The following is a 57,671-nucleotide window of genomic DNA, read 5'->3' on the forward strand; positions in this document are numbered from 1 at the left end:
GCGAAGGATGATCGGATCTCAAGTGTGCTTGCTGTTAAATCCTTCGAAGAACCGGATCACAGTCTGGTCTTTGTCACTCGCAAAGGACAGGTGAAGCGTACCGAGCTGAAGGATTACGTCACCAAGCGTTCCGGCGCTGTAGCCGCATGCAAAGTCGGCAAGGATGATGAGGTACTATCCGTTCATCTAAGCACAGGTGGCAAGGACATCATGCTGATCACCAAAGAAGCCATGGCCATCCGTTTCCGTGAGGATGAAGTGAATCCGATGGGGCGTGTGTCTGGGGGCGTACGTGGTATTCAGTTAAAAGAAACGGATGAAATCGTATCTGTTCTGTGGGTGGAAGGCGATGAAGGCGAAGTTGCTATATTGTCTGACTTGGGTTACGGCAAACGCTCATTGCTGCTGGATTATGCTCTGCAAAGCCGTGGCGGCAAGGGACTGGCAACCTTTGAGTTCAAGGAAGGCAAACGGGTGAAACCGAACGGTAGCCGAATTGCCGGAGCGTTCTATTGCAGGGAACAACGGAATGTAACGGTGATGACCAAGGAAGGTCAATCTCATCACATTTCTTCGGAATCTGTACCTATTACTGAACGGAAGCATATCGGTAAATTGCTTGTACATGTGGACAAACAGGATGAAATTGTGGAGCTTATCCTGGATCTCGCAGAGAATCAGGCAGCTTCTTCCTCCTAATAAGGATTCAAATAAGACTCTTTACAGAGCAGGGAAACCTGTCATGCGAAGAGTCTTATTTTGTTGTTCGGACGCGGATTAAAAGAGGACCTTCATGCGAAGTTTAACAACCTTCGTCGATTACGGTCGATCGCTAGGAAATTGAAAAAAGGCAGCAGGAATGCGGCTTTGAAGGGCGAAAACTTAAGCAGGTGAAGTGATAACCGGTTGCAGAGAGGAGCGATGCAAGATGTATAATTCCGATTTTGCCAAGTGCTGGTCGAGGCTGACCAAGGACTACAAGCTGCATATGGATCATGAGCTGGCACCGTCTTTAACAGAGGCGCAGCTGGCCGTACTGGAGGTTCTTGAGGATCACGAGAAGATGAAACCATCCGATCTCATTCCTTTTCTGGCTACAACACCTGCAGCAGTAACAATGTTGTTGGATCGTATGGAGAAAAACGGTCTTATTCGCAGGGAACGCGATAATCAGGATCGAAGAATCGTATGGGTATCTCTGTCCGATAAGGGACGCATGGAGACCGAACGGGGGATCACGATCCGTAATGAATTTATGAATTCGGTTCTCAGCAATATTTCAATGCATAACCAGCAGTTGCTGGTTTATCTATTAGGCAAAATGACAACACCAAAAACAAAAGAGCATGCCTTGTCCACATCATAATGACGATGGACCAATAATAGTAACCATGGAACTCTTGCTGAAAATGCAGGAGCGCTATGGTTATTTTTTATTGATGTGTATATTAAGAGTTTTTCCTACTTTGAATGACTAAGAATAATTTATAGAATTTTATATGTAAAGAGTTGACTATGTAATTTTTTTTGTTATAATAAGTAATTGTTCCCCTGATATTTCGTGTACGAAATATTATATTCCATAAGTAAAAAGGGTGAATTAATGTCTGACACATACGAAGTATTCTACATTATTAATTCGTTTCGGCAGGTCAATCAAATGCTCTTCCGGGCATTCTGGAATGAAAACAAGGAAATCGAGCTCACTTCGATTCAATTTATGGTGTTATCCATATTGAAGGAGCGTCCTTCAATCGGTATCAATGAAGTGGCTGATCTCTGTCATATGGGCAGCAGCTCCATGAGCGCTGTGGTGGAACGTCTGGTTAAGGGTGAGTACATAGTTCGAACACGTTCGGACTCGGACCGCCGATCCGTAAAGCTACAGATTACGGATAAAGGGGAGCAGGCCCAGCAGGAAACACACCGTTTGTGGATGGAGCGAGTGTCACCCATTCTGGATATCCCGAAGGAAGACCTTGAGCACCTGCTAAGAATTCATAATCAAATGATTGAAAAGTTAGAAGGAAGAGAGATGAATAACCAATGAGTACTACTGCAGCAGCAGCGCCATCCTCCGCGATGGACAACATTAAGAAAGGCCCGATTGTGGCCGCATTGTTAATCGGTGCATTCGTCGCCTTCCTGAATCAAACGTTGATGAACGTTGCTCTTCCTAAGATCATGGAAGACCTCGGCATCGGAGCGAACAAAGCCCAATGGCTGACAACAGGCTATATGCTCGTCAATGGTGTGTTGATTCCGGTTACGGCGTATCTGATCGCCAAATTCTCGACACGTCAAATTTTTATTACAGCCATGACGCTATTTACATTAGGAACCTTGGTCTGTGGTTTAAGTCCGACCTTTGGTATCCTGATGGTAGGTCGTGTTATTCAAGCGGCGGGTGCAGGTATCCTGATGCCTCTGATGACCGTTGTATTCTTGACGATCTTCCCAATTGAGAAGCGTGGTCAGGCCATGGGTACGATGGGGATCGCGATGATTCTGGCCCCAGCCATTGGACCGACACTGTCGGGTTATGTGGTTGAGCATTATTCTTGGAGACTGTTGTTCTATATCATTTTGCCATTCTCTATCATTGCGACGGGAATCGGTATTGCTTTTGTCAAAAACGTAACACGTCAATCCAAACCTAAACTGGATTATCCAGGCGTTATCCTTTCTACACTCGGTTTTGGTAGCTTATTGTACGGCTTCAGTGATGCAGGTACAGACGGATGGGGCAGTGCCATTGTTATTGCTTGTCTGATTGTCGGGGCTGTATCTCTGATCCTGTTCGTTATTAGACAGATGACGACCGATCATCCGCTTTTGGAGTTCCGCATTTTCAAATACAACATGTACACATTAACAACGATCATTAATATGCTCGTAACGATGGCGATGTTTGCAGGTATGATTCTGCTTCCGATTTTCCTGCAAAATATTCGTGGATTCTCACCGATTGAATCTGGTTTGCTGATGATGCCGGGCGCGATCCTGATGGGGATTATGTCTCCAATCACAGGCCGCATCTTCGATAAAGTCGGAGCACGGTGGTTGTCCGTTGCCGGTCTTGCGATTACGGCCATCACCACTTGGGGACTTAGCCGTTTGTCGATCGATACAACGTATGGTTACATGATGTTTATCTACACAGCTCGTATGTTCGGTATGTCGATGTTGATGATGCCAATTCAAACGGCGGGCCTGAATCAGCTGCCACAGCGACTGAACGCGCATGGTACAGCGATGTCCAACACACTGCGTACAGTTGCGGGTGCCATTGGTACAGCGATTCTCGTTACAATTATGAGCAGCAAGCTGAAATCTCATCTGGCAGATACTCTGGCTACAGGCCAAATTGCTGCAGATGATAAGGCTGCAATGATGCGTGCTACCGCAGATGCAACAATCTACGGTGTAAACTATGCGTTTGTCGTAGCGACTGCGATGACTGTCGTAGCTCTGCTGCTGGCGTTCTTTATCCGTAAAACCAAACCGGCTACTGAACCAGTCACAACGGAGCAGCAAAAAGTGAATGCTACAGCTTAAATCTACTTAGATGACTGTTATTATTCATTCCATAAAGGCTTTATATATACAAAAAGAGAGTTCAGGCAGATCATACTGCCTGAACTCTCTTTTTGTTATGCCTTGTTTTGATTTTATTTTTCATCAGTCGATAGATCAAGCAGGAAGGCAGGACCAGGATCATGCCCGAAGAGTCTGAGATCGATGCTCCCATCCATCTGAAATTCAACGCCCTCACTAACGAGCTCCGTCTCCTGCATCAGCCTCGAATGCTCGTCTGGAATGGAGATTAGACCTTTGGCGTTGACGACGCGGTGCCAGGGAAGACGCTCTTTCCGGCTCATGGAGTGCAGAATGCGTACAACCTGTCTGGCAGCTCTTGGGCTGCCTGCATGAGCGGCAATCTGCCCATAGGTCATGACTTTTCCCTCAGGAATTGCTGAGATGATGGCAACGACCTGTTTCGTAAACGGTGTCATTATAATGGGTCTTCCTTTCCATTTGAGTAAAAAAACCGTGTCACTCAGATATGAATCTGGATGACACGGTTTACGGTTAGAAGTTGACCTGATCCTGTGGACGATTATTATTAATTTAAAAATTAATGTTCCGCTTTAAATGCTTTATCATACACAGCAGCCGGCCACTCTGCCCATGGGAATTCACGGGGAGGCAGGGACTGTAGGACAATTTCTTCCTTCGTTACGGGGTGAGGAAAAGCTGCAATGGCAGACCAGAGAGCGATTTGTTGTCCGGGCTTATTCACACTTGCACCGTACTTCTGATCTCCGAATAGCGGGCAGCCGATTTCTTTCATTTGAACTCGAATCTGATGGGATCTGCCAGTGTGCAGTTCGATATGAACCAGACTATAGCGATCGGTTTCGCCAATGACTCGGTAATCCAAAACGGCGTCTTTACCGCCGGCTGTACCCTGAGGTACAACGGTGACGGTATTCGTACGCGCATCTTTTAGCAGGGTGTGTTTTAACGTTCCTTGCTGTGCAGGCAGTTTGCCATGTACAACAGTCGCATATATTTTGCGGAAATGACGTCCGCGAACCGTCTCGGATAATCTTGAAGCTGCCTTCGATGTTTTGGCAAAAATCATCGCACCACCAACGGGGCGGTCAAGACGATGCACCAATCCGAGATAAACGTTGCCAGGTTTGTTATACCGTTCTTTCAAATCCTGTTTCAGCAGTGTAAGCAAATCCGGATCACCTGACGCATCTTCCTGGGTAGGTACATTGACCGGCTTCGTAATGCCTAACAAGTGATTGTCCTCAAACAGAATCGGAATATTACCGGTTCCTTGCAAATGTTCGGACATGATCAGGACTCCCAGCGGCCCAAGATGCCACAAGGCAGATCCAGACCACTACGGGTAATTGGAAGACCAATCTCGCCTGCGGTAATTTGACCGCCGTACTGGGCAGACATCGTCATTGTCAGCATGTTGCGCAGAACGGTGGAGGAGATACCGGTTGTATAGGAGTTGACCAGCATGAATAATGGGTTATCCGACAAAATTTCCATACACGATTTCAGGAAAGGGTAGAGGTTTTCTTCCAGCTTCCACGTTTCCCCGTTAGGGCCTCGGCCATAGGAAGGCGGGTCCATAATAATCGCGTCGTATCGATTGCCACGGCGTTGTTCGCGCTGCACGAATTTGAATACATCATCTGTGATGAAACGAACAGGGCGATCTGCAAGTCCGGATAATTGAACATTTTCTTTCGCCCACTGCACCATGCCTTTGGCTGCATCTACGTGTACTACTGAAGCTCCAGCATATGCAGCTGCAACTGTAGCACCGCCTGTATATGCAAACAGGTTGAGTACAGAGATGGGACGGCCTGCTCCGGCGATTTTATCCATCATCCAGCTCCAGTTGGCCGCTTGCTCAGGGAACAGACCGGTATGCTTGAAGCTGGTTGGTTTAATATGAAATTTAAGGTTCTCGTATCCGATGGTCCAGCGTTCCGGGATCGGTTTTTTCATATCCCAGCTGCCGCCTCCTGAAGAACTGCGGTGATAATGGCCGTGCACCTGGCGCCATTCATTGGTTTCTTTTTCAAGGGGCCAAATGATCTGTGGATCAGGTCTGCGCAAAATCACATCACCCCAACGCTCCAGCTTTTCGCCGCCTCCTGTATCGATTACTTCATAGTCCTTCCAGTTCTTTGCTACGTACATAAGTATTTATCCATCCTTCAAAAGTCATTTGGATACTATTGTACAACAAAAAAGGGCCTGTACGCCAGTTGCGGTGGGCGGAAACCCATTGTGGAAAGATGGTCACGTCATGCTGCACTTTCATAAGTGGAATATAATAAAACTGTTCTTAAAATGTTTTCTTATAAAAAGTTGATCAAAAACGCTTGGCCAAACGAAGTCAAAGTGTTTTTCATGGTGTTGAATAGGGTTCATCGCCATATACTGAAATGGATTGCGAGTGAAAATTTAATTTGACAATGATAATCATTATCACATATGATTTTGATACATTCAAATGTTACTTCTTCAGGGACAGTATGACATGATTAATAAAAAGTGAGGGAAAAATAGATGGCTAAATTGTTAGTGGCTTATGCAAGTATGACTGGAAATACGGAAGAGATTGCGGAACTGATTGTAGAAGGAATTAAACAAGGTGGGCATGAAGTGGATCTCAAGTCCGTCACGGATTGCAATGCATCTGATGTGCTTGATTATGATGGGTTTCTCATTGGAGTATACACGTGGGGAGACGGTGAACTGCCGGATGAATTCCTCGATTTTTACGAAGAGCTGGATGAACTTGATCTGAGTGGCAAACGAGCTGCGGTGTTCGGAAGCGGAGATACTTCTTATGAGCAGTACTGCGGTGCCGTTGATCTGGCGGCTGCGAAGCTGGTGGAACGTGGGGCGGAGGTATCTCCAGAGATGCTAAAGATTGAATACAGTCCGATGGAGCAGGAGAAGGATACGTGCCGTGATTTCGGTAAACGGTTTGCTGCTGCCGGATTACAGGTGTCCTAATAACTCATGTTAAGACATATTGTTCAGGCAGCTTTGCAGTCGGGAATGTCAGACACCCCGGTACGGCTGCTTGAAGATTACAGATTGGAAGAGATGCTGCGCAGTCCGCATCGGTTCATCCGCCCGGAACCGGAGGCTCAGCAGCGCTCTCCGCTGCAATGGAGACATCGTGTACAATATGCTGTCAGCCATGCAGTCAATGCTTTTTACAGTTTGGATCCGGAAGTGCGCAAAGAGGTGCCTGTACAGTATTTGCTCGAAAAGTGGTGGCCCAGAAAGGCAACCGGTTTCGAATCGGTACTTCATTATTGGGATGTAAAAAACAAAATTACGGATGAATTATCCCTCGCCATTGCCATGAACGATGATCTGAGGCATCCAACCATTTTGTTTGAACAATGGCGAACAGAGCTTCCTTCCTTGTCGATGCATCTGTCCATGATCTTTCAGGCAGCTTGGCAGCCAGAGGGCTGGGATTCACTGCTCATTCAAAAATTTATGGTTGTCCATGATCCAAACGTCGTTGAGGCATTCCAGCACATGGTGAGCGCGTTCTGTTGGGAAGCCTTTGGCAAGCTGCCAGGCATGATCGAAATCTATTGTTTACTCGAAGGCCGCAAGATTCGATACATCCCCGGACGTCAATCGCTTGTCCGTTCGATGGATTATATTCGATTGATTCGGGATAGTATTCCGAACGCAGAGAAGTTGGAATCTGACCAATTTACGGTTCGAGACAAAGTCAGAGTACATGAAGAGGTTGATCGCTGGAGAAGTGAGACTGAACCGAAAAAAAACTGGTTGATGTGAAGAAGGACAAGGGATGTTGTGATATAGGGTGCAGTTCAAGGAGGGATGAGCCATGTCTACCGGTTTGAGACAAGATGCAGCAAGCGGCAAGAAACGTACAGGAACTTGTGAATTCAGCCCGTTGCCCGTGCCACAGTCGGTTATAAGACAGCTGCTGGATGAAGCAGATCCATCTTTATATGTGATGAGTTCAGAGCCTTGGCGGTTTATGTTGTTCGCCAGTGAAGGACGTCAACTGTATCTGGAGGCTGTCAGACAGAGTTATCCACCACATTTGGCAGACCGTTACGGGGACTGGGCTACATATCAATATACCGAAGCTATCCCGGCACATCTGGTTGTCGTCGCCCCTTCAAGTGAGAGGGAAGACCATTTAATGCCTGCAAAAGCCTGGAGCAAACGTTTTTGCATCCTGGCAGCGGAGCAAGGCTTGAATGCTGTCTGGAAGATCAATGACTATCAACAGCATCCTGTGTTTATGAATTTGATGGGTTTAACGAGTGAGGAAAAGGTATTGGGAGTATTCCACATCGGTTACGGAGACCAGTCTGCACTTCAGGATACTGATGCAGGCAGACCAGCCTCTGAACTGATGACGGTCTACGACCATCTGGTTTGAATGAGGGAATCATCCCTCATTCCTATTTGCCGGTCTTGGCAATAAAATTACGAACGAGCTGACGATACGATTGATCAGCAGAGCATGCTGAATACATCCGGTTCGACACGGTGATCGTGTTGCCAAAAAAGAATCGTTCGAACTGCGTCTGTCTGCCTCCAAATGATCCTGCTCCAAGCTCCCAGATCAGGCGGAACAGTGCGGTGCGTTCCTGTGATACCATGTCGGTTCCTCTTAAGTAGATATCCAGGTGCGGCGCGATATCAGAGCGGAATTCTTCTTCCTGAGGCACCATAATTACGCCGCTGGAACCTAAGAGCTGCAGGATTTCAATCATCTCGGGATACAGCTTGGGGAACAAAAGGTTTGCTGCCATTAATGGTTTGGGGGCAGGTACAATAAATCCCCGTCCATCTGTTATAGCACCGGCTTCTGCTGCCAGAGCCAGTGCTTTTAACGTTTCAAGTCCGGCGAGTACTCTGGCTGTTTTCTCTATCACATGAGTTTCGGTTGCCTGGTCAAGCGTATCCACGAGTAACTGAATGGTACCTAGAACAAATTCCGTTTTGGCAATATATCGGCATATGACCTGATGTCCCGCGTGAATGTGAAAATTGCTGCCGCTAAAGAGCCGACCGGACATTTCTTCATTACCAGCGAAAAATATTCGCTCATGAGGAACAAGCACATGATCAAAAATGACGATGTTGTCCATCTCTTCATATCTGGAACTGAGTGGATAGTTGAAATTGGATTCGGCTGCGTAGGTATCCCGACAGATGAGACTGATGCCGGGCAGGTCATTCGGTACAGCAAAGGCAAATGAGAACGGATTTTCATCGTCGAACGGTGCTGGTGAAGGGGAAGGATACACCAGTATTTCGTCTGACGTGGCGGCCTGAGTCGCCATCATGAATGCACCATTGATGATCAGACCTTCTTCAGTGCGATCCACCACTTTTGCGGCAATGGAATCTTCGGTCGCATCCAACTGTCCCGAAATTTTACTGGCATGAGGCTGAATGAAAGCATGGGAGAGGGTAATGTCATTATCCCGGCAGTAGGCATAGTAGTTTTTCAAATTTTCGGCGTATTGTGGTGATACTTCTTCAAGAATAGCTGCTCCGGTATAAAAGGCCATGATCGCTGTGTTCATATAGTCGGGTGATCGTCCCAGAAACCCATGATGTGTTCCTGACCATATGCTCATTGCTTCTCGACGTCTGCGCAGATCCTCCACGCTGGTTGGTGGCAAAAAGGATATGCCTACGGGTTTTCCATCAGCTGGGGACGCATAAGTCATCGTGTCGATAAAATTTGGATCGGACTGAAGATCATACAGTTTGGCTTGTGTATCCATCAAACCTGCAAACGCAAAATGTTCAGAACGTTTTCCGGTAACAAGCTCCCCTTTGTACCAGCAGGGGACAGTCTGGGCATCGATACGTTCAATATACTGTTTGCCACTTTTTACGGGCATCGTTACTCACCTCTATGATCTATTCGTTCATGGGCAGTTTGACTGCTCTCGTAGTGTACGTCAATAGTCAGTCCAATGTGCATGAAGAGAGGGGAGTTCAGATTTTGCAGAAAAGAGCTTGATAATAATTATCATTCTTGTTACAATAGCAAAAGAAAAAGGAACCGCGAAGGCTCCTTTAACTTGTACAATTTGAAATTTCTTCTTATTTTACTTCAAATGTTTTGCAATCCGTTTCAGCGGATTCGCTTACTTTTTTGGAACTGTGACTCACGATGTAGATTGAAGAAGCATTGCATTTGTTTTCTTGAGCCCAGTGACGACAGGAATTAACCTCACATAATACGTCTTTTGCCATGATTGTTAACCTCACTTCGATTGAATTACATTCGTTGGTATAAAGAACTTCCGGAAATGACAAGTTGCCGCTTGTAAATCTGGAAAAATTTTGTGCTCTCTCACGTAAATAGAGGGCTTTTTTGCGTTATACACAACGATGCATATTTAGAATAGCAAATTTTTCTGCTGTAAGCAACAAATTGGACGACCTTGCCAAAACAATGATGGACGAGCCATGATAACTTTGCAAATTGGTCGCCATATGTTATGATTTAATAGTAAAAATTACGATTAAAATAAGTGTTAAATTAGGAATGAGAATGAATTGATGGGGTTTAATTTGGGATGACCCCCTGAGACATAGAAGAAGGAGAACGATCAACGATGAGCAAAACTAACCATATAAACCGGATTCCACGTGCAAAGGGCATCGATATGGCCGCCTTTTATTCACCGAAAGAGTGCGGACGAAAGGCAAAGCATATTGTATTCTCCGCAGATAATGAACGAGTGGTTGAAGAGTTTATTACCATTCTCGGTATGAAAGAGCAGTTTGCAGAGCACGATGTACCGATGCCGAACAAAATGGTAATGTTTGGTCCTCCGGGTACAGGCAAAACATTAACTGCCTTTCATCTTGCACACCGACTTCAGCTTCCGCTGGTCCTTGTAAGGCTCGATGCCATTATTCACAGCCACCTTGGGGAAACGGGAAGCAATGTTCGTAAATTGTTTGAATATGCACGGGTTAACCCCTGTGTGCTGTTCCTTGATGAATTTGATGCCGTTGGGCGTACACGTGAAAGCAATGATGAGGTTAAAGAGATGGCTCGTGTTGTTAATACACTGCTGCAATGCCTGGACGAATTCGAAGGAGATAGCATTCTTGTTGCCGCGACCAACCTGGAGACACAGCTAGATCAGGCGATATGGCGGCGATTTGATACTAAAATGACCTACGGAATGCCGGATGAGTCGAGCCGTAGATTATATATCAGCAAGCTGATGGGGCAGTTTGAACAGGAGAGCCGAATGGAAGATTACACGTGTGAACGCCTCACAGGATGCAGTTATGCCGATGTAGAGCAGATTGTCTTAAAAGCAAAACGGAAAGCGATTATTGCGAGTAGCCCATTGCATGAGCAACTCATTGATGACGCATATGCAGAATATATGCCGCGTGTACTGACCACATAGTATGCTAATATGAAGATCAGTTACTGTCGTCACATATCAAATAGCCCGGTTCCCATGAAGGAATGCCGGGCTATTTGATATTTCAGCGTGTTACATTAGCTATCTGCCTTTGGTTCTTTGGCATCTGAAGAAAGCTCGCTTATGACCTGTGTATCGTGGTGCTACGCATTTGCCGCTGCGCGGTAAAGTGGTTCTATCTCTGGTTTTTCCGGACCCGACCAACGTGGCAAGGCTAAGGTGAACAGACTGCCCTCGGGACTGCTGGAAATCAGGGTTAAATCCCCTCCCTGGGCTCGAGCAAGCAGGCGGCTATAGGTCAGTCCCAAACCTAGGCCGCGGGTACGGCGTTTTTTAATCTCGCCACGATAGAAACGTTCGAAGATCTTAGGTTGATCTTCTTTGGAGATACCCGTACCGTTATCCTGTACATCAACAAACAGCTTGTCCGCCTCCGCACGCAAACGGATATGAAAGACAGCAGCTTGGTCGGAAGCTGCGGCTTGGAGCCCGTTATTGAGCAGGTTGACCATGATCTGCTGAATCCGAAGTGCATCACCGATGGTATAGAGCGTACCCGGAGGTGTATGCAATTCGATCTCGGGAGATTTGTCCTCATAAGCGATTTTCCACTGATAAATAATCTCACCCACCAGCAAATTCAGATCTATACGTTCCCGACGAACAGCAACACTTCCAGCGCTCATCGCATTGTAATCAAGCAGGTCAGCGACCATGCGTTCCATCCGTTCGGATTCTTTGAGTGCAATGTCCAGAAATTCCTTCGCTTCCTCGGGACTTACGATATCATCCCGAACAGCCATTACAAGTCCTTTAATGGACGTTACCGGCGTTTTTAATTCATGGGTTACCCCAGCAAGCGACAGGGCACGCCATTCCTCCAACTGCTGCAAACGAATGGACATCTCGCGAAAAGATTCAACGAGTTCATTCATCTCCCGTTCTCGTGTGTTCAGATCCAAATTGACTTCATAATTTCCATTTCGGATCTGCTCTGCGGCATGAGCGACCTGTCGAATAGGCCTGGAAAGCTTGCGGGACAGGAGGTAGATCGTAAACCAACCACACAGGATTAATGCAACGAACAGGATGCACACCACCAGCATCGTTTCAGGATTGTATGCAATGGACTTTTTGGATTGCATGACCCACACTTTACCGAGCGTTTGATCGTCATCCGTGACGTTAACCGTCACCCCAGCAAATTTTTTGTTTCGGGGTTCACCCATGTCGTCTGACAATCGGTTATACACATCCTGCTGCGTCATTTTCGGTTTGGAATAAATTAATTGGTTATTATTGTCCAGCACCATAATACAAAAGTAATTGTCCGTATTGAAAAGTTGGGTACGCTTGTCCACCAGCCTGTCGAGGTCCGGAGGGACATGAATTTTATTCTCGGCTCCAGCTACCTTCTCGGCGATTTCCAGTCCCAGCAGTTGGGCCGTTTTGAGGCCTTTCTCAATGGAGGTCGTTCGGATCCAGTAGAGTGCCCCTGCAACAATAATGGTGAAACCGATGCATAGGATTAAAAAATATCGAAGCGTCCAGTAGGACAGAATAGATGTTTTACGTTTTGGTGTATTTCCTTTTAGTTGGCGATCCAAAATTGATACCCCATTCCCCGTAAAGTCCGAATTTCTCCTGTTTCCGGCAACCAGTGGGATAGTGCCTGACGCAGCCGTTTGATCGACAGGTCCACAGCCCGGTCACTTCCGTCATAGTCCATGCCCCATACCTGCTCAATGAGATGATCCCGTGTAAATGTACGGTTAGGATATTCTGACAGAAACAGGAGCAGTGACAAATCTCGTGGTGTCAGGGCAACCTCTGCTCCGTTCAAAAGCACCTGTTTGGCAGCCAGATCAATAACCAGATTGCCAAAATAACGTTTGCCTTCACCACGAGCTGTCCAGTGTGGATTGCGGCGAAGTACAGCATTGACGCGGGCTACGACCTCCTCAGGCACAAAGGGTTTGCTCATATAATCGTCAGCACCGGCATTCAGACCGTTCAGACGGTCCTGAATATCATCCAGTGCGGTTAGCATGATGACGGGACAAGCACTTTTTTCACGAATCATTCGCAGCAGATCCCAACCGTCCATTCCAGGCAGCATCACATCCAGCAAGACCAGGGAAGGAACATCCGAATCAAATAGAGTTAGAGCAGTCGGCCCATCCGCTGCATGACGAACGTCGAATCCCGCTTTTCGAAGATAGGCAGCCAGCACTCGGGCAATCGCCTGCTCGTCTTCGACGATGAGTATGGATTTCAAGAAGGTGTCTCCTTTCACTTCAGAAGCTTGTGTACTGATTTTACATGAGCGGAAGCACAATGCCAATGAGGCAATTATTTTCAGAAAAAATGCGCTGTACGTCATTTCTTGACGTCATCCTGACACATTGGGCTGTTAAGATGCTGATACATAACCAACTTATACAGTTACCCATTGGAGGAGAATAGAGATGAACAAAAAGACAAAAACATGGATGATCTCAGGTGCGGCAGCAATCGTCATTCTTGGGGGTGGAGGTTATTATGTCGCGAACAGTTACCTGGGCAACAACGTCGAGATTGAGCAGGTGCTTCCTGCCAGCACCGCGGCGTCCACAACGGAAGCAGGATCGGACAGTGGCACAAGCGTATCCAACGAAACAGCCGCAGCAGAGCAATTAAATGGAGACTGGAGCATCAGCGAAGGTTCGAAAGTATATTTCTCGGTAACGACATCCCGGGAGACGGTTAATTTTGCGGACGAGCAGGTCAGCGGTAACCTAACCCTTAATGTAGACGATGCTTCCCAGATGAAAGCAGATGGACAGATAGAGATGAGTGCCATTGATTCAGGTAATAGCCAGCGGGATGGACATGTGAAAGAAGCTGATTTCTTCGATGTTTCCACCTATCCACAAGCTACATTTACCGCTACCTCATTTGAAGGTGTACCAACGGAATGGCCGGCAGGCCAGACAGTGGATTTTAAAATGAACGGAACCCTTACGGTAAAAGGGATTGAGAAAGAGGCTACATTTGATGTAAAAGCCGCTTATGAAAATGACCAGGTGCTGTTGTCCGCCACAACGATGGTTACCTTTGAAGATTTTGGTATGGAAAATCCACATTCGGTAGTTCTTTCTACTGAAAATGACATTCAGGTACAACTGGAACTGAAGCTCAGCAAATAAGCATTTGAACATACAAGACCCGAATCTGTTCCAATCCGCCGGTGTGGTGGAGGGGACAGATTTTTTATGTTAAGAATGGGAATCGATCCGCGTTGAGCAAGGAATTACCAATCAATCCGTTAAAATAACTGCTGTTTCCTTGGGATAATACCGTGTCCTCGTTTGTTGTAAAGCGCTTACAATGATAATGATTTACCACATTCATTGTTTAAGTTGAACCAAACACGATAAGGGGGAGATTAAGCGTGCACAAAAGATACATAAGCGGCTGTCTCGTATTACTGCTGTTGTTCTGTGATCTGGGTCTGTTGGCTCGACCAGCGGCAGCAGCGAAAGTAAACGTTGCACTGGGCAAGACGGTAATAGTCAACTCGGAGGATCTGCAGTGGGGAGGCAATAAAGAGAACGCAGTGGATGGCAAAGACAATACGAAATGGAGTGCGGACACTCCTACTTCAGTGGATCAACCGCACTGGTTGATGGTCGATTTGGGAGCTTCATACCATCTTTCCGGCGCGGAAATAACGTGGAAGGATGCAAACGAGGTGGTGAAGTTTTTGGTTGAAGTTTCGGAGGATGGAAATACCTGGACTTCGGTAGCGGATCAAACGACTAACGAAACGCCCCAGAGTGTAGCCAACCCGGATTTTCAGGCTGACGCAGTTCAGTATGTAAAGGTCACGATTCCTTATTATGCGGGTCCTAACTACTGGCCTGGCATTTCCGAGCTGCAAATCTGGGGCGAGAAAGAGGTACGTGACCCGGCTGATATCACAAGTTACGATGCAGTCAACGTATCTACCGTAAGCCGGAGCGCGCCTGTTTTGCCTACTGAAGTCACGGCACATTACCAGAACGGTAAATCGGGCCTTGTCCCTGTTGAATGGGAGGGAATTGACCCATCACAGTATGCTTCAGCAGTTAACTTCACTGTAACAGGAGCCGTCTACGGAGCATCGGTTCAACCGGTAGCTACCGTTACGGTGGAAGGCTATCGCAGTGATTTTGTCAGAGGGGTGGATATTTCCACGTTAACCGCCATTGAGGATAATGGAGGTTATTATCTGGACAGTAATGGCGCAGAACGCGATCTGCTCGATATTCTCAAAGACCGTGGCGTGAACTATGTGCGGCTTCGTCTGTGGAATGACCCACAAAAATCAAACGGATACAACGACAAGGACGATGTAATTCGTCTGGCTCAGCGGGTAAAAGAGAAAGGCATGAAGATCCTGCTGGATTTCCATTATTCCGATGAGTGGGCACATCCTGGTCAACAGCTTCGTCCGAAAGCTTGGGAAAACCTCTCATTCGATGAATTGAAGACGGCGGTGTATGAATACACGCGTGAAGTGGTAGGTGAAATGAAGGATGCGGGCGCCATGCCCGACATGGTACAGATCGGTAACGAAATCAACAGCGGTGTGTTAAACGGATTGAATAGTACAGTCAATTTTGATGAAAACGTGGCCTTGCTCAAGAGCGGAGTAGAGGGTGTACGGGCGGTTACTGGTGGTGATCAGGTCAAAATCATGATCCATCTGGCAGAAGGCGGTAAAGCCGATACATTTGACTGGTATTTCGGCGAATTGCAGGAACAGGGATTACAGTACGATATCATCGGGCTGTCGTATTATCCTTTCTGGCACGGAACATTCGCAGATGTCCGCAAAACGATGAATGAAGTCTCCGCGAAATATGGAAAAGAAGTCATTATTGCCGAGACGTCATATCCATTCTCGTATAAAAACGGGGACGCGCACGGCAATATTATCGGTAACCCGGAAACGCTGAATGTGGGAGGTGCTACCTTCCCGGCAACCGTACAGGGACAATATGATGCGATTGCAGGCATCATGGACATGATTTCTCAAGTTCCGAATCAGAAGGGAGCCGGTTTCTTCTATTGGGAGCCTGCATGGATTGCGGCCAATGTAGGCTGGATCGCTTCAGAGGGAGATGCATGGGAGAATCATGCCATGTTCGATTATGACGAATACCCGGCGAATGGCGGTTACTCGTATGAAGGTCGTGCTCTGCCATCGCTGGATGTGTATAAACGTGGACTCGACATTCTGCCTGCAGATCGGAAAGAGCTGTCGGCAGCCATTACACGTGCACAGTCACTTGAATCCAGCGATTTCACACCTGAAAGCTGGCCTTCATTAGCTCCTGCCATTACAGCAGCAGAGAATATTTACAAGCTGGCTTATACATCAGGTGGTGTGACACAACAGGATACGGATGCTGCGGCGACCAATCTTCATACGGTTATGCAGCAGCTCGACGTTATACCTGCGAACCGGAACGCTCTTGAGGCGATCATTGGCGAAGCCAAAACATACAAGGAAACAGACTGGTCTGCTGCGACATGGGCTGTATTGACCAAGGCTCTTGCTCGGGCAGAACAGGTGATGGCAGATCCAAGATCTACCCAGACCGAGGTGAATACATCAGTAAAACAAGTGGAAGCAGCAATTCATGGTTTATCCAATGTGGACAAAACAGAGCTGACACAGTTCATCGGTGAAACACAACAACTGACCGAATCGTCCTATACACAGCGAAGCTGGGCAAACCTGAAAGCGGCATTGCTATCGGCAATCACGGTGAGAGACAAGCAGGATGCCAATCAGACCGAGGTGCAGGAGGCTTTGACTACACTTCAAAAAGCAAATAACAACCTTGTTCTGCTGGAAGCATTAACAACAGGCAAAACAGCTACTGCATCAAGCAGTGCAGGTACAGGTGGTGGAGAAGCCAACTCGCCTGGGGGTGCAATCGATAGCAATCCGAATACGTCATGGGGAACGGATCAAAGTGTGGGTAGCTGGTGGCAAGTGGATCTGGGAGCGACAGCCGTGATTCGCAAGCTGGAAATGTCCATGTGGAGTGGAGGCATTAAATACAAGATCGAAGTATCCAACGACAATGAGAACTTTGTCAAAGTCGTAGATACGACAAGTGATGTAGTTGTATCGACCAATCCAAGACATATTCTGCCTGCAGGCACGGAGGCGCGTTATATTCGTCTTACTATAACAGCAGGTTCTGAGTGGGTAGGCTTTATGGATTTTGAAGCGTACGGGGTGTTCCTGGCGGACAAATCTGCCCTGGAGACTACAGTGAATTCCGCTGCGAAGCTGCGTCAAAGTGAATATACAGCTGCAAGCTGGAATATGTTTGCACAGGCATTGTCGTTGGCCCGCGTGCTCATTAATGATGCAGAAGCCAGTGCACAGGAAATTAGTGGCGCGGATACCGCATTGAAAGAAGCAGTTAGCCAGCTTGTACGGCAAGAGTCGACAACAGAGCCGAATCAGCCCTCACAGCCGAGCCAACCATCGCAGCCTTCCACGCCTGGATCATCGCAGAATCAGAATCCTGGCAATTCTTCTGTAACGCCATCTGTTGAAACGGGCAATCCAGGAGAAAGTGGTTCCATTACTTTCAAAGGTACAAGTACGGGAGCGGGCACCTATGTGATTCAACCTGATATGAAGCAGTTGTCTCAAATGATCCAAGGAATGGCAGCAGGGAGCAAAAAGCTAATCTTGATTGCAGATGTTCCCAAGGATTCCAAAGCTGTAACCTTCCAGCTCAATGCCAATCTAATTCAAGAATGGGCACGTACTGAGGCATTACAGTCGCTGGAGCTGACGATGAAACAGACTTCTGTTCGCATCCCAATAAGTTCACTGAAGGATACCCGTAGCGAAGATGGGGCTACAATGGATGTCATTCTGGCAGAAGAATCCACCGCTAATCTGTCTGAAGCACAAAAAGCAATCGTTGGCAGCCATTCCGTAGTCAGTGTGGATCTGCTGTTAAACGGGCAGCCGTTGCAGTGGACAGATCGATCCATTGAAATGGCGATGTCGAATGTGCAACATTCAAATGCAGAGGACGTTGTGCTGGTTATCCAATCCCTTTTGCCAAATGGTGAAATGAAACCAGTAACTTTTACCCAATATGATGAAACGACCAACAGTCTGGCTTTCAAGCCGCTTCAATCAGGCCGTTTTGTGATTACTGAAGTACAGGTGCCTTTAAATGATCTGCAATCCTACTCCTGGGCCATAAAAGAGGTGCAGAATTTGTATGGCAAAGGAATCATTTCAGGCATGACAGATACCAAATTCAGTCCGCAAGCAGAACTGACACGAGCACAATTTTTGCAAATGATTATTAAGGGCATTGGCGAATCACGCATGCCGGATACATCTACTTCATCTCCAATGGATGTGAAGAGTAATCAGTGGTATTCGGATTCCGTACGCCTTGGTCTTGAGATGGGAATTGTACAAGGCAGAGCGGACGGATCGTTTGGAGCGAATGAACGTATTTCGCGTGAGGACATGGCAGTGATGTTAAACCGTGCTATACAGGTCATGAAGCAGGACGCCAGTGCAGTCGTTGATTCGTCGTCCAGCAGTGCAGGATTTAATGACGACGCAGCTATCGCTGCATATGCAAAACAAGCTGTTGCAGCGATGCAGGAGCAAGGCGTGCTTAAAGGTATGGCAGATGGTACATTTGCGCCTAAACAGCATGCGAACCGTGCACAGGGTGCAGTCGCTGTAGCCAGAATGATGGAACAGATCTATTCATTCTAGTGCGCACATGATATAGGGATCGGGTCTTTCTGGCTCGGTCTCTATGTTTATGTATACCATTAAAATGGTAGACAGTTCTTAGCCTATTCTGCTATGATTCGAATGATAATGATTACCATTATCATAATAAGCGTTGAATTATAGGAGGCCGTCATGTTTATTTTTAAATCCAAATCGATTCTGTACATTTGCACGTTATTCATTGTATTTACGCTTGTTCTTGCGGGCTGCGGAAATACCGGTACAACCAGTAATGAAACGGGGAGCGAATCAGGGCAGACGACTGAGAACCAGGAATCCGCTGGAGCCGATACAGCTCAGAACGAATCAACGGAAAGTGAAACACGTGATTATGAGACGGATAAAGGGACGGTTACCATTCCTGCACATCCGAAGCGCATCGTGACCGACTACTACGGAGGCGAAATTCTGTCTGTAGGCGGTAACCTGATTGGTGTGGAGCCAAGTGCCTTTGATAATCCGTTCATTAAGGATAAGCTCAAAGACACCACAGATGTGGGTTATCCGGTGAACGTGGAAAAGACGCTGGAATTACAGCCTGACTTGATCGTCGTGATGTACGATGATAACTACGAGGAACTGTCCAAAATTGCACCAACCGTGCATATCCCTTACGGCACAGCAACAGATATTTACCAAACAGTCGAGCTGTTTGGTGATTTGATTGGTCAACCGGAGCAGGCGGAGGCGTTTATTGCCGATTATGAGAAAAAGGCGGCAGAAGGACGCGAGAAGCTAAAAGGCATTGTGGACGAAAATACAACCGTTGGGTTATACGAGTTGACGGACAAAGGGGATCTATGGATCTTTGGCGACAACGCAGGCCGGGGTGGACAAGTCGTATATAATGCTTTGAAGCTGAAAATGCCGAGCAAGGTGAGCAAAGACAACCAGACCGTGCAGCTTTCGCTGGAAGTTCTGCCCGAATACGCTACCGATTACATGTTCATGACGGTGTATGATCCTGAGAAAAAAGGTGAAGCGCTGAAGGAATTCAAACAGTCCAAAGTATGGAACGGTCTGGATGCCGTGAAGAATCACCGATTCTTCGAGAATGATTTTGACACATTTTATCGATATGATCCGATCGCCATTACAGCCCAGATTGATTTGTTTGTTGATCTGATCACGAAGAGCGCTGAACAAAATAAATAAATAACTAACAAGTTGCTTAGTTGCTTACTTCTATTATTAAGCTAACCACTTATCCCATTATGAGTTATCATTACTGACTATATTTAGTGAAAATCGACCTACCTTAAGGCTCCTGCCGGAAGGAGGTCTTTTTTGATGTCAAAAGCAAAAAAAAAGGTTAATGTCATATTGACAATATCAGATCTGTTTGTTATCATTTTGATAATATCATAATGATAATATTGAGAAATGGGGAATGAGCCATGTTTGGATTCCGATTCGTGAAGTTTCAACCCAGTGAATATGTAATGAAAGTAAAGAATGGTCAGGTGCAGCTGCAAGGTGTGGGTTTATCCTTTTACTACTATGAGCCGACAACGTCGGTTGTGGTGTTGCCTGTATCTTCTGTGGATGTACCCTTTATGTTCGAAGAGATTACGGCGGATTATCAGACGGTTACGGTTCAGGGTCAGCTGAGCTATCGTATTGTTGATTATATGAAAATCACCCAAAGCTTGAATTACACGTACAATTTACGCAAGAACAGGTATATCTCCGACGATCCTGGCAAGTTGGATCAACGTGTGATTACGACTGCCAAGGTGCTGACCAAAAAACATCTGGAGCAAATGCCTCTGAAGGAAGCCATTCAATCGAGTGAACGACTGGCCAGCAGCATGAAACGGGAAGTGGTACAAAGTGAGGAACTGGAGAAATTGGGCGTAGAGCTGATGAGTCTATCCATTCTCGCCATTTTACCTAATAAAGAGACCATGCGTGCACTGGAAGCACAAGCACGGGAGGAGATTTTGCGTCAGGCCGACGAAGCATTGTATGTACGTCGCAATGCATCCATTGAACAGGAGCGTAAAGTGAAGGAAAACGAACTGAACACGGAAATTGCCGTTGAGACGAAGAAACAGCAGATTCGTGAAACGCAATTGCATGCCGAACGTTCGGTGAAACAGAAACAAAATGAGATGGAGCAGGAACAGCTGCAATTTAATACGGCGATGGAGGAACGGAAGCAGCAGCTCATTGAATTGACGATCGCGAATCAGAATGCCGAAGCGGATGCCAAAGCCTATGAAATTGCTGCCGTGATGAATTCGTTACAGCATGTGGAACCTAGCGTGTTACAGGCGATGGCTAACATGGGTATGAACTCGGATAAACTGATCGCTCTTGCATTCCAGGAGCTAGCTGAGAATGCCGGGAAAATTGGCCAGCTTAACATCTCGCCGGATCTGCTGCAAGGATTGATGAATCCACCGACAAGAGAGCAGGGAGGTCGGGCACGATGAGACTTGGGAAGGCAAACCAGACTGAAGCTGCACACACTGCGGGAAGTGAACCTATGACCGAATACAAGCTGATTTTAGTCAAACGCAGAACAAGGCTGGAAGAATTAGTGGTTCGTTATAATACGGTTCAACAAGCCCAGTTCTATATTGAACGTCTGGGGGCGGACTTCAGTGATTACCTGGAGGAAGATAGACGTTATCATCATTCCGTGCATCAGGCCCAGCAGCAGCTCAGCCAACTGGGTCGGGTTCAGACCATTGATCGGGAACATGTGCCCAACTTTATTTTTGGAGCACAGGACATTGTGGTCGTCGTCGGACAGGACGGTCTGGTTGCCAATACGCTCAAGTATGTGACCGAGCAGCCGCTTATTGGTGTAAATCCTGATCCAATGCGTTGGGATGGGGTATTGCTGCCATTTACGGTGGAGGATCTGAGCTTCATTATTCCCGATGTTATTCGTAAACGTCGCTCTCTGAAAGAGGTGACTCTGGCCAAAGTGGAGTTGAATGATGGGCAGTATCTGTATGGTGTCAATGATCTGTTCATTGGCCGAAAGACGCATGTATCTGCTCGTTATGAAGTTCGTATCGGTTCATCGGTAGAACAACAATCTTCCAGCGGGGTGATTGTATCTACCGGAATGGGATCGACGGGCTGGTTCAAAAGTGTACTCGCAGGTGCTGCCGGGGTTGTGGGCTCGGAAGCGTGGCAGCACATCCAATCGGATGAAGCTTTCAGCACCGATAAAGACAGCAGGAGCTTTCATCCAGGCTCAAGGCCTAAAGGGAAAGATTATTCAGAAGAACGTAGCCCTGTGACTGCATCTGCACAGGGAAGCATGAGCGGCTTGAATCACTTCGGTTGGGATGCGCCTTATCTGTATTTTACAGTACGTGAGCCCTTCCCCAGCCGAACGACTGCGGCCAATTTGGTGTTTGGACAGATTCATCCGAAACAGCCTTTGCACATGGTCTCCCAGATGCCAGAGGATGGCGTTATTTTTAGTGACGGGGTAGAACAGGACTTTCTCGAATTTAATTCCGGGGTGGAAGCCACCATTGGTTTGGCGGAGAAGCGTGGACGGCTGGTCGTCTGACCTTTATTTCCAAACCGTTTCCGACTAGAATGGTAATCTAGATGTAGAAGATATGTCAGGGAACGGAAAGAGGATTGACGATGCAATCGATATTGTTGGTTGAAGATGATGCTAAGCTCGCAGGATTGTTGGCGGCATATTTGATTCGGAATGGTTTTCAAGTGCAGATCGTAACTGATTTCCGTCATGTACTGGATGAATTTGTACAGATCGGTCCGGATTTGGTGTTGATGGATGTAAATCTGCCTCAGTTTGACGGCTATTACTGGTGCAGACAGATCCGCTCGCATTCCATATGTCCCATTCTATTTATTTCGGCTCGTGATAGTGGCATGGATCAGGTTATGGCGCTGGAGCATGGGGCGGATGATTATATTACTAAACCTTTTCAATATGAAGTAGTTCTTGCTAAAGTTCGTAGTCACCTGCGTAGGGCGTACGGGATGTATGCAGCTGTACAACCAGAGATGAAAGTGAAAAACGGCTCTATGATACTGTACCCCGAAAGATATGTGTTGGAGTACGGGGGGCGTTCCATGGAGCTGACACAGAAGGAATCCGTGTTGGTCGAAGCACTGATGGCCAAAGCAGGGCGGGTAGTTAGCCGGGAACGTTTGCTCGAACTGATGTGGGAAGATCAGCATTTTATTGATGATAATACGTTGAATGTGTACATTACACGTGTTCGCCGTAAGCTGAAGGATCTGGGGGCAGAAGAGATTCTGGAAACGGTTCGCGGAGCGGGTTATCGGTTGCTTGATCTGGAGTCAGCTTCCCAGGAGGATCGACAATGAAACTGTTCTTAAGGGATCAGCTGCCCCTCATCGGATTTTATTTGCTGCAATTGCTGCTGGTCCCATGTGTATATTGGCTCTCAGGTGAAGAGCGGCCCATGAGGATCGTTCTTTATGGCATATTGCTCAGTACAGTGGTATTAATCGTATATCTGACCGTGCGTTATTTCCAGCTCCACCCATATTACCGTGTGCTCCAGTATCCACAACGGCTGGTACAGGAGCCTTTCCAATCGCTTGGAAGCGCTCCTGTGGCAGAAGCATTACAGGAATTGATGCATGAACTGGAGCGTAACCGTCAGAATGAAATCGGTCAATTGCGCAGTCACAATGAGCAGCAGGTTGTGTTTATGAACCGTTGGGTCCATCAAATGAAGACCCCATTATCGATCATACAGTTGACCCTGGAAGATGTGGAGGATACAACTGCTGGCAGCATTCAGGATGAACTGGATAAAATGCGCAAAGGGTTGGAAATGGTACTTCATTCTTCACGCCTGGAACAGTTCGAGGGGGATTTCCGTGTGGAACTTCTGTCTCTACCGGAGGTGGTTCGAAGCAGCATCGCTGAGAATCGTCGTCTGTTTATTCGCAGGGGAATTACGCCGGATTTCCAAATGGACAACAACCTTCAAGTCTATAGTGACTCCAAGTGGCTGCGGTTCATGTTTACCCAGATTTTGACCAATGCCGTCAACTACTCAGCCAGCAAAGCGGGTAAAAAAGTCATAATTACCGCCTATATGGAGGAAGAGCGAATCGTATTGGATATTCAGGATCAGGGGATCGGCATCTCAGCTGAAGATATTCATCGCGTGTTCAATCCTTACTTCACAGGAGAGCGGGGAAGACAGTATCATGAATCTACGGGTATGGGACTGTATCTGGTCCGTGAGATCAGTTCACGTCTGGGTAATCAGATTGAATTGTTCTCCAAACCGGACGAAGGAACATTAGTCAGATTCAGCTGGATGAATCGGAAATAGAGGCGCTTTGCCCATGGGCGAGGTGCTTTTTTTATGGATACGGAGTTTCTTCATAGAAGGGGAACATAACCTTAAACGCTGTGTAAGGAAAGTTTAAGGTAAATCGATAGCAGGGTTGTGGGAGGTCGTTTAGGATAAGGATATGAAAAAACACAGATCGTTCAGTTGGAGGGGAAACACCTATGGAAATGTTGCAAGTTTCGGCACTTAACAAAGTGTATCAGGGCAAAGTGCAGACTCAAGCCCTTAGTGATATTCATCTGACCATCAAGCAGGGTGAATTTGTAGGAATTATGGGACCATCGGGCAGTGGGAAAACGACTTTGCTCAATATGGTTTCGACCATTGATGAGCCAAGCTCAGGCAAAGTGCTAATTAATGGCATGAATCCGTTTGATATGAAAAAGAAAGAACTCGCCATGTTCCGACGTCGGGAACTCGGGTTTGTATTTCAGGATTTCAATCTGCTCGATACCTTGACCGTTGCTGAAAATATAGTACTGCCATTAACGCTGGACAAGGTCAAGCTGAAGGAGATGGAGAGCAGACTCCATCGGATTACGGCTCAGCTTGGAATCGATCACATTCTGGATAAACGTGTCTATGAAATCTCGGGTGGACAACGGCAGCGTACAGCCATTGCCAGAGCCATGATTAATATGCCATCGATTGTACTTGCCGATGAACCTACAGGTGCATTGGACTCCACGGCATCCCAAGCGGTCATGGAATCGCTTGAACAGATCAACCAAGAAGAGAAAACAACCATTATGCTGGTCACACATGATCCGCTTGCCGCAAGTTATTGCCATCGGATTGTATTTATCAAGGATGGCAAGCTCGCTGCCGAAGTGCATCGCGGAGATAACCGTCAGACGTTCTTCCAACGAATTATAGATACATTATCGTTCTGGGGAGGGAATTCGCATGAGCTTTCCTCAGTTCGCCTTTAACAACATTCGCCGAAACGGGCGAGCATACATTGCCTTTTTTCTAAGCAGTGTATTCATGGTCATGATCTTCTTCGCGTATGCCATGTTCATCTATCATCCGTATGTTGAGAGTTTACCGATTGGCAAAACCACGGCAGCGGGAATGCAGGTCGCTTCGGTCATCGTCTATGTGTTCGCGATCTTCTTCGTTATGTATTCCATTAGTGCATTTCTGAAATCACGGAATAAGGAATTCGGTATACTAACCATTTTGGGCGCGGAGCCGGGACAGATTCGAAGACTGGTCATTTTGGAGAATATGTTTATCGGATTTCTATCCATTATAGCCGGGATCGGCGGGGGCATGTTATTGTCCAAGCTGTTTCTGATGTTAACCACCCGATTTATCGGTATGGATGATTTGCCTTTCTATTTTCCTGTAAAAGCGATGTTGATAACGGTAGGTGCCTTTTTATTACTGTTCTTCTGCATTTCCCTGTTCACACTGTTCTTTATCGGGAATAAGCGGGCACTGGAGCTGTTAACCGGAACGAGCAAGCCCAAAAAAGAACCCAAAGCTTCTTGGGTGTTCTCTATTCTTGGGCTGGCTTTCCTGGCTACGGGATTCATTGCTCTATACAGCAGTTTGTCGAGTGAAAGCATTCTGATCGCTGCTGTGACAGGCATTGCGGGAACATATTTCTTCTACTCGCAGCTCTCCGTGCTCACCATACGGCTGTTGAAGCGTAATCGGAAACGGGTATGGCATGGGACACGCTTGCTGTGGATTTCGGAAATGAGTTACAAAATAAAAGATAACGCACGCATGCTGTTTATGGTAACGGTGGTCATTGCGATTGCTTCCATGAGTGCAGTTGTCATTTTGTCGCTGGATCAGCAGAATCGACAAGTATTTAAAGACAATCATTTCCCAATTCGTTATAACGTGTACAGCGCATCGGAAGAGCCGAACATGGCTCCTGTCAACGAGGTTCTTGATGCGGCCGGTCTTCCATACCAGGATGTTTATCTGGAATACTTTTGGACAAGTGCGGATAGCAATGGAATCAGTGTGATATCTTTGAGTGATTTCAACCAGTTCAACGCAATCCAGAACAAACCGACTTATACTCTTGCACCCCATACCGGCATATTCATCGATTCCCGTAATATGGAGAAGCCTCGTCAACAGGAACGGTTCCATGCCTATGCCAAGGGCGATCAGTTAACGTTGGGTACGAACTCAGAGCCTGCTAAAATCGATATTCGGTACACTGAAATTGAACCGGAATTCAACGGGCTTTTATATGCATCAGCCCTAGTTATTGTAAATGATGAAGAGTTTAATGCTCTTGCCGGACAAATGGACAAAGATGCAATTTCCGGTAAATACCTTTATCATATCCCTTCTTGGGGGGAAACCGTGCCCGATCGGCAATCATCTGAAGCAATGGTAAGCGATCGGCTGGAGGGCATGGATGAGATCATTAGAAATAGCTCTGATGATAAAGACTTTTCCGGCTTTTTCACGACGCGATATGCTGACTTTGAAGAATTCAGACAGACGACGGCGCTCTTTACCTTTCTGGGCATTTTCATCGGATTGATCTTCTCGATTTCCTCAGCCAGCTTTCTGTATTTCAGACTGCATACGGATCTTGAAGCAGATGGGAAAATGGTGCATTCTCTCTCGAAAATGGGTCTTAGCTTTCAAGAGATGAAACGATCATCGACGATCCAGATTGCGATTCTCTTTTTCTTCCCGATTCTGATCTCGATCATCGAAACCCTTGTTGTGGTTAAACCGTTCTTGAAGGAATTCGGTATTACCGAATATACGGTGCCTGTGTTAACCGTGTTTGGTGCGTTTCTAATCGCGCAGACCTTCTATTTCTTCATTATTCGTTCAAGATATATTTCTTCACTACGTAAAATGATGGTTTAGTGTTAGCGGTTTTTCGTTGTATTCCATTCACCTGGTGATGTACCCTGTTTTTGTTCTGTATGCTCCGGTTAATGGAGTGATAGATCATATATGAACATGAGAGGGGTCATCCCGGATGTGGACTGCATTCATGTGGGGCGGCATCTCCGCCTCGGCTGTTGTCATTGGAGCACTTGCTGCGCTATTTCTGAAGATTCCCAAACGAGTGATAGGCTGGATTATGGCTTTTGGTACTGGCACCCTGATTGGTGCGGCCGCATTTGAACTGATTGGAGACGCTCTGAATGATGGGGGGATTGTGCCGACCGCGATTGGATTTACTGCAGGGGCGGTCGTGTACACCATGTTCGATTTGCTCATTTCCAGTAAAGGGGGAGCAGGGCGCAAGCGTTCGGCAAGCGCCGGGAAGGGAGATTCCAACCAGAGTGGACTTGGCATTTTTGCAGGGACGGTCATGGATGCCATTCCCGAATCGATTATGCTGGGAGCCAGTTTGCTCGCCGGAAATGGTGTCAGTGTGGTGCTGGTTGTATCTATTTTTGTCAGTAATATTCCTGAGGGTCTGTCCAGTACGGTTGGACTGCAACGCAATAAATACTCCCGCTCCAGGATTATTCTCTTGTGGTTGGGCGTACTGATCATCTCTGCACTCGCAGCCTTGGGAGGGTATCTGTTTCTGGAGCAGCTGCCTGATGAGATGGCCGCGGCTATCGGGGCATTTGCCGGAGGAGGCATCATTGCGATGATTTGCTCCACAATGATGCCTGAAGCGTTCGAAGAAGGGGGACCCGTCGTAGGTTTTATTGCTTCAATGGGACTGCTTGTCTCCCTTTTGCTTGACATTTGATCGCGTGGATTGGAATAGTGAATAGGAGTGCCTTCCAGATGATGATCTGGAGTAAGGTGCTCCTTTTTACGTTGCATTTCCTTGTGCTAAGCACAGGAGTTACATATAATTTTAGGTAGAACAACTGGGAAATGTTGAGTGGTTGCTTTCAGCGATGGCCAGCATACAGGGGATAGGCAGGGATTAAAATGAAACGTTTCGAAGAGGAAGGGGCTTATAAATACAGCTTCTACGCTGTTCTTCGCCAAATATACCTTTGAAGACGGCTTCCCATACCATCCCTGCGTATATCAAGAACGCCAAGAACAGAGAGTTGGTTGTCCGCACGTTGACCAAACTTCAGCACACGACAGGATGAACCGGTAGAACAGGGGTCGCTAAGGAGGATGATCATGAAATTTCGTATAAAGATTACTATATTTGCAGTAATTATAGGCACGTTACTCATTCCGGCTTATTTCATTTTACAGACGTATGGTGTGTTTCAAAAAGAGAAGGTACTTTCTGACTATGCTCTCGCTGTCGATGTGAATGGGAAATCCTATGAAGCCTGGCCGCTCATCAACAGTTTCGCTGCCATGGATAAGGAGGAAGACAACAGGCAGTTATATTATCGTGTAGATATGAATCATATCCAATACCTTTTTCACATCGCTTATCAGGAGTTTGATATTAAACCCAGTGAAGACAATCCCTATCTGGCTGGGACGATCCGCTATCAATCCACGGAAAACGAATATGTAAAAACCGAAAAGCAATATACCAATGCCAAAGATTATAAAACGGTGTTGAATTTTTATAATCGGGACAAAGAGGTGATTTATACTTATCCAAATACCGGAAAAGGGGATGGACAGCTGGTACAATCGATTATTCATCAGGGAATGAGCCGTTCCAGCAATGGGGGCAGTGAAGCTGCTCGTGATCCGTATATCAACGTTACGGCTTTGTTCCATGATAAGTTAGACATGGATGTGAAGCTGGATGTGGATGAAGAACATAAAGTCGTAACCATTCGAATGAATAAAGCGGAGGCGAGATGATGAATTTGTTTGGTGTACATAAAGGACCTACATATTTGGAAGGGTTGGTTCGGGAAATACCGGATGTTCAAACGCATGAAGTGGAATGGAAAGGCAAGTTGCAAGCACGGGATGGACATGACAAGTTCCATATTTTTTATTATGGTGACTTAACCGATGATGATCTGATAACCTGGCAGGATTCGACACCACTCATCGTATATGCGGAGCACACCGTAACAGGAGAACGCTACTTACTTATCGATTCAGCCAAACACGGTTATGATGCGATGTTGTGTGAGACATATCCGGAGGAAGACATTAGTAACAGGTCGCTACGCCCCTATTTGGACGTCGAAGGAGAAGATATTTTTGAAGTACAGCTCACTGCCTTTTATAACGTGCCATGGGATGAGGAGTTCGGGGAAGATGTGGACGAAGACGGAACCTACGAATTGATTACGGGAGAGAGTATGGATTTTGAGCAGGTGAAACGTGACGGTTATGATGCATTTGCCATTAGCATTATAAACCGCAAGGGTGTAGTGACCGAAATTGTACAGGAAGAACTGGCTTAGCCTGATTGAATTGCTGATCGATTGAATGAACTGTCGTGAATTGAACGAAACGATCGTAGGGAGATGTCGTGAATGTATATTGTATCTCATGCGTTAAAGCCCGTACCCGCTAAGGAACTGGATCATTTTGAAGAGCAGCATTTGATCTCGCTGCCTGTGTCTTATCGCCAATGGCTGGAACAATACGGGGAAGGGACATACACAGGCTGGATGAATGTGCAGCGGCCGGATCAGGAGGTACTAAAACCTTTTGCTGAATATGATTTTTGGATGCACACGGAGGATACGCCAGTCACACAGGAGCAGCTTAAGGAGTGTATCAGTATCGGCAGTTCGGTGGATGGTGATTTCCTGGCGATTCATCCAGATGTGAAGGGACTGCTATGGCTCCCGCGTCATGATGAGTCTATAATCTTGTGGTCGTGCTCAGAAGCTGACTTTGGAGAGACCATGGACCGGATCTATTGCCGATATTACCATCAGGATAAACCGCTTGCCCCAGCGTATTTTGAACCCTGGAATGAGCTGCGAAACCACACGTTCTACCACTTGGTTAACGTCGAGCGCGAAGACTCTATGAAAGCACTGGCTGAGTTGTGTAAGAGCAAATTCAAGTGGGATGCAGTGCTTGAAAATGAGTACACATGTAAGCTGTTTATGGTCTCTATGGGTGGGTATTTACGCTTTAATTATGCGAATGGCAGGGAAATTGCGCTTTTCTATGAAGAGATGCACGGGACGGAAGGTGCAAAGGATCACGATCTGGATCAATTTTTGCTGGCACATCACTGTACAGTCGTCAATAGAGGTGGAGTGGAGGAATAAATATTGAGTTGGTTGAAAGAAGACATTGCAGAAACGTGGCGGAGTGAAGGCAAACGATACGCAAAGGATGTTAATGCATTTGTGCGCAGAGGCATGGCAGGAGAGCAAGTGGACGAATCGGAGCTGGAGGCGGACGCGCGAGCTCTGATTAGCACTGAAGTGTGGAATATGGTGAAGCAGGCCAATCTTCAAGGCGATTTGGAACGGCTCCGGCTTGAACTGCCTGCTGCAACGTGGCCATTGAACGAAAATTTTCAATCTTCCATGCAGGCCGTGAGGGTAGTAGGATATCTGAACGCGGAAACGATTGTATTCACAATCGGTACCTTCACGGAGAATGGATGTGTATATACCGCTGATCAGCATGGTTGTTTGCCTTTCTCTAAGTATACCTTCGCAGGTTGTTCACCGGACAGTGCAGACTATGCGTTGGCCGGATCGGAAGATATTCGTATCATCAGACAGCCTGATCGCCATCTGGTAGGGCAAGAGCTTGCGGTATATCGCTGGGAAGATATCCAATCGAGTATTCAGAAGGCATTGCCGCGCATCGAATCCCTTGCTGACTGTGAGCATCCAGAGCGCACACTTGAAGGGCTCATTCCATTTAATGATGGGAAATCCGTTCTTATCTTCTCCACTTATGGAATCTATCTGCTAGAGCAAGGCCAGGTATCCCTGCTGCACCCGGATCTTGCAGAGATTGATGAATACGAGTTGGAAGATACGCAGATCGATATGGGGCATGCGGCGGTCTCACGCGACGGTCGCTGGATTGCCTACGGCAGCCAGGTGAGTAATCATATGATTCTGGATCGCGAACAGAATAAGACGTATTCCCTTTATCCCGAATCCAGTTATCCTCATCATGCGGTGTTCACCACCGATAGCTTGAAGGTATGGTTTAATGCATGTCACTTTTATAACGGGGCTACAATACAAGTTCAGTTGGAAACGATCGATGGTAATGAGAGTAAGGAAGACTGGCCTGTAATGGATGAGAATGCCCGTGTTTACGCTGCTGTGGCCATTGATGCAGGCATGGTGCTTGGGGATGCATACGGATATTTATATTGTGTGAATAGTGACGGGCAGGAAGTGTGGAGACATTTTGTAGGCAGCACCATCTGTTCCTTGGCGAGCTCTCCTGACCAGTCCAAGCTTGCAGTGGGTACGTTCGGGGGCATGCTGCATATCCTTGACCTGCACTCCCAAGAAATGGACGAATATGGGATCGGTACAGGAACTATCCGTGAGCTTGAGCGTTATGTGTTGTGGCGCGAAGAAGATCCTATACGCTGGTAAACCCCGCAATAACTTGATCTTAGATGAATGGGAGGGATGCTTCATGACACCTGAGGCTAATGCAAAATGGAATGAAATGTTCGATGCGCTGAATGGGCTCCTGAATGAAAAAATCCAGGATGACGAAATTCGGCAGTTATACGAGGAATACCAGCATCGGGCGGGTGCTTCTGAACAGAGTCTAACCGCATTGGAAACGGAATATGGCGTCCGACTGCCGGAGGATTTCCGCGCCTTCTATCAGCGTAAGGACGGGAGTGGTTATGCATTTCATATTTTGTATCCGGGTGATGCGGAGGCAGAGGAGTGTAATCCATTTTATCTGATGTCATTGAAGGAGATTCGGGAAACGAAACAATACTTCTGTGAAGCGGATGAGAAGCTGGACGAGTACTATTCCCCAGATGAGATCAGCAAACTGGACCCGGAGATTAAGCCCTACTTATTCCACAAAGAGTGGATTCCGTTTGCAACGATGGCGGGAGGCTCCCTTTATTTGATGCTTGATTTTGATCCGACAGAGAAAGGAACCTACGGGCAAGTCATTATGTATGTGCATGATCCGGACTTTGTTTATTATGTGTCTGAGACGTTTACAGACTTGCTGGAAGTGTCCAACCGTAACCTGAAGATTATGGATGAAATTGAGTATTGATGGCGGGGTGGGTTAAGCCTTTATCATACGTGGTTAAAAAGTTGAACAAGGGAAGGAGCTGCTGGTAGCAGCTCCTTTCCTGCAATTTTTAGCATTAAAAAATACGATGGCCGTGGAAACCTCCGCCAGGTCCACCAGAACCCCCGGGTCCTCCACCATGTGGACCGCCCGGATAGCCTCCTCCAGGGAACGGGCCGTGGGGACCGCCAGGGTAACCGCCATGCCATCCTGGGCCTCCGATGGGAAGGGGCAGCGGAAACGGAACGATGGGTGAATAGGGGTATGGATAAGGATATGGATAAGGGTAGGGATAGGGTGGCGGTGGATAATAAGGGTAAGGATAACCCGCAGTTGGCGGGATAGGAAGTGAACCAGGTCCGTAAGCCATGATGCATGCCTCCAGTGTTTAATTGATGATATCAGCCTATGCTGCGATACAATCGAGTGACACAGAGGAGTTAATAGAACGTGGTACGGGTGAAGGGGGATATGATTTGGTAGCTGTATCGTTTCATACTGATCCAAGAGGCGTTGCCTATGAACAGTTAATTGACTGGTTGATTGAGAAAACAGATCGTTTTTTGCTGGTTGACAGACGAAGGTACGATAACGACGAAGTACCAGGGGTTTCAAGAGTATTGCAGAGACTGAAGCCTTACCTTATTGAAAGCTGTACAATGGAAGAAATGATGATGCAAAGTGGTGCCATGTATTCAGAGGGAATCTATTACATATATCGCTGCACACCGGAATCAGGGCAGATCCTTAAGGAAGAAGCCAATCGTTTTCATGACTGGTTGTATCCATCATTGCCGGATGATCTTTGTTTTTTGAAAGCGGATAGAAGTGATTTTTTCTTTAGTGTTGCTCATGAGAACATATATGGAATGAGGATTACACAAGAAGAGGCTAGCCAGTTGATGGAGCGGATTACGGGGTTATTCTTTGATTTGCATCGGCATCGGGACGTTCAATGTCTGCTGGATGATGCGATCAAGCATCAGACCGACATTCTAAATATCAGTTCACATGGTCTGACCGAGATTCCTGAAAGGATTAGGGAATTGAAGCAGTTGAAACAGTTGACGATTTTTGAGCAGGATCTGTACATGCTTCCTCCAGCTCTTTTTGAACTAACTTCTTTGGAGAGATTGGAGATCATGACATTGGACCTGGAGTGTATTCCTGGAGATATCGGGAAACTTAAAGAACTTCGAGAGCTGAGAATATATTGTGGTAGTCCTTTTGCATCTGTACCTGGATGGAGGCCCAAGCCGCAATCGGAGCTGGGATTGAAGTGTATTCCGCCCGAGATCGGTGAACTTAGCAATTTAAAATACCTGGAGATTGTTTATTCCGGTATACGAGATTTTCCTCCCGAACTGGAGAAACTTAAAAACCTCAGGGCATTGCTGGTTACGAATTCATTAATTGAGGAGACACCAGATATCATTACACGAATGAACTGGTTGGAGTATGTGGACTTGATGAATATTCCGTTCGGTACCAGTTGGCAAGAGGTGTGGGACATGAAAAAAGATCAATAACGAAAAAACTCTGATCAGGCTTTCTGCATCAGGGTTCTTTTGCTTAAGCGGCTTTCGGTATAAATGGGCTCACGCATAGAAGCCCAGAGCATAAGCTGGCGTATAGGTTATCACCTAAACCGAGAGCGAAGGGCAGGCGTTTTATTTTGGCAACTTCCTATATGGATTACACCTTACCTACCACCCAATTTACATTTGATGTGAACCAGAATCCTTTCTTCAAAAAAGACGGAAATAACTATATTAACTTTCTCTCCATTCATCAATTAAACACATTGGGAAATGTATCCTTGTTGGATATTTTTCTTAGTACTGGCAATGTGGTTGAACCCCATATTCATCAAAATGCATCGGAGCTGGTGTATTGTATTAGTGGTTCAGCTGTCGTTTCCCTTATTAACCCGTTTACTAATACGTTGTTAAACTTTACGATTACCCCAGGCCAAGTAGCAAATGTTCCGCAAGGCTGGTGGCACTATGAAATTGCAACGGTAGATCAGACGCATCTGCTGGCTATTTTTGATGCCCCTGTTCCTGAAGCCATTTTTGGTTCGGACATTTTGCGTCTTACACCTGCAAGCGTCCTGGCCCATACCTACTGTCTCGATGAAAACAAGGTGAAGGAAACGCTTGCTCCCATTCAAAAAACAGTAATCGTTGGGCCGCCTGTGGACTGTGCAACTCAAGTATCCCCGGCCACAAACAATATGCCACATCCGAATAGTCAGTCTAACGAACTGCCTTATGTAAATCGCCTTCCGTATTGGGGAACATGGGTAGATCCCCGTATTATTCACGAACCAGGCTGTCCGTATTATACAGAACCTCCTATGAATACGAATAATCAAGGGTAAGTGACAGATATAAGCATATTATAAGTAAGGTCAATCCCAGTACATCGTCACGAACGAAAGTGTAGCAATTAGACAAAAAAGATGCATTCGCATGAACGCATCTTTTTTGTCTGTTTGTGTTCAAGTTATGATGTGTAGTTTCTTCCCAAGCCCAGCTCTGTCAGTAACTGACGATATGCAATCGAGGTACGGTCTGCGGGAATATGTGCTTCTGCATGCAGATCCAGCGGCAAATCCTCCGGTTTCTGTGATTCCACCATTTCACGGTCCTCCTCAAATACCTGCAAGTTAAACTTGATTGTCTCTTCAATTGGAGCATCCTTGTCAAAGTTACGCGTAATCGGACAGAACAACCGTGTAAAGCGTGCAGATATAGGTGAGGCGCAGTTCAGAATGTTCAGTTTGTCGTTATCCGGGAAGTGAACTGTAAGAGAGGCGGCGAATGGCGGAAATACGCGGAATTCACGCAGCCATTGAAAGCCTTCGGGGGCTACATTATCCTGACCTTTACCATAGTTGCTGACAGAACTCCAGTATTCGGCAAGCAGCTGATTGCCTTCACGTTTTACTTTGTATTGGGGCACTTCGGTGTTGTTCCGATCGCCAAACGTCTCTGTATGCACGTAGGCAAAATGGGATACATCCAGAAATCCCTCCATCTGACGTCCTGCTGAACCTGCGATATCAAAGTTCGGAGGCAGAATGTTGATATATTCCGGATCATCCCATCCTGGGAATGAAGGAAGTTGCTCATCGTTTCCGGCGAGTGAAGTCCAGATCAGGCCATAACGTTCGACCGCAGGATATACGATAAGTTTCAGTTTGGGAGAAATTTTGGAGCTGGGATGTGCAGGCACGGCGGTGCATTTACCTTCACAGTTATAACGGAAACCATGATAGGGACAGATGATTTCGCCATTTTCTACCCAGCCCTTACTGAGCGGAGCACCACGGTGAAAACAAAGATCCTTGGCAACTACAACGTTGTTGTTGCTGCGATACAGAACCAATCTGACATCAAGCAATTGAGCGGCCAGTGGTTTATCTGTCACTTCACTTGCCTGAGCGATCGGATACCAATATTGAGATAAGACATGCCAGTCTTCAGCGGAGAACGTGCAGCCGCGGGGCAGTTCGGATGTAAGTTGGGGATTGGAATTGGAAGTTATCATGGAAGTCACTCCTTGCTGGGATAATGATTCGTTCGTTATTCATGTCAGGAAAGTTTACTTTGTAGTCGTATGTTACTACTCTTTTGTTTGGAGTATCAATATGTGTAATCGTTTTTTGTTTAAAATGACAAACAATACCGCGGACATCTAACATAAATACGGAATTATCTGCTTATACATAACGTTTTGTGTAAACTATATCTATGTTGGGCAAGCTTCATTGAGGTTACTCATCTTACATAGTTGAGCTTTATGCTGTTCTCAAATATCCTGAAATTTTTTTATGGAAAATGTCACAGATATGAGTCTTGATTTGTCTTAAGGTTGTAGACCAAAATACGGAGGCGAATGAGATGAATTTAAGAGTGAATTATAGAGTGGCTAATTCGGGTGCTTTCAAAGCAATGATGGCATTGGAGCAGCATGTTTCGGGTCAGTTTGAAGATAATAAAGTGTTATATGAGCTGTTGAAAATCCGTGTGTCGCAAATCAATGGCTGTGCGTTTTGTCTCGATATGCATGCCAAAGATCTGATGAAGCTGGGAGATTATGCTGATCACATTTTGCTGCTGAGCGTGTGGCGCGAGGTACCTTTGTTTACGGAAAAAGAACGTGTTATGCTGGAGCTGGCTGAAGCCGTAACGCTTGTTTCGGAACAAGGCGTACCATTTGAATTGTTTGAAAAAGTGAAGGAGCATTTCAGTGATGCTGAACTGGTGGATCTGATCATGGCGATCAACACCATTAATAGCTGGAACCGGATCGCAATTACAACAGGGATGTATCCTGGTTGCTTTAATAATTAAAGTTACGACCATCTGCCAGAGGAGGCCATTCTCATGAAATTGGATTCTCTCATCAATGAGCCAGAAGTGTCTTCTCTGGAAGTTGGTGAATTGTATATTCGTTATAAAGCCTATGCCTTTTCCATTGCTTACCGCATGCTCGGTAGTGTTGTGGAGGCTGAAGATATGGTGCAGGACTGCTTTGCAGAGCTTCAGAGCAAGTCCCTTGATAATATCCGTAATCCCAAGTCCTATATTGCTAAACTAGTCGTAAACCGTAGTCTGAATCTGCTGAACTCTGCCCGCAATCAAAGGGAAAGTTATGTTGGAGAATGGCTTCCTGAGCCGATGAGTGACGGTGGAATAGGGAACATTCCGGAAGCAACGATGGAGCAGAAGGAGATGATTTCCTACGCTTATCTGGTTATGCTGGAGCAACTCACCCCAATAGAGCGTGCTGTTTTTGTACTTCGTGAGGCGTTCCAGTATGAGTATGCGGAAATAGCAGATTGGCTGGGAAAATCCGAAAGCAATTGCCGTCAAATTTTTAGCCGGGCCAGACGTAAGCTTCCCGATCGTCTTCCTCCGCTGGAACATCGTTCTGCTGATTATTCTGCCAAAGAAAAATTGCTGGCTCGTTTCACAACCGCTTTTCTGAGTTATGATGTCAACGCCATGCTGGAGCTGCTTGCCGAGCAGCCTGTATTTACGGCAGATGGCGGTGGACGTGTGCATACGGTCATGAGAACGATGAAAGTTCGTAAAGGTGTACTCGCCTTGTTGACCTCTCGCCGGGTGCTTACCCGATTGCGAGAACGAGATTGGGTGCCCACATTCATCAATGGAGAGCCTCACCTTGCATTACTGGATAACGGTCAGTTGTCCGAAGTTCTGTGTCTCAAGCTGGACTCTCTAGGAGAGCGGATTGAGGGATTCTATCTCGTTGTGAATCCGGACAAACTAACATCGGTATCGACATAATACATTCTTGGAATAGAACAAGAAGCGCTGAATGCATGCTAAAGCGGCACATCCATTAGAGAGGAATGCTGCTTTTTTCACTTCTGGATCGAAGCCGTAGCAGCACAAAGAACAGCATCTTACAACCATGGGGGTTGAAGATGCTGTTCTCTGTTGTTGTGGCTTATTTTAAATTAATGAAGAGGTGGTTTATTGTTCGTTGGCATTTGAGGTGCACCGGTTGCTGGGACATATGCTTGAAGCATCTGTGTCGTATCATTTGCATTCAGTTGAGGCACTTGATAATAAGCATGTTGATTTTGATACATGAAAATTTCGTAAGCCATCTCGATAAATTGTTGTACCTGCGAAGCGATAACTCGGCGTACGGTCCCATTCGTAATTTCAGGAGCAGACATGGCCAGCAGAGAGGCATGTGACTTGATCAATCCCAGCATATGACCACTGATGCCTGCATCTTTGACGTCGGCGAGTGATTGATTCGGCTTTTTCGGTGCAGATGGCTTGAGGCCATATACGGGCGGAACGATGTTTGGAATCATGTAGGTTGCCGTCTCCTCATGCGGTTTCTGTCCAGTTGAGAAACATTCTGCCGTCAGATTGTACTGGGACAGCATGAAATTGTACTGACGATCAAGAAGTTGAAGAAGTTCAGTGTCCTGTACAAACGTTCTGAAAATCATGTATTGATCCAGCACGTTGATGGCCCCTGATAGAATTTCGTGCATATCGAACATTTCATGTCCGCCATGGTTCATTTGAGGTGTGAAGCCTGGATTTGCGTTGTTTGCAGGTTGCATTCGGTTTGAAGGCTGCATTGAATTTGAATTCATGGTAAATTTGATTCTCCTTTGGGAAGTGGTATGATCCTAGTATGGTCTTCAACAGTAAATTTATGTAATGTGTTTTGGTTTTAAGCAAAAATAGAGACAGGTACGGTGGTGGTTGGATGGAAACGGACTGGAGTGTTCCAAAAGCGTTATTCGTTAAGCATTATGGGAGCGCTGTTCAGATGCATCGGGGTGGTGTTTATGCACAATATAAACAATGGGATGTGCCTCAAGAGCTGGAGCAGACATGGATGGAAGAAAGAATAGGTCAGTTAACCTCTGCATTATCTATCATGAACTGGGACGCGGTTGATGAGCTTACGTCGATTGCCAGATATCATGCTAATCCGCTGATTATCACTGCAATCACAGCATTTGCTTCAAGACAACTGACGAGTGCGGACAGTATGGTTCGTCTGGTGTATGCGGAACGTTTGATTGAGTTGATCAAGCGATATGAATCGATTATTCCGGTGGATGAGCTGCGTGAAGCCTATCAATTGACAATGAACTTGTTGGAGGATGTGGTAACCAAACCGTTGGTGCTTGATCCAGGACATGAACTACAGCAATATGGGTTAAAGGATAAACGTGGGCTGAATTTGCGTGTGGAAAAGAACAGGGAAGAGATTATCCGATATTTTCGGAACTAAATGTATTTCATTGAATCAAGTGAGGTAAATATCATTGAGAAAACTGAATTATATCAAAATATTGATTTTCCTTAGTGTGGTCACGGTGGTGACCCTCGGTTTGTATTATGCAGCTGCGGATTGGTTGGATCAGCGCTATTTTCGCTTCCTGATCTGGAACCTGTTTTTGGGCTGGATTCCTTTTGTATTTTCCTATGTGGCTTATGGCTTCAGCCATGCCAAATGGAAAGGGGCGACATGGTTTGCCGTTGCAAGCGGACTGCTCTGGCTATTGTTCTTCCCGAACTCGTCCTACATTGTAACGGATCTCGTTCACCTGACGGCACGCAGTTCCCGCTATTATGGCGGAGGGGATGGATTGGACTACAAGTACTGGTATGACTTAATTGTGCTCTTGATGTTCGTTTGGACGGGCTTGTTGCTCGGATTCCTGTCGATGTATCAGCTTCAGGAAGTGATTCATCACAAAATGGGACGATGGTTTTCGTGGATTTTTGTGCTGGTAGGATGTGCTCTGGGTAGTTATGGTGTCCTGTTGGGACGTGTGTATCGACTGAACAGCTGGGATGCGTTAACCAATCGTGAAACGCTGGTCGAAATTATGCATGAGAGTGTAAGTCGTCCGTCACTCGCTTTCTGTATGTTCTTTGGCACGTTTATTCTAACGATCTATGCAACGCTATACTATCTAATCAATACGAAATCTCCACATGCCGGGAAGACAGAGCTTGGAAGTTCAGAGGCGGATCTGAAAGGTTTGCGATAAACAATAACCCTCAACTCATGGGGAAAACTCCCTAACGGTTGGGGGTTATTTATGCCCATTAAGCGAAAATGAAGAATGTTACAGGCATTTTAACAGTTCAGGAGCAATTCTTTTGGGGAACACATCCAGTGGAGGTTTTTCTTTCTTTCGTTTGTCATTGGTGAGCACTGCAACGAGTTCCAGAGCCGGGACGATATATACAAATTGACCTCCAAATCCACGGGCGTAGTAATAGTGGAGTATGGGAGTGGGATTTTCCGTGATCCCAGCCTCAGCCTCAGAAGTCTCCCGGGTATAGGCATCCACCCACCAGTGCCAAGCGTAACTACCATGATTGGGTGGGGTAACCGTAATGGCAGGCCTTGTAGAGCGGCTAACAAGATCGTTCGATATCAGCGACTGTCCGTTCCACATGCCTTGCTGCATAAACAGCTGACCGAATTTTAACAAATCCCTCGGCAGCATCTTTAATCCGAACCCACCAGTATGTACACCCTGTGGGTCACTTTCCCATTCATACTCTTGAATCCCCAACGGGCCAAATAGATAACGTTCCGCGAACTCGGCTACGGACATCCCTGTACTTTGCATGAGGATGGCAGACAAGATCTGTGATACCCCGGAATTGTATTCCATATATGTGCCTGGCACATGACTTAAGCGTTGCTCAAACGCAAAATTCACCCAGTGATCCGTACGTGTCATGCGCGGAAATGAATTCTGTCCACCAAACTCGTCCCAATTGAATCCAGCTGTCATGGTCAATAACTGCTCTAACGTAATTTCCGGTTTACGTGGGTCAGGGTCTGACCCCAGCTGTGGGAAAAAGGTGGAGATTGGAGTAGTAGACGCTTCGGGCAGCCAGCCGTGATCCATTGCAATACAAATGAGCGCGGACAGCACACTTTTGGTACAGGAATTCACTTTGGCAATATGAGTTGCTGCATCTTGATTACGGTAATGCTCGTATATGATTTCGCCACGTACGCTGACAAGACAACTGCGCAGATCCAGCGGCGGGATGGTTTGCTGTAACATGGATGGTATGGATGAAGGGTTCATAGTGTCCTTTCTTAATTGGGACATATCCCATAAATTGAGTGTCGTTAGAAAAAGGTTTGAGCCATTATCTTATCACACGATTTAATAAGTTCTCAATTTATAACCTCAGACTCCGGCATTAGTTAAAACTGGACCACAGACTGATTCAGATATTCGTGTTTATTGATACACTCGGTGCAGCGGATAAATGGGGGTATTTTACAGCAAAAAGGGATGTAACTTTGGTTCAGAAGGTTCGGCATACTGATAAAAGAAATTACATATAGTGTACCTGATTAATCCAAAGTAGTGTTCCATGCAAAGGAGCTAATGGTTGTTCATGCTATTACGTATGTTAAGAAATGAGCTTATGAGGAAAAAAGGAATCAACATTGCTTTATTTGTTTTTATTTTGCTGGCAGCTTTGCTTATGTCTTCAGGTACACGCATGATTATGGAGCTAACAAGTTCAATCCACTATTTATTTACGGAATCCAAGACCCCTCATGTTGTGCAAATGCACGCAGGTGAACTGGATGAAACGAAGGTGAATGAGTGGGCACAGGCCAATGAAATGGTAGAGAAACACCAGATCGTAGAAATGATTAACATAGACGGTTCTCATTTGTTTTTTGGAGCGGAAGCCGAGAAAAACAGCATTATGGATATTGATTTTGTCGTACAAAATCAGAATTTTGATTTTCTGTTGAATTTAGATAGTGAGATTGTGCAGGTGAATGATGGAGAAATTGCGGTTCCTGTTTATTACTTTCAGCAGAAGAAGTTGAAAATTGGTGACAGTATTAACATCAAAGACAATTCTTTCACCAGAACCTACAAAATCGTGGATTTTGTACGTGATGCTCAAATGAATCCATCCATTATTCACTCCAAACGTTTTGTCATCAGTCAGGGTGAATTTCAGTCCTTAAAACAAAATACGGGCGAGACGGAGTATCTTATTGAATTCCGACTTAAAGATCCTCAGATGATCAATGACTTTACTCAAGCCTATCAAAATACGAATTTGCCGAATGCAGGTCCTGTGGTTAACTATAGTCTGTTCCAATTGTTGAATGCGTTAACCGACGGGGTTGTGGCAGCTGTAGTCATACTTGTCAGTTTAATTTTAATAGTGATCGCTGTACTCAGCATTCGTTTCACCATGCTTGCCACCATTGAAGAGGATTATCGAGAGATTAGCATCATGAAAGCTATTGGCATATCCGAGCGTGATATTAAGAAACTCTATTTGAGCAAATATGTTGTTATGGCAGGTTTGGGCTCTATTATTGGCTATTTTACCTCGCTATTGGTGAACCGTTTGCTCATGTCCAATATGATGCTGTACATAGGAACAGCCCCCAAAACATGGTTGCACTACGTCATCACATTATTTGCAGCCGTCATCATTTTTGCTATAGTTGTATTTTTCTGCAACCGTGTGCTTCGACGTTTTAATCATATTTCAGCTGTTGAGGCATTGCGTTCAGGCAGTCTGGGCGAAACCAGAATGAGTCCAAACAGGCTCAGCCTATCCAAAAATCGATGGTTATCGGTGCCGGTTTTCCTGGGTTTAAAAGACATCATTCAGCGGTTGAACATGTTCCGTTTGCTATTGTTTGTTTTTATTATAAGTTCATTTATTATGATCGTACCTGTCAATTTCCTCAATACGTTACAAGCCCCTAGCTTCATCTCTTACATGGGTGTTGGTCAAAGCGATATACGTATTGATCTGAGGCACTCCGAAGATATCGAACAGCGTTATTCCGAATTAATTGAATATATTCAAAAGGATACAAACGTACTTAAATACTCAGCATTCGTCACAAGCCAATTTAAAGTGTTGAACAGTGAAGGTGGATATGATCATTTAAGCGTGGAGACTGGAGATTTCAATGTGTTTCCTTTATCTTACGTGAAGGGTGTGGCCCCAAAAAATGAAAATGAAATTGCCTTGTCTGATGCGAACAGTAATGAAATGAAAAAGAAGACGGGAGACACCTTAATACTGTTAGTAAATGGAAAGGAAAAAACAATGACTGTCAGTGGTATATATCAGGATGTGACCAATGGCGGGAAAACTGCAAAAGCACGCTTACCTTATAACCAAGATCGTGTACTCTGGTATGTCTTGAGTCTGGATTTGAAAGATGATGGAAGTACAATTTCGGATAAAATTGCGGAGTATGCACAGACATTTGCACCGGCAAAGGTGACAGATTTACAAGGTTATTTATATCAAACGCTTGGAGGGACGATCCATCAGCTGAAACTGGTTACGGTGTTGGCGCTAGTTGTAGCATTATTGGTCACGATCCTGATTACATCTTTATTCCTGAAGATGCTTGTTGCAAAGGATAGCGGTGATATTGCGATTTTAAAAAGTTTGGGATTTCCCATTTCCTCAATCCAATTCAAATATGTAGCGATGTCCCTTATTGTTTTGGGTGTTGGGGTTCTTATAGGAACTGTACTATCGAATACGGCAGGTCAATTAATGATTAGTCTAATAATGGCTTATTTTGGAGCATCTCATATTGTTTTTGTCATTGACCCGCTGAAGTCATATGTACTTTGTCCTTTGTTGCTGGCAGCTACGATTATCTGTACAGCTATAATCAGTATTCAATCCATTAAAGAATCCAGCATTTCCAAAATGATTGCCGAATAGGGAGGGTGACCTTGACTACGATATTAGAAGCCAAAAACGTGAATAAATCGTACAGTACTGGTGAGCGTGAGAAGTATCCTATTTTGAAGAATATTAATTTTCAATTGAAGAAGGGTGAATTTGTTTCCATTATGGGTCCGTCAGGCTCGGGGAAATCAACTTTGCTTTACAACGTCAGCGGCATGGATCAGGTTAGCAGCGGGAGTGTTTATTTTGCTGGGAAAGAGATTTCTGCTTGTTCAGAGAAAGAATTGGCGCAACTTCGCTTGAACAAGATGGGATTTATATTTCAGAACATCCATCTGTTAAAAAGTCTGAATCTACTCGAAAACATTATTCTGTCTGCCTATCTGGCGAAAAAAAGCAGCAGGGATTCCATTCATACACGAGCTCTCAATCTGATGAAAAAAATGGGCATCGAGGAACTCGCCAATCACAATATCACTCAGGCCTCGGGTGGACAGTTGCAACGGTTCGCCATTTGCAGGGCATTGATTAATCAGCCGGATATTTTGTTTGGTGACGAACCGACGGGGGCACTGAATTCACGTTCAACCAATGAAATTATGGATATTCTTGGAGATATTAACGCTTCGGGAACCACCATATTGATCGTCACTCATGATGTTAAGGTTGCAGCACGATCTGAACGGGTTTTATTCATGATGGACGGCAAACTGGTGGCAGATCGTAACCTTGGCAAGTATAACAAGCAGCATGATCTTAAAACGAGAGAGAATATGTTAGGCAAATGGCTTACGGATCAAGGGTTCTAACACGGTTAATTGGAGAGGGGTTATCCAATGAAACAGATGGGACACAGGTCATTTGGTACATTTTTGACAGTATGGTTCGGACAGCTCATATCTACAATGGGTATCGGAATGACGGCATTCTCCCTTGGTGTGTATGCATTTGAGAAAACCCATACGGCGACAGCTGTGGCACTGATTACACTGTTTACCTTTCTGCCTAATATCTTGTTGCGTCCTATAGGTGGAGTCCTTGCAGATCGTTTTGACCGACGCACGATGATGGTCTTAGGTGATCTTGGTTCTGCGGCTGGTTTAGTTTTTATCTTGTCCATGATCCTGACGGGCAAGATTGAACTGTGGCATCTCTATGCTGGTGTTGCTTTTAGTTCCGTGTTCTCGGCCGTTCAAAGTCCAGCCTACAAGGCTTCAGCCACTGATTTGCTCGATAAAGATCAATATTCAAAGGGCAGCGGCCTGGTGCAGCTTGCCGAATCATCCAAGTTTCTATTTTCGCCCATTATAGCCGGCATTCTGCTCAGTATAACAACGATTGAAGTCATTCTGGTCATTAATATGTTGACGTATCTGGTTGCGATCCTGGCAGTGCTTGTTATACGGAAAAGTCTTAAATCGGAGCGAACCGATGCTGAGAGGAAACCCTGGCTGGCTGAGCTTTACGAAGGCTGGGTTGAAGTCACGACGAATAAAGGCGTGCTCCTGCTTGTTATCATTATTTCGATTATCACGTTCTATCTGGGATTCCTAGAAACTCTCATAGGTCCAATGATCCTATCCTTCTCTGAATCAAGAACGCTTGGAACATTTCAATCGGTGAGCGCAATAGGCATGCTGATCAGCAGCCTGTGCATTGGCATGTTCACCCTAAGTAAAAAATATTCAAAAATACTTGTTTGGGGTCTGATCATGTCCGGATTGTCCTTCTCCCTTTTGGGATTTACAACAAATATATATTTCATTATCCTTGCAGGTTTCCTGTTCCTGTCCTCCCTGCCCTTTGTCAACATGAGTGCAGATGTATTGGTGCGTAATAACATATCCAACGAGAAACAAGGCAGGGTGTGGGGTATCATCGGCATTTTATCGCAATTGGGCTTTATCGTTTCCTACAGTATCGCAGGATTGTTGGCAGACCATGTATTTAACCCATTGTTGGAGGAAGGTGGAGCGCTGGCCTCGACAGTAGGATCATTCATCGGCGTTGGTCCGGGAAGGGGCATTGCGTTCTTGTTTATTATTGCAGGCGTGTTTGTTATCGTTATTGCAGCCATCACTTCCCAACTTAAATCCATTAAGGGGCTGGAGAAGGGCATTGATATAAAGTAGATGATAGCCCCGGAACTCTATGTTTCGGGGTTGGTTTGAGCTTTAGGACAAGAATCTGATTTTGGTAGAGGCTTTGTACAAATGAAAAGGTTAGCAGGTATACTATGAATAATGAGCATTACAGGACGTATAGTCGTGTCGATATTTAACCGGAGGGAGGTTACACCTTTGTTCAAAATCGGAAATCAAGGAACGTTTGAAACGTTGCCTGATCACGCCGTGGCGATTTATAAGGGAGACGTTACTGGTGTAGAAAAATTCATTAAACAGGGTATGGAGCTTGAAAAAGAGATTTCGCTCAGCAAATACATAGCTTTAACACCACTGGATATTGCCCTAATCACCAATCAGCAGGCAGTGGTCAAGTTGTTGGTGGAGCGCGGAGTGAACCTGAATGTGAAGGATAATCCAGCAATCCTCAAGGCGGCCAGATACTGCGGGGAAGATACGGTTCGATATCTGCACCAGAAGGGTGCCAAGTTGAATACTTTGAGCAAGGTGAGGTCGAGCGCATATGATGAAGCCTATTACGGTAACAAAAAGAACATCCCAGTATTGAAGGACCTCGGACTGGATATTCGAAAATATGGTGGAAAAACGTTACGAAAAGCCGTTTCGAATCACGATATGAAGATGGTCCAGTATTTGCTGGACGAGGGCGTGGATATCAATTACAACGAGTCCGATATGGTGTATTCATACAAGGCAACACCCCTTACAGTAGCCGCTCGTAACAACAATATGAAGATGGTTCGTTATTTGGTAGAGCATGGAGCGGATGTAACCATTCAAGAGAAGGATGGAGAACGAGCATACACGATTGCCATCAGTCAGAAAAATGAAGAAATGGCAGAGTATTTGAAATCTCATGAGCCGCAAGACCTTCACAATCTGAGCAACAAATTGCATGCGCTCAAATCGTACAAGTTGCCTAAGAAACTTATCCAATTTCTGACCGAAGGGCCAGGTCGTATTGACCTGCCTGACAATGAATCAGGTATTCAATATGTGGAGTTCTTTAATCTGGTGGATACTGTAGAGATGAAGATGGGGAGACAGAAGTTGCTGCGTTTATCTGCTGATTTGCATGAGTACTCGCATATGGTGATCGTGTGGAATCAAAGTAAAAAAGTAATTGGATACGTGGATGTGGAACATCAGGAGACTGGTAATATATTGAGTTTTTAGCTGAACCAGGTAAACAAATCACAGAATTCTTCGATCAAATGTAGCTAAGTACGAACAATGCAACTATCAGATAAGTTCTCGCATATATTAGGGGCGGCTTCTCGCTTGTGGTTAGAGCAGAGCATGGAGCGAGCGCTAACGAATCGGAGGCGTCTTATTCAAGGATTTGAAGTGACTGTAGAAATCTAAGGAACTTGAGAAACGCTATATCGGAATAAACAGTCGTTTACAGCGTTTTTGTCAGGAATTTCAGGAAATAACGTGTCTGAGGTTCCTTACTTTTTAGAAAGAGCATCTGAAGGCGAAATAAGACGTCCTGAGTTCCTTAGAAAATGGTCTACTAATCGCCAGCCATGATCAGCCGTCTTGGACTTCGAGACTATTGAGGTTAACCATTTTGGATAGAGCCGTAATTGAATCCATAGAAATCTAAATATCTAAGGAGGTTATTTATGACTACAGGTATTAGCCGAAGTAAAACACTGGGTGAATTTTTGAAATCTCGGAGGAGCCGGATTCAGCCAGATCAAGCCGGAATCAGCGGATCGTATGGACAGCGCAGAACGCCGGGATTAAGACGTGAAGAAGTTGCTGTACTAGCAGGTGTCAGTGCAACTTACTACACTTGGCTTGAGCAGGGGAGAGAGGTTAACGCGTCTCGCGAGGTGATGGAAAGTATTGCGCGTGCGCTCCAGTTAAGCGAGGAAGAGAAGGACCACCTATTTCGTTTATGGGACCCCAATGCAGAGCGTGAATTTCCTGCCTCCTATTCACATCTCGAAGAGGGATGGCAGAGCATCATTAGTCAACTTGCATACCCTTCTTTTATTACGAATGAAAGGTCTGAAGTACTTGCATGGAATGAGGCAGCGAATGAAAAACTGTTCGCCTTTTCCTCGATGAACGTGAACGACCGTGTCATGATGCGAATGTTATTTCTGGATGCAACGCTTCGAGAACGTATGCATAATTGGGATGAATTTGCACGGCATTCGGTAGCGGTGTTTCGTACGTATTATGACAAGTATCCGGGTGAACCTGAGTTTACCAAAATAGTTCAACAGTTGAACGAGGACAGCACGGATTTTCATAACATTTGGAGCCTGCACCAAATAAAACAGAAAAAAGTTAACCGAATCTATCTCGAAACTACGGATCGGGCGGATGGCATTGCCTATGCCTATGATATCTTTTCCATGAGCAATCTCAACGAACAGTCAGGTATTCATTGTTGTGTGTACATACCCGTTATGGAGTGACAGTAACGATCAGGGTGGTAATTCTAGTACTAGCATAAACAGACTGTGGTTGGGCCCTCCGTTCTTGAAATAGAATGAGTACAAGTTCAATATCTTTCTATTTAATAACGAAAAGAGGGAACCGCATGATTAAGACAAGAACGTTGGGAAGCGATCATTTGCAAGTATCCGGGCTTGGGCTGGGTGTAATGATGATGCCAGACAACCAAGATTCGGTGCATACAATTCATGGTGCGTTGGATGCAGGCGTAACGATGTTCGATACAGCCGATTTGTACGGTGAATATGAAAAGCAGCAGTTCGGAGGTAACGAAAAATTGCTTGGGCGTGCGCTTAAAGGGCGAAGAGCCGATGCTATTGTAGCGACCAAGTTCGGTATAACACATACCCAGGGTCCTAAGGGAGATCCGGCGTATATTAAAAAATCAGTGGATGCCAGTTTGTACAACCTGGGAATGGATTATATCGATCTCTATTATCAGCATCGTCCTGATCCCAATACTCCAATTGAGGAAACGGTGGGAACACTTGCCGATCTGGTTCAACAGGGGAAGATCCGATATATAGGTCTGTCTGAAGCGCCTGCAGAGACGATTCGTCGTGCGAATGCCGTTCATCCAATCACAGCGGTCCAAACGGAGTATTCATTGTGGAGTCGTGAGCTCGAAGATGAGATTTTGCCACTGCTCGGCGAGTTGAACATTGGGCTTGTCCCTTACAGTCCGTTAGGGCGTGGCTTCCTGACAGGCCAGATCCAAACGATAGACGACCTGCCGGAGGACGATTATCGTCATCATTATCCACGTTTCCAGGGTGAGAATTTCCAGAAAAATCTGGAGGTGGTGCGCCTGATCCAGGAGCTGGCTATGCAAAAAGGGTGCACTGCCTCTCAACTTGCACTCGCCTGGTTACTTGAAAAAGGAGAACATATCGTTCCGATTCCTGGTACTCGCAGTTTGGAGAGAGTTCACGAGAATCTTGGTGCTCTGCAGGTTTCTCTCACCATTGATGAATTGGCAGAGATTGAACGGATATCTCCGAAAGGATTTGCCGCCGGAGGAAGATACCCCGGAATTGCTTAAGATATAGCAAGGACTATAGATAGACACTTAACGCCCCAGACCTGTTTTCAACAGGAAAAGGGCGTTTTTGTGTTTTACGTGAGAGTGAATTTTCTTCACTTGAACCTGATCGACAGATGAAGCTACACATTCGGATAAAAAATGAAATAGAATCGTGTCCACGGTATTATCTCCGCGTATTAACGCATACAGTACAACAATGAGATGTGTGCCTATAAGGAGGAAACAGCGGTATGATTAATCCGATTCTGCAATCCCCGAATGTTCAACTGGCAGCCGATTCGACAACGGTTTTAAATTATCAGCGTGACTCGCGCAATTATATTACCCAGTTGTTTGGGGAGCAGCTGCCAACGATCAAAAATGGATTTTTCAACGTACACATGAGTAAAGGTATTATCGTTCAGCCACACTGGCATACCAATGTGACAGAGATGGTCGTTCTGATCAACGGTGAAGTTACCACCTCTGTCTACGATCCCTTCAAGCGGGAGCGGATAAGTTATCACTTGAAGCCGGGTCAAGTTTCGATATTCCCTCAAGGGTGGTTTCACTGGTTTGTGGCGGAGACCGACGATGTGCATCTGTTGACGATTTTTGATCAACCTACACCGGACATTGTGCTTGGGGCTGATTTCCTGGCTGCAACACCGCCTGAAGTTGCACATCGTGCATACTGCAATGATGAGGAGGCGTATGCCAAAGCAGTGGCTTCCATCAAGAATGATGCTATTTTGGGACCGCCAATTGGATGCGTGGATTCTGTTTCCGATCAGGCGATCAAAGCTTCCAAATCATCCAAGAACTCAAAGGGATAACGATAATAATTCCTTCTCCAATGAACGCATTCAGGCCCACGACCGGGAAATTCGGTTGTGGGCTACGTTTTGTTCCAAATTAACACGGTCAGAATTCTCTGTTAATATAAGGATAACATTCGTTTGTCACAGTAGTGAGAGCAATAATAGGACAAGCATAATTCATAAATTGATCAAACCCTAATAACGTGGAGGAACCCATCTATGACCATGACTGAGCATATAATACTGGAAACCGCAATGAGTTATGCCCCTGTATTAATGTTTGATCGAAATGAGCCTTTTTATCCGGATTTTGTAGGTGTTTCAATACTGGAACGCTCTGGCCCTTCCCCATCCTTTAGCCGGGAAATTCATTTCCCAGCCGATGCCGTGCGATATGTGATTGAATTTGCGATCTGGTGGGATTACGAAATTGGGCATTTGTACGAAATGGAGCATGTGTGGATCTATGTGGGCCATGACGGCGAAGTCGTGGACTGTGAAGCCAGCTTTCATGGCAGAGTGCTCAGGGGATTGCTGAAGGATCGGGTTAATGTGGTTGGACGCCATGTGTGTCTTTACTCCCAGCCAGGCAAACACGCGTTTTCACCGCTGCCTGTGGTATTTGAACTGTTACCGGATCTGTACAGCGCAGCCGGGGCTAATGCTGGATGTGACGGCCTGCTAGTCAACGAGATGTTCAAAGGTTATTTTGAAACAAATGAAGAGATCAATGCCAGAGTGCAGGCATTCCTGCAGACGAAGGCGTTTGTACCTGCTATGGAGTTTGAGGAATATGTGCTTGACCCCAATGTGTTTATGATCTGGGACCAACTGTTTGCTTTGATTCCTGGAAGAATTGAGGAAAGACTAAGAGAACTCGAAGTATGACATTGAATCCGTTTTTGATGTGAATGAAGAGGTGGAGTTATTTCAATGGATAATTTGATTTTCTTTATGATAATTTCTCGTTCGTCATTTTACATATGTATATAATAAAAAGTGCTTCATCATCCGTATGGGTGATGAGGCACTTTTTGTTGACCCGAGAGTCTAATCGCATTTAAAAATGAGATCCATAAATCGGTTCGCTGCCAGGGAAATCGGCATATTCCGCTTTGTCATGATGCCTACATGGGATGGAGGCAGGGGAACATCCAGCTGAATTTCGAAGAGAGAGCCTTCCTCCAGCTCTTTGGAAATAAACTCACGGGTTACATACGATATGCCCAATCCTCGACGTGCAAATTCAATTAACAAATCCACACTGCCGACTTCAATCTCGGGTTTGAGTGTATAGCCATAGCTGTTGAACAATTCCGTAATCGCCATCCGCACCCGGCTGTTCCGGGAGAAGAGAATCAATTGATACTCCAGGAGCATCTCCAGTGTCATGACTTTATCCTTCAGCTGAGCATAACGCTCACCCGCGACGAAGCAATCCTTGAGCTGAATACTTTCCCGGACTTCCAGCTGAGGATCGACAATCGGCATTCGGACCACACCCAGATCAATTTTACCTTCTTTCAGGAACGTGATGACTTCCGGCGTTGTCCCATGACTCAGATGCAGCTTGATGTTAGGATAGAGGATGTGAAATTCTTCTAGATATGCCAGCATGTAATGCTTAAACAGTGAATCACTGCCGCCAATCCTCAGTTCTCCGTTGTCTAAACTCTTCAGGGCGGCCATTTTCTCCTCGGCCAGCGAGATCAGAATCTGGGATTGTTCAATATAGGAATACAGACTGACACCTTCCTGTGTCAGCGCAACTCCTTTGGAATTCCGGTAAAACAACGTGAGTCCAAAGCTTTCCTCCAGCTGTTTGATAGCATGGCTGACGCTGGGTTGAGTGATATATAGCGCTTTGGCAGCTTGGGTCAAACTTCCTGTTTTGGCAGCCCAGTAAAATACCTTATATAATTCATAATTTGTTGTCATAGATATCGTCTATAGCTCCTGTGAAATATATTAATTACTTGTATGGCTATGAAACGTATTATAGTGTAACTACAGCAAAGAAACCAGAGTTACTTGGAAGGAGAACAGAGAGATGGAACCAACGACCATTATTTTATTTGGTGCGACTGGCGATTTAGCCAAAAGAAAAATATATCCTGCCTTATATAATCTATACATTGAGCAGAAACTCCCGGAATCCTTCTCACTGATTGGCCTGGGACGAAGAGAATGGTCTGATGAATTCTTTCAGGCACAAGTGGAAAAATCATTGAATGAATTTTCCAGACGCCCGGCTGATCCTAAAATTGTGAAGTCGTTCGTGCAGGCTTTCCGCTACAGTGTATTGAATATAAGCCATAAGGAAGATTATATAGAGCTGTTAAATTTGGTTGAACAGAGAGAGGCTGAACTTGGCATTCTGTCCAATCGATTATTTTATCTTTCGGTTGGTCCAGAATTCTTTGAACCGATTGCAGCTAATATTCAGGAAAGTGGACTTGGATCTACAGATGGCTGGAAACGCCTTGTGATTGAGAAGCCATTTGGTCATGATCTGCAATCTGCTCGTGATCTGAATCGTAAATTAAGCGAGGCATTCACCGAAGAGGAAATTTATCGAATTGACCATTATTTAGGCAAACCGATGGTACAGCGTCTTGAAACCTTGCATCAAAGCAATCCGATCATGAAGGCACTCTGGAACAACCGTTACATCTCCAATGTGCAAATCACCGCTAACGAGACTGTTGGTGTGGAAGAACGGGCATCCTATTATGACCATGTAGGGGCCGTGCGGGACATGTTCCAGAATCATATGCTGCAATTGCTCATGATGATGGCGATCCAGCTTCCATATAACAGCACCACGGAAAAAGTCGGTTTGAAGAAAAAGCATATCATGGAATCGATACAGCCACTGCAAAAGCAAACTGTGGGTGCAAGTGTTATTCGCGGACAGTATGCTGAAGGAAACATTCAAGGCAAATCCGTTAGCGGATATGCAGCAGAACCGGGTGTTGCCGAGAATACGATGAATGATACTTTTATTGCGGCGAAATTACAGATTGATGATTTCTTCTGGCGCGGAGTTCCTTTCTATATCCGTACAGGCAAACGAATGAAGGAAAAATCAACTCGTATCGTCATTGAATTCAAAGAACCATCTGGACAGGCCAACGTAGTTAACGGCTCCAAGCCGAACCTGCTTGTTATTGAGATGAGTCCTGACCAGAGCATGACGCTGCAGCTTAATGCGAGCGACCCGCAAAACAAAGGGGAGTTCAAGCCGGTTCATATCGATCTATCACCAGATCGTGAGGATTTGGCCGAGGCTTATGAGAATCTGATTCATGATGCATTGCATGGCGATCCTACATTCTTTGCCCACTGGGATGAAGTAGAACTGTCCTGGGCATGGGTACAACCAATCTTGGATGCATTCCAGGAGAATTTGCTCCCGCTTCATTTGTACCCGGCAGGAAGCTATGGACCGGCAGAGTCGGATGCAATGCTGGCTGCAGAAGGGCACCACTGGTGGTTTGATCAACCTGCCGATCAGCAGGCTGAAGCTGCAACTGAAATTCCTATGGCTGTTAATGCAAACCGGTAACATCAAAAAAATATATCCTTTGGAGGTAATTGAATATGAAATTTTTCATCGATACAGCAAACTTGGTGGACATCAAAAAAGCATATAAAATCGGCGTTTTGTCTGGTGTAACAACAAATCCGTCATTGGTAGCCAAAGAAGGCGTGAAATTTGAAGACCGCATTGAAGAAATTTTGCGTGAGGTACCTGAAGTTGAATCCGTGTCTGCTGAAGTAACACCAGATGCGATCACAGCTGAAGAGATGATTGCTCAAGCAGACGAACTGATCAAAATCAATAACAACGACAAAAACATCACAATCAAGCTGCCAATGACACTTGCAGGACTGGAAGCTTGCCGTTACCTGACCAAAAAAGGTGTAAAAACAAACGTAACGTTGATCTTTACCGTTAACCAGGCGCTGCTTGCTGCTCGTGCCGGTGCAACATATGTATCCCCGTTCCTGGGACGTCTCGATGACATCTCCGAAGATGGCGTGCAATTGGTTGCCAAAGTTGCTGAGCTGTTCCGTACACATAACCTGGATGCACAGATTATTGCGGCTTCCGTAAGACATCCGGATCACGTTACACGTGTAGCGATGGCTGGAGCACATATTGCTACCGTTCCATTCTCCGTCATTGAACAAATCTCCAAACACCCACTGACAGATCAAGGCATGGAGAAATTCGCAGCAGACTGGAAAAAAATAGTTCAATAATTCAGGAATAGCTGATTACAGATTTTAACCTACTATATATAAAGAGTATTGGGAGGACATAATGAGTAAACAACAGATCGGTGTCATTGGACTTGCAGTAATGGGTAAGAACCTTGCCCTCAACATTGAGAGTAAAGGATTCTCGGTAGCGGTTTTTAACCGTTCCCCAGAGAAAACGCATGATCTCTTGAAAGAAGCTGAAGGCAAAAATCTCACAGGTGCGTTCACGATTGAAGAGTTCGTGGCTTCCCTGGAATCCCCACGGAAAATCCTGATCATGGTTCAAGCGGGTAAAGCAACGGACGCTACCATCGAACAACTGCTGCCACACTTGGACGAGGGCGACATCATCATTGATGGAGGGAACGCATACTTCCCTGACACCCAACGCCGCAGCAAAGATCTGGAAGCCAAAGGCTTCCGCTTCATCGGTGCAGGCGTATCCGGTGGGGAAGAAGGCGCATTGAAAGGTCCAGCAATCATGCCGGGCGGACAACAAAGTGCATATGAACTTGTTGAACCAATCCTGACAGCCATTTCGGCTAAAGTGGGCGACGATGCTTGCAGCACATATATCGGACCAGATGGTGCTGGACACTATGTCAAAATGGTGCACAACGGTATTGAATACGGGGATATGCAGTTGATCGGTGAAGCGTATCACTTGCTCAAAGACGTGCTGAATGTTTCTGTTGAAGAGCTTCACGCGATCTTCTCTGAATGGAACCAGGGTGAGCTGGACAGCTACCTGATCGAAATCACAGCTGACATCTTCTCCAAATATGATCCGGAAACAGGCAAACCAATGGTTGACGTCATTCTGGATGCAGCCGGACAAAAAGGAACAGGCAAATGGACAAGCCAAAGCGCGCTGGATCTCGGCGTACCTTTGTCCATGATTACGGAATCCGTATTCTCCCGCTTCCTGTCTGCAATGAAAGACGAGCGTGTGGCAGCGAGCAAAATCCTGAATGGACCTGCAACTGAAGCATTCTCCGGTGACAAAAAAGCGTTCATCGAGAATGTACGCAAAGCGCTGTTTGCAAGTAAAATCGTTTCCTACGCACAAGGCTTCGCCCAAATGCGTGCAGCTTCCGACGAGTACGGCTGGGATCTGAAGTACGGTAACATCGCGATGATCTTCCGCGGTGGTTGCATCATCCGTTCGCAGTTCCTGCAAAACATCAAGGATGCATATGACAAAGATGCAGAACTGAAAAACCTGCTTCTGGATCCATATTTCCAAAACATTGTTGAATCCTACCAAGGTGCATGGCGTGAAGTCATTGCTGCTGCAGTAACAAGAGGAATTCCGGTTCCTGGATTCTCCAGTGCGTTGTCCTACTATGACAGCTACCGTACAGAGCGTTTGCCAGCGAACCTGCTGCAAGCACAACGTGACTACTTTGGCGCTCACACCTTCAAACGTGTGGACAAAGAAGGGTCATTCCACTTCCAGTGGATGGATACCAACGAATAATATGTAATTCGAGATCATTAAGCATTCCTGTGCTCGTTCATGACGTTAGTCAGTCATGAGCGTACGCAGGGATGTTTTTTTATTCAGATGACAGGCTATGAGTTGAGTTATCGCCTAAATAATGATTGGAATTTAAGTATTCCAAATTGTAATAAAATGTACGCATCTGAGGAATGGAAACAGATGTCCTCACCCCTTTAACTACGTTATACTTGTTCAGATGGACTGGAATTGGGTTAAGAGAAAATTCAGTAATCAACTTATTGACGTGGAGGTTAACGGAGGCATGTTCGTACTTGCAGGCATCTTGTTTTTGGTTGTGTATGGTTTATTAGTGTTTTACATAGGACGGAGCGGATGGAGCTGGATGAAGCCGGTTGTATCTGCGAGATTTCGTTGGTTTTACATTGTTGCCCTTGTATTCCTTGCAATTTCTTTCATACTGGCAAGGTTGTTTGGAAGTTTCTCCTTCCTGAGCATAATCGGCTCATACTGGCTGGCTATCTTCTCGTTGCTGTTAATGATCTTGCCGGTTGTCCATTTGACATTATGGATTCTGAGACTGACAAGAATTCCAAGACATCATGCCCACAAATGGGCGGGTGTGATTACACTTGTATTGTTGTTGTCTACACTGGGTTATGGCATCTTTAATGCATATAGTCCGGTTGTAAGGGAATATAACATCCAAATTGATAAAAAGGTAGAAGGCATGGACAAACTCAAGATCGTTATGGCTGCGGATATGCACTTTGGCCTGCTGTCCGGTCCTGCTCACGCCAAACGTATGGTGGAAGAAATTAACGCATTGAAGCCGGATTTGGTGCTGTATCCTGGTGATATTATCGATGACAACTTAGATATGTACCTCAAGAGCGGGATCGCGGATATTATCAGCGGCATTCAGGCCCCATACGGAGTGTACGCTTCACTAGGCAATCACGACAAGTATGATGGTCCGATCGAGGATCTGATTGCGGCTCTGGAGAAGAGTAATATGCAGGTCCTGTATGATGACAAAATTACCCTGGACGATAAGATTACGCTGATTGGGCGTAAAGACCGGACCGAGACGGATCGGGCAGAAGTAGCAACATTGATGCAGGATACCGACTTGAGCAAACCTGTACTTATGATGGATCACCAACCATATGATCTGGATATTGCGGAGCAGAACCATGTGGATCTGGTTGTGTCAGGTCATACCCACCGTGGTCAGATCGCACCCGCTCAGTTTATTACTAAGGCCATCTACGAGAATGATTGGGGTTATCTGCAAAAAGGGTCTATGCACTCTATCGTGACCTCTGGATTTGGCTTCTGGGGACCTCCGATTCGCACGAGCAGTCGATCCGAGATTGTACAGATTAATGTAACGTTTCAACAGAAATAAGATTGTTGGCCTGAGCGAGTGGTGTAATATAGGCTACAATTTTTCTACTTAAATTGATGTATCTGACTCACTTCGCGCATTGCTAGAGGGAAGTGAGTTAGCAAAGCAGCCCGAAAATCTTATCCACATGTGGACAGGGTTCTGGGCTGCTTTTCTGTTGATCTCCCCAACAACCGGTAGTAGCAGCTTTTTTTTGTAAAAGATGGCTTCATAACATCGATGATGATATACTGTGATCCTATTGGAGGGGATAAAGATGAAGAAACCTATTATTGCTGTAGATATGGATGACACCATATGTCATCTGGTCAAGCGAGCCATATATCATAACAACATCAACTTTCCAACTCATCCGCTGCGATACGAGGATATGGTGCACTGGGATACATCCCATATTCGCCATCCGGAATGTACACATGATGTATTTTACGGTCGGCCAGGACTGTTTGAGGAACTGGAGATTTATGACGAATATGTGGTGGAAGAGGTGGAAAAGCTCCATCTAGCCTATGATCT

The 57,671-nt window shown here is 45.8% G+C and carries 54 protein-coding genes (2 of these 54 running past the window's edge); 42 read left to right on the forward strand and 12 right to left on the reverse strand.

The window, feature by feature from the left end:
• The 4 genes from gyrA to P5G61_RS11730 all read left to right on the forward strand — a co-directional run.
• A protein-coding gene (gyrA, locus tag P5G61_RS11715) for a DNA gyrase subunit A (protein WP_024630573.1) crosses the window boundary here: on the forward strand, positions 1–699 show its end. Its footprint begins 1,764 nt before the window's first position; the window shows 699 of its 2,463 coding nt (coding positions 1,765–2,463); its start codon lies beyond the left edge, outside the window; the stop codon is at positions 697–699.
• A 229-nt stretch (positions 700–928) separates the two neighbouring features.
• On the forward strand, positions 929–1,366 hold the full coding sequence (locus P5G61_RS11720) for a MarR family winged helix-turn-helix transcriptional regulator (RefSeq protein ID WP_024630572.1): 438 nt from the start codon (positions 929–931) through the stop codon (positions 1,364–1,366).
• A 237-nt stretch (positions 1,367–1,603) separates the two neighbouring features.
• The gene (locus P5G61_RS11725) at positions 1,604–2,050 is read left to right on the forward strand and encodes a MarR family winged helix-turn-helix transcriptional regulator (RefSeq protein WP_024630571.1); all 447 of its coding nucleotides are present in this window, start codon (positions 1,604–1,606) and stop codon (positions 2,048–2,050) included.
• Positions 2,047–3,558 (forward strand): DHA2 family efflux MFS transporter permease subunit, encoded by a 1,512-nt coding sequence (locus tag P5G61_RS11730; protein ID WP_024630570.1) that lies wholly within the window; start codon positions 2,047–2,049, stop codon positions 3,556–3,558. The genes P5G61_RS11725 and P5G61_RS11730 overlap by 4 nt, the downstream gene beginning before the upstream one ends.
• A 113-nt stretch (positions 3,559–3,671) precedes the next feature.
• Here the strand turns inward: P5G61_RS11730 and P5G61_RS11735 are convergent, their stop codons facing one another.
• The 3 genes from P5G61_RS11735 to P5G61_RS11745 all read right to left on the reverse strand — a co-directional run bounded on the left by P5G61_RS11735 (position 3,672) and on the right by P5G61_RS11745 (position 5,736).
• Positions 3,672–4,016: an MGMT family protein gene (locus P5G61_RS11735; protein ID WP_301246571.1), complete on the reverse strand. Its 345-nt coding sequence runs from the start codon at positions 4,014–4,016 to the stop codon at positions 3,672–3,674.
• A 122-nt stretch (positions 4,017–4,138) separates the two neighbouring features.
• A complete protein-coding gene (locus P5G61_RS11740) occupies positions 4,139–4,870 on the reverse strand; it encodes an RluA family pseudouridine synthase (protein WP_094937019.1) in 732 nt (243 codons plus the stop codon).
• 2 nt (positions 4,871–4,872) lie between these two features.
• A complete protein-coding gene (locus tag P5G61_RS11745) occupies positions 4,873–5,736 on the reverse strand; it encodes a class I SAM-dependent methyltransferase (RefSeq protein ID WP_024630567.1) in 864 nt (287 codons plus the stop codon).
• A 372-nt stretch (positions 5,737–6,108) separates the two neighbouring features.
• Between P5G61_RS11745 and P5G61_RS11750 the strand changes: the two genes are divergently transcribed.
• The 3 genes from P5G61_RS11750 to P5G61_RS11760 are packed head-to-tail and all read left to right on the forward strand — an operon-like array spanning position 6,109 to position 7,990.
• Complete coding sequence (locus tag P5G61_RS11750; RefSeq protein WP_079349348.1) at positions 6,109–6,561, forward strand: flavodoxin; 453 nt, start codon at positions 6,109–6,111, stop codon at positions 6,559–6,561.
• A gap of 6 nt (positions 6,562–6,567) precedes the next feature.
• On the forward strand, positions 6,568–7,371 hold the full coding sequence (locus P5G61_RS11755; protein ID WP_301246574.1) for a hypothetical protein: 804 nt from the start codon (positions 6,568–6,570) through the stop codon (positions 7,369–7,371).
• 52 nt (positions 7,372–7,423) lie between these two features.
• A complete protein-coding gene (locus tag P5G61_RS11760) occupies positions 7,424–7,990 on the forward strand; it encodes a nitroreductase family protein (RefSeq protein WP_301246576.1) in 567 nt (188 codons plus the stop codon).
• Between the two features lie 22 nt (positions 7,991–8,012).
• On the opposite strand, the gene P5G61_RS11765 is transcribed toward P5G61_RS11760, so the two are convergent.
• The gene (locus P5G61_RS11765) at positions 8,013–9,470 is read right to left on the reverse strand and encodes a 4-hydroxyphenylacetate 3-hydroxylase family protein (protein WP_301246577.1); all 1,458 of its coding nucleotides are present in this window, start codon (positions 9,468–9,470) and stop codon (positions 8,013–8,015) included.
• Positions 9,471–9,675: 205 nt separating this feature from the next.
• On the reverse strand, positions 9,676–9,828 hold the full coding sequence (locus P5G61_RS11770; RefSeq protein WP_072733378.1) for a DUF1540 domain-containing protein: 153 nt from the start codon (positions 9,826–9,828) through the stop codon (positions 9,676–9,678).
• A gap of 365 nt (positions 9,829–10,193) precedes the next feature.
• Between P5G61_RS11770 and P5G61_RS11775 the strand changes: the two genes are divergently transcribed.
• On the forward strand, positions 10,194–11,006 hold the full coding sequence (locus P5G61_RS11775; protein WP_301246579.1) for an AAA family ATPase: 813 nt from the start codon (positions 10,194–10,196) through the stop codon (positions 11,004–11,006).
• 161 nt (positions 11,007–11,167) lie between these two features.
• Here the strand turns inward: P5G61_RS11775 and P5G61_RS11780 are convergent, their stop codons facing one another.
• Together P5G61_RS11780 and P5G61_RS11785 are read right to left on the reverse strand one after the other, a co-directional pair.
• Positions 11,168–12,631, reverse strand: a complete 1,464-nt coding sequence (locus P5G61_RS11780; protein ID WP_301246581.1) for a sensor histidine kinase — start codon at positions 12,629–12,631, stop codon at positions 11,168–11,170.
• On the reverse strand, positions 12,616–13,302 hold the full coding sequence (locus P5G61_RS11785) for a response regulator transcription factor (RefSeq protein WP_301246582.1): 687 nt from the start codon (positions 13,300–13,302) through the stop codon (positions 12,616–12,618). The genes P5G61_RS11780 and P5G61_RS11785 overlap by 16 nt, the downstream gene beginning before the upstream one ends.
• A gap of 190 nt (positions 13,303–13,492) precedes the next feature.
• On the opposite strand from P5G61_RS11785, the gene P5G61_RS11790 reads away from it, so the two are divergent.
• From P5G61_RS11790 to P5G61_RS11860, 15 genes are all read left to right on the forward strand, one after another.
• Positions 13,493–14,212, forward strand: coding sequence for a YceI family protein (locus P5G61_RS11790; RefSeq protein WP_301246583.1), 720 nt, complete (start codon positions 13,493–13,495; stop codon positions 14,210–14,212).
• A 245-nt stretch (positions 14,213–14,457) separates the two neighbouring features.
• Positions 14,458–18,828 carry a glycosyl hydrolase 53 family protein gene (locus tag P5G61_RS11795; RefSeq protein WP_301246584.1) on the forward strand — a complete coding sequence of 1,457 codons (4,371 nt, stop codon included), beginning with the start codon at positions 14,458–14,460 and terminating at the stop codon, positions 18,826–18,828.
• A 159-nt stretch (positions 18,829–18,987) separates the two neighbouring features.
• Positions 18,988–20,004 (forward strand): iron-hydroxamate ABC transporter substrate-binding protein, encoded by a 1,017-nt coding sequence (locus tag P5G61_RS11800; RefSeq protein WP_435874142.1) that lies wholly within the window; start codon positions 18,988–18,990, stop codon positions 20,002–20,004.
• Positions 20,005–20,246: 242 nt separating this feature from the next.
• On the forward strand, positions 20,247–21,287 hold the full coding sequence (locus P5G61_RS11805) for an SPFH domain-containing protein (RefSeq protein WP_301246586.1): 1,041 nt from the start codon (positions 20,247–20,249) through the stop codon (positions 21,285–21,287).
• A complete protein-coding gene (locus P5G61_RS11810; RefSeq protein WP_301246587.1) occupies positions 21,284–22,387 on the forward strand; it encodes a diacylglycerol kinase catalytic domain-containing protein in 1,104 nt (367 codons plus the stop codon). The genes P5G61_RS11805 and P5G61_RS11810 overlap by 4 nt, the downstream gene beginning before the upstream one ends.
• An 80-nt stretch (positions 22,388–22,467) precedes the next feature.
• Complete coding sequence (locus tag P5G61_RS11815; RefSeq protein WP_301246588.1) at positions 22,468–23,181, forward strand: response regulator transcription factor; 714 nt, start codon at positions 22,468–22,470, stop codon at positions 23,179–23,181.
• A complete protein-coding gene (locus P5G61_RS11820) occupies positions 23,178–24,167 on the forward strand; it encodes a sensor histidine kinase (RefSeq protein ID WP_301246590.1) in 990 nt (329 codons plus the stop codon). The genes P5G61_RS11815 and P5G61_RS11820 overlap by 4 nt, the downstream gene beginning before the upstream one ends.
• 182 nt (positions 24,168–24,349) lie before the next feature.
• Positions 24,350–25,120 (forward strand): ABC transporter ATP-binding protein, encoded by a 771-nt coding sequence (locus P5G61_RS11825; protein ID WP_024630553.1) that lies wholly within the window; start codon positions 24,350–24,352, stop codon positions 25,118–25,120.
• Positions 25,095–27,044 (forward strand): ABC transporter permease, encoded by a 1,950-nt coding sequence (locus P5G61_RS11830; RefSeq protein ID WP_301246592.1) that lies wholly within the window; start codon positions 25,095–25,097, stop codon positions 27,042–27,044. The genes P5G61_RS11825 and P5G61_RS11830 overlap by 26 nt, the downstream gene beginning before the upstream one ends.
• A 115-nt stretch (positions 27,045–27,159) precedes the next feature.
• Complete coding sequence (locus P5G61_RS11835; protein WP_079349334.1) at positions 27,160–27,891, forward strand: ZIP family metal transporter; 732 nt, start codon at positions 27,160–27,162, stop codon at positions 27,889–27,891.
• 392 nt (positions 27,892–28,283) lie between these two features.
• On the forward strand, positions 28,284–28,934 hold the full coding sequence (locus P5G61_RS11840; RefSeq protein ID WP_301246593.1) for a hypothetical protein: 651 nt from the start codon (positions 28,284–28,286) through the stop codon (positions 28,932–28,934).
• Complete coding sequence (locus P5G61_RS11845) at positions 28,934–29,491, forward strand: hypothetical protein (RefSeq protein ID WP_301246594.1); 558 nt, start codon at positions 28,934–28,936, stop codon at positions 29,489–29,491. Before P5G61_RS11840 ends, P5G61_RS11845 begins: the two co-directional genes overlap by 1 nt.
• A 72-nt stretch (positions 29,492–29,563) precedes the next feature.
• On the forward strand, positions 29,564–30,316 hold the full coding sequence (locus P5G61_RS11850; protein WP_301246595.1) for an SMI1/KNR4 family protein: 753 nt from the start codon (positions 29,564–29,566) through the stop codon (positions 30,314–30,316).
• Between the two features lie 3 nt (positions 30,317–30,319).
• Positions 30,320–31,621, forward strand: a complete 1,302-nt coding sequence (locus P5G61_RS11855) for a hypothetical protein (protein ID WP_301246597.1) — start codon at positions 30,320–30,322, stop codon at positions 31,619–31,621.
• A 43-nt stretch (positions 31,622–31,664) separates the two neighbouring features.
• Positions 31,665–32,276, forward strand: a complete 612-nt coding sequence (locus P5G61_RS11860; RefSeq protein ID WP_301246598.1) for an SMI1/KNR4 family protein — start codon at positions 31,665–31,667, stop codon at positions 32,274–32,276.
• A 94-nt stretch (positions 32,277–32,370) separates the two neighbouring features.
• On the opposite strand, the gene P5G61_RS11865 is transcribed toward P5G61_RS11860, so the two are convergent.
• Positions 32,371–32,664 carry a hypothetical protein gene (locus P5G61_RS11865; RefSeq protein WP_301246599.1) on the reverse strand — a complete coding sequence of 98 codons (294 nt, stop codon included), beginning with the start codon at positions 32,662–32,664 and terminating at the stop codon, positions 32,371–32,373.
• A 25-nt stretch (positions 32,665–32,689) separates the two neighbouring features.
• Here P5G61_RS11865 and P5G61_RS11870 point away from each other — a divergent pair, with 25 nt between their 5' ends.
• Positions 32,690–33,823 (forward strand): leucine-rich repeat domain-containing protein, encoded by a 1,134-nt coding sequence (locus P5G61_RS11870; protein WP_301246600.1) that lies wholly within the window; start codon positions 32,690–32,692, stop codon positions 33,821–33,823.
• A 161-nt stretch (positions 33,824–33,984) separates the two neighbouring features.
• A complete protein-coding gene (locus tag P5G61_RS11875; protein WP_435874135.1) occupies positions 33,985–34,677 on the forward strand; it encodes a cupin domain-containing protein in 693 nt (230 codons plus the stop codon).
• A 125-nt stretch (positions 34,678–34,802) separates the two neighbouring features.
• Here the strand turns inward: P5G61_RS11875 and P5G61_RS11880 are convergent, their stop codons facing one another.
• On the reverse strand, positions 34,803–35,849 hold the full coding sequence (locus P5G61_RS11880) for an aromatic ring-hydroxylating oxygenase subunit alpha (protein ID WP_301246602.1): 1,047 nt from the start codon (positions 35,847–35,849) through the stop codon (positions 34,803–34,805).
• 353 nt (positions 35,850–36,202) lie between these two features.
• On the opposite strand from P5G61_RS11880, the gene P5G61_RS11885 reads away from it, so the two are divergent.
• Both P5G61_RS11885 and P5G61_RS11890 read left to right on the forward strand, forming a co-directional pair.
• Positions 36,203–36,655, forward strand: a complete 453-nt coding sequence (locus tag P5G61_RS11885; protein ID WP_301246603.1) for a carboxymuconolactone decarboxylase family protein — start codon at positions 36,203–36,205, stop codon at positions 36,653–36,655.
• Positions 36,656–36,688: 33 nt separating this feature from the next.
• The gene (locus P5G61_RS11890; protein WP_301246604.1) at positions 36,689–37,615 is read left to right on the forward strand and encodes a sigma-70 family RNA polymerase sigma factor; all 927 of its coding nucleotides are present in this window, start codon (positions 36,689–36,691) and stop codon (positions 37,613–37,615) included.
• Positions 37,616–37,788: 173 nt separating this feature from the next.
• On the opposite strand, the gene P5G61_RS11895 is transcribed toward P5G61_RS11890, so the two are convergent.
• A complete protein-coding gene (locus P5G61_RS11895) occupies positions 37,789–38,433 on the reverse strand; it encodes a spore coat protein (protein ID WP_435874143.1) in 645 nt (214 codons plus the stop codon).
• 131 nt (positions 38,434–38,564) lie between these two features.
• Here P5G61_RS11895 and P5G61_RS11900 point away from each other — a divergent pair, with 131 nt between their 5' ends.
• Positions 38,565–39,098 (forward strand): hypothetical protein, encoded by a 534-nt coding sequence (locus P5G61_RS11900; protein ID WP_301246605.1) that lies wholly within the window; start codon positions 38,565–38,567, stop codon positions 39,096–39,098.
• A 34-nt stretch (positions 39,099–39,132) separates the two neighbouring features.
• Positions 39,133–39,864, forward strand: coding sequence for a DUF1361 domain-containing protein (locus P5G61_RS11905; RefSeq protein ID WP_301246607.1), 732 nt, complete (start codon positions 39,133–39,135; stop codon positions 39,862–39,864).
• A 78-nt stretch (positions 39,865–39,942) separates the two neighbouring features.
• Here P5G61_RS11905 and P5G61_RS11910 read toward each other — a convergent pair whose 3' ends face one another.
• Positions 39,943–40,902 carry a serine hydrolase domain-containing protein gene (locus P5G61_RS11910; protein WP_435874136.1) on the reverse strand — a complete coding sequence of 320 codons (960 nt, stop codon included), beginning with the start codon at positions 40,900–40,902 and terminating at the stop codon, positions 39,943–39,945.
• 373 nt (positions 40,903–41,275) lie between these two features.
• On the opposite strand from P5G61_RS11910, the gene P5G61_RS11915 reads away from it, so the two are divergent.
• The 8 genes from P5G61_RS11915 (at position 41,276) to P5G61_RS11950 (ending at position 50,901) form a co-directional block, all read left to right on the forward strand.
• Positions 41,276–43,582: an ABC transporter permease gene (locus tag P5G61_RS11915; protein ID WP_301246609.1), complete on the forward strand. Its 2,307-nt coding sequence runs from the start codon at positions 41,276–41,278 to the stop codon at positions 43,580–43,582.
• Between the two features lie 11 nt (positions 43,583–43,593).
• Complete coding sequence (locus tag P5G61_RS11920; RefSeq protein WP_301246610.1) at positions 43,594–44,358, forward strand: ABC transporter ATP-binding protein; 765 nt, start codon at positions 43,594–43,596, stop codon at positions 44,356–44,358.
• Between the two features lie 27 nt (positions 44,359–44,385).
• Positions 44,386–45,681, forward strand: coding sequence for an MFS transporter (locus P5G61_RS11925; protein ID WP_301246611.1), 1,296 nt, complete (start codon positions 44,386–44,388; stop codon positions 45,679–45,681).
• 168 nt (positions 45,682–45,849) lie between these two features.
• Positions 45,850–46,869 (forward strand): ankyrin repeat domain-containing protein, encoded by a 1,020-nt coding sequence (locus tag P5G61_RS11930; RefSeq protein ID WP_301246612.1) that lies wholly within the window; start codon positions 45,850–45,852, stop codon positions 46,867–46,869.
• Between the two features lie 452 nt (positions 46,870–47,321).
• On the forward strand, positions 47,322–48,128 hold the full coding sequence (locus P5G61_RS11935; protein ID WP_301246613.1) for a helix-turn-helix transcriptional regulator: 807 nt from the start codon (positions 47,322–47,324) through the stop codon (positions 48,126–48,128).
• Positions 48,129–48,256: 128 nt separating this feature from the next.
• The gene (locus tag P5G61_RS11940) at positions 48,257–49,210 is read left to right on the forward strand and encodes an aldo/keto reductase (protein ID WP_301246767.1); all 954 of its coding nucleotides are present in this window, start codon (positions 48,257–48,259) and stop codon (positions 49,208–49,210) included.
• 233 nt (positions 49,211–49,443) lie between these two features.
• Positions 49,444–50,028, forward strand: a complete 585-nt coding sequence (locus P5G61_RS11945) for a cupin domain-containing protein (RefSeq protein WP_301246614.1) — start codon at positions 49,444–49,446, stop codon at positions 50,026–50,028.
• A 210-nt stretch (positions 50,029–50,238) separates the two neighbouring features.
• On the forward strand, positions 50,239–50,901 hold the full coding sequence (locus tag P5G61_RS11950) for a hypothetical protein (RefSeq protein ID WP_301246615.1): 663 nt from the start codon (positions 50,239–50,241) through the stop codon (positions 50,899–50,901).
• Positions 50,902–51,063: 162 nt separating this feature from the next.
• Here P5G61_RS11950 and P5G61_RS11955 read toward each other — a convergent pair whose 3' ends face one another.
• Positions 51,064–51,951: a LysR family transcriptional regulator gene (locus tag P5G61_RS11955; protein WP_301246617.1), complete on the reverse strand. Its 888-nt coding sequence runs from the start codon at positions 51,949–51,951 to the stop codon at positions 51,064–51,066.
• 112 nt (positions 51,952–52,063) lie between these two features.
• Between P5G61_RS11955 and zwf the strand changes: the two genes are divergently transcribed.
• The 5 genes from zwf to P5G61_RS11980 form a co-directional block, all read left to right on the forward strand.
• Positions 52,064–53,581: a glucose-6-phosphate dehydrogenase gene (zwf, locus tag P5G61_RS11960; protein ID WP_301246618.1), complete on the forward strand. Its 1,518-nt coding sequence runs from the start codon at positions 52,064–52,066 to the stop codon at positions 53,579–53,581.
• A gap of 35 nt (positions 53,582–53,616) precedes the next feature.
• Entirely contained in the window at positions 53,617–54,282 is a 666-nt protein-coding gene (gene fsa / locus P5G61_RS11965; protein WP_301246619.1) for a fructose-6-phosphate aldolase, read from the forward strand.
• A 61-nt stretch (positions 54,283–54,343) separates the two neighbouring features.
• Complete coding sequence (gene gndA, locus P5G61_RS11970; RefSeq protein ID WP_301246620.1) at positions 54,344–55,762, forward strand: NADP-dependent phosphogluconate dehydrogenase; 1,419 nt, start codon at positions 54,344–54,346, stop codon at positions 55,760–55,762.
• Between the two features lie 286 nt (positions 55,763–56,048).
• On the forward strand, positions 56,049–57,155 hold the full coding sequence (locus P5G61_RS11975) for a metallophosphoesterase (protein ID WP_301246769.1): 1,107 nt from the start codon (positions 56,049–56,051) through the stop codon (positions 57,153–57,155).
• A gap of 256 nt (positions 57,156–57,411) precedes the next feature.
• Positions 57,412–57,671 carry the start of a 5' nucleotidase, NT5C type gene (locus tag P5G61_RS11980; protein ID WP_301246622.1) on the forward strand. Its footprint extends 334 nt past the window's final position, so 260 of the gene's 594 nt are visible here — the first part of the coding sequence; it begins with the start codon at positions 57,412–57,414; the stop codon falls past the right edge of the window.

This window comes from Paenibacillus vandeheii, assembly GCF_030433635.1.
Lineage (GTDB): Bacteria > Bacillota > Bacilli > Paenibacillales > Paenibacillaceae > Paenibacillus > Paenibacillus vandeheii.

What these genes read in the sequence shown, in the direction of transcription:
- P5G61_RS11720 (WP_024630572.1), top strand. Translation starts at nt 929, where the DNA reads ATGTATAATTCCGATTTTGCCAAGTGCTGGTCGAGGCTGACCAAGGAC.
- P5G61_RS11725 (WP_024630571.1), top strand. Translation starts at nt 1,604, where the DNA reads ATGTCTGACACATACGAAGTATTCTACATTATTAATTCGTTTCGGCAG.
- P5G61_RS11730 (WP_024630570.1), top strand. Translation starts at nt 2,047, where the DNA reads ATGAGTACTACTGCAGCAGCAGCGCCATCCTCCGCGATGGACAACATT.
- P5G61_RS11735 (WP_301246571.1), bottom strand. Translation starts at nt 4,016, where the DNA reads ATGACACCGTTTACGAAACAGGTCGTTGCCATCATCTCAGCAATTCCT.
- P5G61_RS11740 (WP_094937019.1), bottom strand. Translation starts at nt 4,870, where the DNA reads ATGTCCGAACATTTGCAAGGAACCGGTAATATTCCGATTCTGTTTGAG.
- P5G61_RS11745 (WP_024630567.1), bottom strand. Translation starts at nt 5,736, where the DNA reads ATGTACGTAGCAAAGAACTGGAAGGACTATGAAGTAATCGATACAGGA.
- P5G61_RS11750 (WP_079349348.1), top strand. Translation starts at nt 6,109, where the DNA reads ATGGCTAAATTGTTAGTGGCTTATGCAAGTATGACTGGAAATACGGAA.
- P5G61_RS11755 (WP_301246574.1), top strand. Translation starts at nt 6,568, where the DNA reads ATGTTAAGACATATTGTTCAGGCAGCTTTGCAGTCGGGAATGTCAGAC.
- P5G61_RS11760 (WP_301246576.1), top strand. Translation starts at nt 7,424, where the DNA reads ATGTCTACCGGTTTGAGACAAGATGCAGCAAGCGGCAAGAAACGTACA.
- P5G61_RS11765 (WP_301246577.1), bottom strand. Translation starts at nt 9,470, where the DNA reads ATGCCCGTAAAAAGTGGCAAACAGTATATTGAACGTATCGATGCCCAG.
- P5G61_RS11770 (WP_072733378.1), bottom strand. Translation starts at nt 9,828, where the DNA reads ATGGCAAAAGACGTATTATGTGAGGTTAATTCCTGTCGTCACTGGGCT.
- P5G61_RS11775 (WP_301246579.1), top strand. Translation starts at nt 10,194, where the DNA reads ATGAGCAAAACTAACCATATAAACCGGATTCCACGTGCAAAGGGCATC.
- P5G61_RS11790 (WP_301246583.1), top strand. Translation starts at nt 13,493, where the DNA reads ATGAACAAAAAGACAAAAACATGGATGATCTCAGGTGCGGCAGCAATC.
- P5G61_RS11805 (WP_301246586.1), top strand. Translation starts at nt 20,247, where the DNA reads ATGTTTGGATTCCGATTCGTGAAGTTTCAACCCAGTGAATATGTAATG.
- P5G61_RS11810 (WP_301246587.1), top strand. Translation starts at nt 21,284, where the DNA reads ATGAGACTTGGGAAGGCAAACCAGACTGAAGCTGCACACACTGCGGGA.
- P5G61_RS11815 (WP_301246588.1), top strand. Translation starts at nt 22,468, where the DNA reads ATGCAATCGATATTGTTGGTTGAAGATGATGCTAAGCTCGCAGGATTG.
- P5G61_RS11820 (WP_301246590.1), top strand. Translation starts at nt 23,178, where the DNA reads ATGAAACTGTTCTTAAGGGATCAGCTGCCCCTCATCGGATTTTATTTG.
- P5G61_RS11825 (WP_024630553.1), top strand. Translation starts at nt 24,350, where the DNA reads ATGGAAATGTTGCAAGTTTCGGCACTTAACAAAGTGTATCAGGGCAAA.
- P5G61_RS11830 (WP_301246592.1), top strand. Translation starts at nt 25,095, where the DNA reads ATGAGCTTTCCTCAGTTCGCCTTTAACAACATTCGCCGAAACGGGCGA.
- P5G61_RS11835 (WP_079349334.1), top strand. Translation starts at nt 27,160, where the DNA reads ATGTGGACTGCATTCATGTGGGGCGGCATCTCCGCCTCGGCTGTTGTC.
- P5G61_RS11840 (WP_301246593.1), top strand. Translation starts at nt 28,284, where the DNA reads ATGAAATTTCGTATAAAGATTACTATATTTGCAGTAATTATAGGCACG.
- P5G61_RS11845 (WP_301246594.1), top strand. Translation starts at nt 28,934, where the DNA reads ATGAATTTGTTTGGTGTACATAAAGGACCTACATATTTGGAAGGGTTG.
- P5G61_RS11850 (WP_301246595.1), top strand. Translation starts at nt 29,564, where the DNA reads ATGTATATTGTATCTCATGCGTTAAAGCCCGTACCCGCTAAGGAACTG.
- P5G61_RS11860 (WP_301246598.1), top strand. Translation starts at nt 31,665, where the DNA reads ATGACACCTGAGGCTAATGCAAAATGGAATGAAATGTTCGATGCGCTG.
- P5G61_RS11865 (WP_301246599.1), bottom strand. Translation starts at nt 32,664, where the DNA reads ATGGCTTACGGACCTGGTTCACTTCCTATCCCGCCAACTGCGGGTTAT.
- P5G61_RS11870 (WP_301246600.1), top strand. Translation starts at nt 32,690, where the DNA reads ATGATATCAGCCTATGCTGCGATACAATCGAGTGACACAGAGGAGTTA.
- P5G61_RS11875 (WP_435874135.1), top strand. Translation starts at nt 33,985, where the DNA reads ATGGATTACACCTTACCTACCACCCAATTTACATTTGATGTGAACCAG.
- P5G61_RS11880 (WP_301246602.1), bottom strand. Translation starts at nt 35,849, where the DNA reads ATGATAACTTCCAATTCCAATCCCCAACTTACATCCGAACTGCCCCGC.
- P5G61_RS11885 (WP_301246603.1), top strand. Translation starts at nt 36,203, where the DNA reads ATGAATTTAAGAGTGAATTATAGAGTGGCTAATTCGGGTGCTTTCAAA.
- P5G61_RS11890 (WP_301246604.1), top strand. Translation starts at nt 36,689, where the DNA reads ATGAAATTGGATTCTCTCATCAATGAGCCAGAAGTGTCTTCTCTGGAA.
- P5G61_RS11895 (WP_435874143.1), bottom strand. Translation starts at nt 38,433, where the DNA reads ATGCAGCCTTCAAACCGAATGCAACCTGCAAACAACGCAAATCCAGGC.
- P5G61_RS11900 (WP_301246605.1), top strand. Translation starts at nt 38,565, where the DNA reads ATGGAAACGGACTGGAGTGTTCCAAAAGCGTTATTCGTTAAGCATTAT.
- P5G61_RS11910 (WP_435874136.1), bottom strand. Translation starts at nt 40,902, where the DNA reads ATGTTACAGCAAACCATCCCGCCGCTGGATCTGCGCAGTTGTCTTGTC.
- P5G61_RS11915 (WP_301246609.1), top strand. Translation starts at nt 41,276, where the DNA reads ATGAGGAAAAAAGGAATCAACATTGCTTTATTTGTTTTTATTTTGCTG.
- P5G61_RS11925 (WP_301246611.1), top strand. Translation starts at nt 44,386, where the DNA reads ATGAAACAGATGGGACACAGGTCATTTGGTACATTTTTGACAGTATGG.
- P5G61_RS11935 (WP_301246613.1), top strand. Translation starts at nt 47,322, where the DNA reads ATGACTACAGGTATTAGCCGAAGTAAAACACTGGGTGAATTTTTGAAA.
- P5G61_RS11945 (WP_301246614.1), top strand. Translation starts at nt 49,444, where the DNA reads ATGATTAATCCGATTCTGCAATCCCCGAATGTTCAACTGGCAGCCGAT.
- P5G61_RS11950 (WP_301246615.1), top strand. Translation starts at nt 50,239, where the DNA reads ATGACTGAGCATATAATACTGGAAACCGCAATGAGTTATGCCCCTGTA.
- P5G61_RS11955 (WP_301246617.1), bottom strand. Translation starts at nt 51,951, where the DNA reads ATGACAACAAATTATGAATTATATAAGGTATTTTACTGGGCTGCCAAA.
- zwf (WP_301246618.1), top strand. Translation starts at nt 52,064, where the DNA reads ATGGAACCAACGACCATTATTTTATTTGGTGCGACTGGCGATTTAGCC.
- fsa (WP_301246619.1), top strand. Translation starts at nt 53,617, where the DNA reads ATGAAATTTTTCATCGATACAGCAAACTTGGTGGACATCAAAAAAGCA.
- gndA (WP_301246620.1), top strand. Translation starts at nt 54,344, where the DNA reads ATGAGTAAACAACAGATCGGTGTCATTGGACTTGCAGTAATGGGTAAG.
- P5G61_RS11975 (WP_301246769.1), top strand. Translation starts at nt 56,049, where the DNA reads ATGTTCGTACTTGCAGGCATCTTGTTTTTGGTTGTGTATGGTTTATTA.